The sequence below is a fragment of the Amnibacterium flavum genome, from assembly GCF_003097495.1.
GTDB lineage: Bacteria > Actinomycetota > Actinomycetes > Actinomycetales > Microbacteriaceae > Naasia > Naasia flava.
This window is the reverse complement of sequence record NZ_QEOP01000003.1, coordinates 109914-165217: the sequence shown is the minus strand read 5'-3', so window position 1 is coordinate 165217 and position 55304 is coordinate 109914. Positions and strand designations below refer to the sequence as shown.

Sequence of the window (55304 nt, the reverse complement as noted above, 5' to 3'; positions counted from 1 at the left end):
CTGCGCGCGGTGGCGCCCGAATTCGGGACGCTCGTGGCGGGCAGCATCATCGTCCTGATCGGCACCGGCGTCGGCAACGTGCTCATGCCGCCCCTTGTGCGCCGCTACTTCCCGACCCGTATCGGCCTGCTGACGACCGTCGTGACGACCCTCATGTCGGTGAGCACGGCGGTGCCGTCGCTGCTCGCCGCCCCGATCGCGAGCGCCGCCGGGTGGCGACTCGCGCTCGGAGTGTGGGCCTCCATCGGGGTGACCGCACTGGTGCCGTGGATCGCTCTCGCTGTGCGCCAGCACCGATCAGGCGACGACGAGTCGCTCGGTGAGGCGGAACCCACCCTGCTGACCAGTCTGCGCAAATCTCCGACGGCCTGGTCGTTGGCCGCCGTCATGGCGACGTCGAGCTTCGGCGCCTACGCGGCCTTCGCCTGGCTCCCGCAGATCCTCGCCGAGCGCACGACCCTCGACCCCGTCGCGGCCGGGGCGCTGCTGTCGCTGTACGGACTCGCCGGGTTCCCCGCGAGCCTGGTGGTCCCCATCCTCGCGGCGCGGCTGCGCAACGTAGGGGTGCTGATCTACACGGGTGTCGGCTTCTTCGTGGCGGGCTACCTCGGTCTGCTCCTCGCACCCCAGACCGCCACCTGGCTCTGGGTGCTGCTGGCCGGTCTCGGTCCCATGCTGTTCCCGGTCGCCCTCGCGTTGATCGGGCTGCGCAGCCGCACCCACTCGGGTTCCGTCGCGCTCAGCGGATTCGTCCAGGGCGTCGGTTACACGATCGGATCGCTCGGTCCGCTGCTCGTCGGCCTGCTGCACGAGGCGTCGGGCGGATACACCGTTCCGCTCATCGGCATGCTGGTGCTGTCGTTGCCGGCGATCATCGCGGGCTTCCGGCTGCGGGGGCCCCGGTACGTCGAGGATGAGATCGCCGCAGCCGACGCGCGCGCCTAGTCGCGTCAGCGCCCGCTCGCCGGGGCGGGGGTCAGGAGCTGCGGGTCAGGCGTCCGCTCGGAGGACGAGAGCGGCAGCGCCGATCAACGGACTGTCCGCTCCGAGGGCGGCAGGCACGATGTCCGCCCGGGCCATGAAGGGGTAGGCGGCGAAGCGGTCGCGACCCTCGCGCACGAGCTCGAGATAGTCGGGCGACACGCGCGCGAAGCCGCCTCCGATGACGACGATGTCGATATCGAGCAGCGCCGTCGCCGAGGCGATCGCCGCGCCGACGGCGAAGGCACTGCGTCTCACGGCCGAGCGGGCCACGGGGTCTCCAGCGGCGTACGAGGCGGCGAGATCCTCGCCGGTCGAACCCGCCCAGCCCTGCTCGCGCGCCCACCGGACGATGTTCGGACCGCTCGCGATCCGCTCGACGGTCGCCTCGAGTCCGTGCACGTCGTCCGGCGCGAACCCGGCGACCTCGAGCTGCCCGATGTGGCCCGCGTTGCCTGTTCCGCCACGGACCGGCACGCCCCGGGAGACGATGCCGCCGCCGACCCCCGTCGAGACGACCATGCCGAGCGCCGATCCGACGTGTCTCGCCGCCCCCAGCCAGTGCTCGGCGAGGGTGATGCACAGGCCGTCGAGCGCGAGCGTGATCGGGACAGTGCGGCCGAGAGCCGCCGACGCCGCCCGCGAGACGATCTCGACGATGGGGAGATCCTGCGCGCGGGGGAGGTTCAGCGGGCGCACCGTTCCACCGGGGACGTCGATCGGTCCCGCGCTGCCGATGCCCACCCCGACGATCTCTCCGGCATTCGCGAGGGCCTCCGACACCACCTGCGTGATGGCCTCGGCCAATCCGTCGCGGGTGATGTCGGGTCCGGTCGCGCGACGCGCGCGCGAGCCGGGAACGAGGGCTCCGCCGGCGTCGACGAGAGCCCCTTCGACCTTCGTGCCGCCGAGGTCGACCGCCAGGGCGAGCATGCCCGCACCGATCGGGTCGGCTTCGACGTCGGACCCGGGGCGCGCTGTCACCATGTCCTTCAGCCTATTCGGACCTCCCAGCCGCCGTTTAGCCTGGAACGATGCAGCCCGGCCGTCGAATCCGAACGCTCGCGACCACGATCGTCATGGTCGTCATCGCCGCCCCCCTGTCCCTCGGCGGACCGGCGTCGCCCGCCGCGGCCTATGACGAGGACCTCATCGTCCAGCTCGCCAACGAGGCGCGCTGGGCCGACGGCCAAGCGGGCCTGATCCACAATCCCGCCCTCGACACGGTCGCGTATGACTGGGCGCAGCAGATGGGATCCTCAGGAGCCCTGTCGCACAATCCCGACGTCGGGGCGCAGATCCCCGGAGGCTGGAACGCCTGGGGCGAGAACGTCGCGCAGGGATACGGCAGCGGTCAGGCCGTTCACGATGGGTGGATGAACTCCTCGGGGCACCGGGCGAACATCCTCGGCGGGTACACCGACATCGGGGTCGCGCTCATCGACGTGAACCACCTCGTGGGGCGTGCAGGTGTTCGCGCGCTACTCGGGCCATGTCGGCCCGGCCGCGCCGGTCCCGGCTCCGGTCGAGCAGGAACAGGCAGCCGAAGCCGTCCCGGCTCCGATCACGCCCGCCCCCGTGGAGACCCCGGCCGTGGAGCCTCCCTCTCCGAGCCCCGCACCTTCACCCACGTCGACGGCGACCTCGAAGTCGACCCCCGTCGCGAAGAAGTCGACGACGAATTCCGCGTCGGGATCCGTGACCGGATCGCAGGCGACCGACGCGGGTCTTCCCCTCCCGATCGCCGTGCTCATGCTCATCGTGTCCCTCGTCGTGATCGTCCTGACCGGCTGGTTCGTCCTGACAGGGCGCCGGGGGAACTCCGCAAAGGATTGGCCAGCGCGCGGTCGGCGACGTAGCCTCGAACGGTGAGTGAACACGAGAGCGGTTCTACGACGGTGTTCCTCGGCGACAGCCTCACTGCCGAGGGAAGCTGGTCCGAGTGGTTTCCCGACGCCGATGTCGTCAACCTCGGCGTCGGCGGCGATACGACCGAGCTGGTGCTCGAGCGACTGCACGAGGTCATCGACCTCGCGCCCCAGACGATCGTGATCATGATCGGCACCAACGACCTCGCCTGGCGACGGTCGGTCGAGCAGATCGTCCGAGGGGTCGAGTCGATCCTCTGGAAGCTGCACCAGGAGCTCCCCGATTCCCGGATCGTCGTCCAGTCGGTGCTCCCTCGTGCGGGTGACTACACGGATCGGATCAAAGAGGTCAACATCCATCTGCGGCAGTTCGCGCCGACCGTCAAGGCGGAATGGCTCGACCTGTGGCCCGTCTTCGCGGACGAGTCGGAGGAGCTGCGCAGCGATCTCAGCGACGACAAGCTCCACCTGAACGAGCAGGGCTACCAGCTCTGGGTCGAACGGCTGCGCGAACACCTCGAGGGCTGAAGGGCCTCTCGTCGCGCCGTGATCAGGGGCGGGACAGCTCGGCGGCGAACAGCTCGTGCATCTCGTCGGAGAACAGCACGAATCGCACGAGTTCGACGCTCGACGGCCCTGCCGCGAGAGCGGCGCGGACCGCCGTGACCGCCAACCGTGCGGAGTCATCGGGCGGCCAGCCGTACACGCCGGCCGACACCGCGGGGAAGGCGATCGATCTCGCGCCCAACCCCGCCGACACCTCGATGCTCCGCCGGTAGGCGCTCTCGAGCAGGGGGCGACGATCGGTTCTCACCGCATACACCGGGCCGACGGTGTGCACGACCCATCGAGCGGGCAGCCGGCCGGCTGTCGTCGCGACCGCGTCGCCGGTGGGCAGCCCCTCTCGCAGCGCGCCGGCGCGCAGCTCACGGCATTCGGCGAGGATCTCGGGCCCGCCTGCCCGGTGGATGGCGCCGTCCACTCCGCCGCCACCCAGCAGAGAGCTGTTCGCCGCATTCACGATGACATCGACGCTCTGGCGGGTGATATCGCCGCGGACGGCCTCGAGTCGGGTCGGCGCGGTGTCTTCAGCGCGGGAGGAGGGGTCCGGCATGACGGCACGATACCTCCGGCCCGCTTAGGCTCGGGTCCCGTGAGACGCAATTCACTGAGGATCCTCACCGTGCTCGTTCTGGCCGGGGCTGCTGCGCTCGGCGCGGCGCAGACAGCGGGAGCTGCGGCGCAGTCGGCGCCCGAGGGGGTCGACGACTTCTCCTTCTCCTCATTCGACGCCGACTATCGATTGAGCCGCGACGACGCCGGCCGGTCGACTCTGCACACGGTCGAGACGCTGACGGCCGTCTTCCCCGACATCGACCAGAACCACGGCATCCGTCGGGCGATCCCCCTCGAATTCGACGGCCACCCGACCGACCTCGAGATCATCTCGGTCACCGATGAGAACGGCGCCCCGCGCGACTACGAGACCGACAGCGACGACGGCATCGAGCTCATCACCATCGCGGACGACGACTTCGTGCGCGGCGAGCAGACCTACGTCATCGAATACGAGCAGCGCAACGTGACGCGCTTCTACTCCGACACGGATGCCGATGAGTTCATGTGGGACATCAACGGCACCGAGTGGGCTCAGCCGTTCGGAACGGTGTCGGCGACCCTGTTCATCCCCTCCGATCTCGCCTCGGACCTGACCGGCGGCCTGGACTGCTCGTGGGGAGCCCCGGGATCGGGCGCGGACTGCGTGATCGAGAGCGCCAGCAGCGACGGCGGGACGGTGATCACCGCGAGCCAGACGGGGCTTGCCGCGGGGGAGAACGTCACCATCGCCGTCGGCTTCAAGCCCGGCACGTTCGAGCCGCGCGACGACTCGTTCTGGGCCAGCGGTTTCGCTCCGGTCATGATCTTCGGCATCGTCGCGCTGATCGCGGCGATCATCGCCGCGATCGTGACCCGCCTGGGTCCCGCCGCAGACGCCAAGGGGCGCCCCACGATCGTGGCCGAGTACCTCCCGCCCGAACAGCCGGAGCTGCCCGTCCTCGCCGTCATCATCGGCAAGCCGCGACGCGCGGTCGCTGCGACCCTCGTCTCGTTCGCGGTGCGCGGGATCGCTCGCATCGTCGACACCGACGGCGGCTACGCGCTCGAGTACCGCGGTGAGGGCAAGCCCATCCGCGCCCGCGCAGCCGCGGGGCTCGGCGCGGTCGAACGCGCCATCGCCGTCTCGTTCTTCGGGCAGGTGCTGACCCCGGGTGAGCGCGCGGACCTCAGCACGCCCGACACCCAGGTCGCACTGTCGGTCAGCACTGCTCTCGACAAGGCCCGGATCGCAGCCGAGAGGGACGAGTACCGGAACCCGGTGCCGAAGCTGCCGGCCGCGATCGTCGTCGTCATCTCGTTCCTTGCCGTCTGCGCCCTGTTCGTCTCGGCGGTCGGTCTCCTCGTCGACTCGCGTGGCGGCGCCCTGCCGGTGCTCGCCTTCCTGCTGGCGTTCGTCGCCGTACTGCCCGCGCTCTTCGTGTTCCACCACCCCCTCACCGCGAAGGGCGCCGAGGTGCGGGACCACATCCGCGGGCTCGGCCGGTACCTGCGGCTCGCCGAGGAGGACCGCCTGAAGATTCTGCAGAGCGTCGAGGGCGCCACCCGTGTGGCGGAGGCCGCCGATGACGGCAGTGCGGGAGGAGTCGTTCGGCTCTACGAACGTCTCCTGCCGTACGCGGTGCTGCTCGGCGTGGAGAAGAGCTGGTCGCAGGTGCTGGGCGACGCCTACGAACGCGAGGGCGGGACGCCGGACTGGTACCGATCGACCGACGGGTTCAGTGTCGCCGCTTTCTCGGCGGGCATCGGCTCCTTCTCGGGGAGCGCCGCATCCCAGTACTCGGGCAGCGTCAGCTCGAGCAGTTCCGGCGGGTCATCGGGCGGCTCGTTCTCCGGCGGAGGCGGCGGCGGGGGAGGCGGCGGAGGGGTCTGATAGGGGCTCGTGCCGAGATCACAGCGCCGCCCGGTAGGATGGCGCGTGAACAGGCACGTACTCAGGAAGGCGGACCCATGCGCAGCGACGAATCCGCCCCCCGAACACTCAGTGCGGTGAAGCCCTGGCTTCGCGTTCACACCCGCCCCGATGTCGCCGAGAACTCCGGCGTGCTGACTCTGGTCGAGCAGATCGTAACGCCTCACGAGGCCATGATCGAGGACCTCCTCTTCGTGCGCCGTGTGCTCGGTCGCGCGAACGTGCACTATCTCCTCATCCGAGGCGAGGAGCAGCGTCCGGTCCTCGCGATCGACGAGACCGACTTCGAGGTCGCCCAGCAGGCGCTCGTCGAGGCCGCCGCCGACGAGCCGTTCTACGCCGAGACCTTCCGGCCGCGCGACATGACGACCAAGGGAGAAGCGGTCCTCATCGCCGAGGGCGCGCTGTCGTCCTCGCGTCGTCCCCGCATCCTGCGCCTCTACCGCCCCCGCCTCGCTGCGGGCGGCTCCTACGAGTTCGGTCGCAACTCGGGCGTGCAGCTCGAGATCTGGACGCGACGCGGCAGCGAGGTGCTGGTCCCGGTCGAGAACGCGCTCACCCGGCGTTCCCTGCCCATCTCCGAGCTGGTCGAGGCGACCGTCGAGCGCTACGGCGAGACCTGGCCCACCATCCGCCACATGTTCGATGAGCTGGCGAGCGACGTCACCTTCGACATCGACATCATCTTCAGCTGGGTCGACGGCACCGACAAGGAATTCCAGCGGGCGCGCGCCAAGCGCATGGAGAGCTACGTCGTCGGCGAGGGCGACGACTCCGAGGCCCGCTACCGCCAGATCGACGAGCTCCGCTACGCCCTGCGCTCCGTCTACATGTACGCGCCGTGGATCCGCAACATCTACATCGCGACCGACTCGCCCCGTCCGGCCTGGCTCGACGAGCACCCTCGCGTGCGGATCGTCCGGAGCGAGGAGTTCTTCGAGGACCCGTCCGTGCTCCCGACGCACAACTCGCAGGCCGTCGAGAGTCAGCTGCACCGCATCCCGGGCCTCAGCGAGTACTACCTGTACTCGAACGACGACATGTTCTTCGGCCGCCCCGTCGGACCCGAGATGTTCTTCTCACCGGGCGGGCTGACCAAGTTCATCGAGGCGACCACCCGCATCGGGCTGGGGGAGAACAACGCCCAGCGCAGCGGGTTCGAGAATGCGGCACGCGTCAACCGGCGGCTGCTGCACGAGCGCTTCGGCCGCGTCACGACACGCCATCTCGAGCACACGGCGGCGCCGATGCGCAAGAGCGTGGTCGAGGAGCTCGAACGCGAGTTCCCCGAGGACTTCCGCGCCACCGCGGCCAGCCCGTTCCGGGCCGCCGAGAACATCTCGGTCACGAACTCGCTGTACCACTACTACGCCCTGCTCACCGGGCGTGCCGTTCAGAAGATCGGTGCGCGGGTGCTCTACGTCGACACGACCATGAAGTCGGGGCTCGCCCAGCTCAAGCGGCTGCTCAAGCGTCGCGACTACGACTTCTTCTGCCTCAACGACGGCAGCTTCCCCGAGGTCAGCCCCGAGGAGCGCGCCCGCAAGATGCGCTCGTTCCTCGACCGCTACTTCGCGATCCCCGCTCCCTGGGAGCGACCGGTCAGCGCACAGGTGCCAGTCGAGAAGTCGGCGAGTTGACGGCTCCCGCGATCGCACCCTGAACGTGAGGGTTGCGGGCGGGTGGTACCAGGATGCCCGCGTCGGCGAGACGTTCCGCGCTCTTCTCGGCTGACACGAACGACACCGCGTCGTAGGCGCCGATCGGGGTCACCGAGTGCACCACCGTGTCGTCGTAGACATGGACGAGGTTGAACGAGGTCGCGCCGTTCTGGGCACGGGTGCCGCCGAACTCGACCGAGAGGTCCTGCGTGTAGCAGGTGGCCGACGCGACGGACACAGGGATCCCGGCGAAGGTCGCCGCGGTGGAGTAGTGCAGGTGGCCGGCCAGGATGGAGCGCACGTCGCTGCCGCGCAGCACCTCGGCGAGCCGCTGCTGGTTGCGCAGTTCGACGGTGATCGCGAGGTCGAGCACGGCGGGGATCGGCGGGTGGTGCATCGCGAGGATGCTGCCGTGCGGTGCCGCGGTGGCCAGTACGTCGCGGAGCCATTCGATCTGCTCGCGGCTCACCTCGCCGTGGTGGTAGCCCGGCACGCTCGAGTCGAGCACGATGACGCGCAGGCCGTTGATGTCGTAGACGCGGTCGATGGGCGCGTAGCCGCCGTCCTCGTCGAGCAGGCCGCGGCGGAAGGCGTCGCGGTCGTCGTGGTTGCCCATGCACCAGATGATCTCGGCGCCGATCGAGGCGGCGAACGGTTCGACGATGCTGCGGAGCTTCTCGTAGGCGCCGAGTTCGCCGCGATCGGCGAGGTCGCCCGTGAAGACGATCGCTTCGGGGCGTGACCCGGACTTCTCGAACTCGGCCGCGAGGCGGCGAAGATTGCCTTCGGCGTCGACCGTCCCGTACAGGGCGTCGTCGCCGGGGAGCAGATGCGTGTCGCTCAGGTGAAGAAGGAAGTGATCGGGACGGGCGTGTTCCGCGATGCGGAGGTCGGTCACCGTCTCCCGGTTCTGCAGTTGCCTCTGCCGAGCTGTGAGCCCGGCGGTGTTGGTACTGTCACCCTCCGGGGTGGCTGTGCTCATGAGATCGACGCATCCTCTCTGGTCGGCCGTCCAATGTTACGAGCATGTTTCCTAGAGTCAAGCGGATCGACACGACACTTCGGCGACATTCAGCCCTCGAATGTCTGACTTCATAGTGAACTCTTCATGATGAGCGCTCCTCATGACCCAGTAGTGGGGACATCGAATCGCTGACCACACTGTGATTCGAGGCCGAGGGGCATGCCGTTTGGGTGGGTCTTCTCGCGCGGCTCGACGCTGGCTGCGTCCTTCTTCGTAACCTCGTTTCCGCGGCGCGTCGTGTGCGCGGGAAGGAGCTTCCGACCTTGATGCGGTGGAGCGCCGTGTACTGAGGTTCCGGACATATGCCCACGCCGGAACGTGCGTTCGTGACCGGAATATCCGAGGTCAGGGGAGTCGGCGGTAGGTGAGGGTGTTCGGGATCCGCCCCGATTCCCCGAGCTCGCCGCGAGCGAAGTCGGCCCACACCCGGCGGACCTGCTCGCCGCTGGTCCGGATGTCGTCCCAGCTCGCGCCCTTCAGCAGGGACGCCGGCTTCCAGGTGGCCTCGTCGCCGAACAGCATCGGCAGATCGATGGTGTGCGCCGAGCCGTAGGGGTTGCCGGGAGCCGACCAGGACAGCACGTAGCTGTGAGCGCGACCGCCGGCCCGTGCGTGCCGCTTCGCGAACCGCGCATTCGACCACGAGTAGACGGCGCGCGTGGCGATGGCGACCATCGCCGCCTCGAGCCCGCGACCCAGCACGGGGATGCGGAACATCCGGTCGAGGGCCGGCACCCGGTGCGCGAAGAGCCTCGCCTCCTCCGAGGTGTGACCGATGAGGATGTCGATCCGCGGCGCGACGGCCGACCAGACCTCGTCGACGTCTTTCTCGTCGGGCAGGGGAGTGTGGCCGTACTGGGTTCCGAAGGGCATCCCTCCGAGCAGGCCGAATCGCGATGCGCTCTTCTCGGCGGCCGCCTGCACCTCGAGGATCTCCTCCCAGGACATGTCACCGGTGACGACCTCGGCGGCACGACTCATCGCGGCGTTCATCCTGTCGCGTTTCCGGGAGATCCCGAGCGGGGCGCTCTGGATGATCGCCCGGGAGAAGAGCGACGATGCGTCGGGAGTGGCCATCAGGTGCGCAACGGCGTCGCCGCCGGCCGACTGGCCGAACGCCGTGACCCTGTCGGGATCGCCGCCGAAGGCTGCGATATTGCGCCTCACCCACCGGAAAGCCTCGACCTGGTCGAGCAGACCCAGATTGGCAGGGCGTCCCTTGGCGTCGCCGAGATAGCCGAACAGGCCGAGGCGGTAGGTCACGGAGACGACGATGACCCGCTGCTCGATCACGAGGAAGCGCGGGTCCATGATCGCGACATCGCCGGCGCCCTGCACGTAGGAGCCGCCGTGGATCCACACCATGACCGGAAGGCGTTCATCGGGGCGGATGTCGAGGGGGAGGGTGATCGACAGGTTCTGGCAGTCCTCACTGCCTTCGAGCTCGCCGAAGCCGGTGCCGAGTACGTCCTCGAGGAACGGGTTGGGCTCCTGCGGGCAGGCGGGCGACCATTCGGTGGCCTCGAACACCCCGTCGTGATCGGGAACGGGGGCCGGAGGTCCGAAGCGCGAGGCCCTGGCGTAGGGGATGCCGGTCGCCCGGATCACCCCGCGGTCGACGCGGCCGACGATCGGTCCAGCCGGCGGTGCGAATCGGGGTGGCTCGCTCGCGGCGTTCCGGTGGGGTTCGAGGCTCACGTCGCTCACCTCTCCGACGATATCGACCGGCGCTGAGACGGAACCCGAAACGGCCGGCATGCCGGACGCGTGGCATGCGCTCGCGACGAAGACTCTCAACCCGGGGGTGACGCCGCGGGGTGGTTCTTCCTCCCTTAAGGGCGAACGGTGCATACGCCCGACATGACATCCTTGGGTTGGATGTCGTACTATCTCAGACGTAGCATCATCTCCGCCCTGACAGGCCGACGCGAGAGGAACGCCATGCCCATCAGTGCTGATGCCATCCGCGGCTACGTCGACCTCATGGTCCTCTCCCTGCTGCGCGACTCGCCGTCCTACGCCTACGAGCTCGCCCAACGCATCACCTCGATGAGCGGCGACGACTACGCGATCAAGCAGACCACTCTCTATTCGGCCGTGAAGCGACTCGAAGCCGGAGGGCTCGTCAGCTCCTTCGCCGGGGTGTCGCCATCGGGGAAGCCCCGCACCTACTACCGCATCGCCGATGCGGGCCTCGCCTACTTCGACCTCAAGGTCGCCGAGTGGCGGAGCACGAAGTCCGTCGTGGATCGGTTCATCGACGCAGCCAGCGAAGGAGTCAGCCAGTGAACGTTGTCATCGCCTACCTCGACACGATGTTCAGCGCCTACCCGCAGTCCCCTCGAATGCTCGAAGCGAAGGCCGAGCTGCAGGGGATGATGGAAGACGCCTACACCGGCCTCATCGCCGAGGGGCGCTCCGAGAACGAGGCGGTCGGTCAGGTCATCCGCGACTTCGGCAATCTCGAGGAGGTCGCCCCGGTGCTGGGGATCGCCTCCGACATCACCCGGGAGCCGGCGGCCGCGACTTCCGGATCGTTCGACGCGAGCACCGAGCGCCCGGTCGTGCAGCTCGACCAGGCGCAGGGCTACGCGGATGCTCTGCAGCGCATCCGATTCCGCTTCACCACCGCGGTCGTGCTGTTCGTGCTGTCGCCGGCGGCGCTGATCGGCCTGCCGGCCGCGGCCGGTTCGGGCTCGTTGCCCATCGGCGGCCACGTCGGATTACTGATCGGGCTCGTCGTCCTCTTCATCATGGTCGCGATCGGCGTGACCCTCCTCGTGTCCACGTCGCGCGAAACCGCACCCTACAAGCGGATATCGGACGGCCAGTTCTCCGTCGGCCCCGGGGTCACACGCTGGGCCGAGACTCTGGCCGAGGCGAACGATCGTTCGCGGATCCGAGCGCTGCAGTTCGCGATCGGGCTGTGGATCCTGGCGCCCATCCCGCTCATCGCCTTTGCGCTCCTGTCGGAGAACTCACCGCAGGGCGATTTCCTGCCGGGCGTCGGCGTCGTGCTCGTCCTCGTGCTCGTGGCAGCGGGGCTCGGGATCTTCCTGCCGCACACCTGGTCGCGCACACTCGTCGACGACCTGGGTCGAGGCGCGGGGGCAGGTGCGGCCGATGACGACGAGCGCGGGATCGTCGGTGTGATCGCCGCCTTCTACTGGCCGCTCCTCACCGCGATCTTCCTCGCCTGGAGCTTCATCGGCAGCGCCTGGCACATCTCGTGGATCGTCTGGCCCGTCGGCGCCGTGCTCTTCGGCGCGATCGCGGGTGGAATCAGCGCGCTCGAGTCCTACCGCCGCGCCCGCCGGTAGACCTGCGGCCGAACGAATCCGGTTCGCGGGTCCGTTCGGCAGGCGGTCCGCCGCTGATCCATCCCGGGTCAGCGGGGGCGGGCGCCCATCGAGCGGACCGCTCGTGCGGCTGCCGTCATCCCGCGGTCGGCCGCCACCGCGAGGGCCTCGTCGGTGCCCTTGCCCGTCAGCCAGCCCGTGAGGAAGCCGGCGGTGAAGGCGTCCCCGGCGCCGGTGGTGTCGACGACCTCGTCGGGCGGAACGAGTGACAGCACGTCGAGGACGTCGCCGCCGCTCTGCCCGACGATCGCGCCGCTCGGACCGTGGGTGAGCGCGACGACGGGGAACAGGCCGAGCAGGGTCTCGACGGCTCCCAGGGCGTCATCGGCCCGCCCGAGGGCGAGGCCCTCGTCGAGGTTCGGCAGCAGGACATCGGCCCCCATCACGGCGCGGACGAAGCGGATCACGCCGTAGCTCTCCAGGTAGGCCACCGATCCGGGGTCGACCGACACCGTCGCGCCCGCCGCGTGCGCGCGGTCGATCAGGTCGTTCCAGTCCTCGGCATCGGCCGCCTCGGAGAACACCGAGTACCCGGAGAAGTGCAGGTGGGAGGCGCCTTTCAGCAGCGCGTCGGTCACATCGGCGGGGATCGTCTCGAGGTTCGCGCCTCGCGAGGTGTACATGTGCCGGCTGCCGCCCTCGACCAGCACGACGATCGTGCCGGTCGGTTCGTCGGACCCGCGCAGATGAGGGGTCACCCCCGCCGCGGTCAGCAGCCCGGCATGACGTTCGAGATCGTCGCGGCCGACCGTGCCGACGAAGTCGACGGCCAGGCCCTGGTCGGCCAGCCAGGTCGCGGCATTGGCTCCCGCGCCGCCCGCCGTGCGCTCGATCCGCGCATCGGTGTCGCTGTCGGCGACCACCGGGGCGATGGCGCGCACGAGCACATCGTCGATCACGTCGCCGATCACGACGACGCGGCCGGGCAGCGCGGGACTCGTCATACGGCGAGAGCCGATGCGATCCGACCGGCGAGGCGCACGTTGTTGCGGGCGAGGTCGAGGTTCACCTCGAGAGAGACGCCGTTCGACGCCGTCACGATGTACCCGAGCAGGAACGGCGTGACCGCTTTGCCGCGGACGCCCGCCTCATCGGCTGCCGCGAACGCCTGGGCCAGCACCCGGTCGTGCTCCTCCGGATCCCACTGCTGCTCGAGGGGGATGGGGTTCGCGACGACCAGGCCGGGACGGTCCACGCGCCCTTCGGCGGCGGCGTCCTGGGCACGGATGATGTCGGCGACCTCCTCCGCGGTGTCGACCCGCCAGTCCAGCCGGAACTCCGACTCGGCGAGCCAGAACCGGGGGAACACGTCGGTGCCGAATCCGACCACGGGGACACTCAGCGTTTCGAGGCGCTCGAGGGTCGCCGGTACGTCGAGCACCGATTTGACCCCCGCCGACACGACCGCCACGGGGGAGCCGGCGAGAGTGGACAGGTCGGCGGATTCGTCGAATGTGCTCGATGCGCCGCGGTGGACTCCGCCGAGGCCACCGGTCGCGAAGACGCGCACTCCCGCGCGCGCGGCGAGGAAGGCCGTCGCGGCCACGGTGGTCGCGCCGCTGGCGCCGCGGGCGGCCATGATCGGGAGGTCGCGCACGCTCGCCTTCGCCAGGTCCTCGTCGGCGATGCGTCGCACGCCCTCGCTGTCGAGACCGATCTGCGGGACGCCGTCGAGGACGGCGATGGTCGCGGGTGTCACTCCCTGGTCGCGGAGGATCTGCTCGAACTCGACGGCCGCCGCGTGATTGCGGGGGCGGGGGAGTCCGTGCGAGATGATCGTGGATTCGAGGGCGACGACGGGTCGACCGGCTTCGAGAGCGGCGGCGACCTCGGGGGAGATGGCGAGGTTCTGGGTCACCCTCCAAACGCTACCGGCGGGCGGGCGCCCGGCTGCACCGCGTCGGCGGAGAGAAACCTAGCCGACCCTGTCGGAGCGCCCCTCTGCCCACGCGGCGCGCGGCCGGGACGGACGCCGACGCCGCACGACGGCGCCGCTCACCCCGTGGCGTCCGCGTCCGCGCCGGCGTCCGGGCGGCTCACGGCCGGCTCCCGGCTCGTGCTCGGCGGGCATCCGTAGCGTCACCCCGATGACCTCTTTGTGGCAGGCCCGGCGCGACGCAGCACCCGAGAGCGCATCGACGCTTCCCGCCTCGGACTTCGAGGACGGCGCGCGCTACGACGTCGTCGTGGTCGGCGCGGGTCTGACCGGTCTCGTCACCGCACTGCTCCTGGTCCGCGCGGGGAAGAAGGTCGCGCTGCTGGAGGCCGGTGCGGTCGGCTCGCTGACGACCGGACTGAGCACGGCGAAGGTCAGTCTGCTGCAGGGCACCATGTACTCGCGCCTGTCCGGCGAGACCGCCATGAAGAACGCCCGCGCCTACGTCGCCGCCAACCAGGAGGGCGCCGCATGGCTGCTGCGCTACCTCGACGAGCATCGCGTCGCCTACGAGGTGCGCGACGCCTACACCTACGCCGGAACCCCGGACGGCACCGCAGCAGTCGACGAGGAGCAGCTCGCGGCGGCGCGGCTGGGGCTGCCCGTCGAGAAGGTCGTCCTCGACCTCCCCTTCCCGACGTTCGGCGCCGTCCGCCTGCCGGACCAGGCCCAGATCGATCCGATCGCCGCGCTCGACGTGATGGCCATGGACTTCCGCGCCCGCGGCGGCACCCTCGTCGAAGGCGCCCGGGTGCTCCGTGTCAGCGCGACCGGCGGCGAGAACCGGGGCGATGCGCGGGTGATCTCGACCCTCGGTCAGATCGACGCCCACCGGGTGGTGCTGGCGACCGGCACCCCCATCCTCGATCGCGGGCTCTATTTCGCGAAGCTCGAACCCGTCCGCTCCTACGGCATCTCCTACCGCCTTCCCGGCGACCGCACCGGGATCGACGGCATGTACGTCTCAGCGGACGCCCCGACCAGGTCCCTGCGTACGACCCCCATCGTCGAGGGCGACGGATTCGGCCGAATCGACGGCGAGCTCCTCATCGTCGGCGGCAACGGCCACACCGTCGGACGCGCCCCCCACCCCGCCGCCCTCGTCGACGACCTCGAGGAGTGGACCGCCGCGAACTTCCCGGGCGCGGAACGCACCCATGCATGGTCGGCCCAGGACTACGTCGGTGCCAACCCGATCCCGTTCGCCGGCTGGCTGCCCCGCTCCGCAGGACGGATCTACTTCGCAACCGGCTATGCGAAGTGGGGCATGACGAACGCCGTCGCATCGGGCCTGCGCATCGCCACCGAACTGCTCGGCAGCGACACCTGGTGGGCGAAGACCATCGGTCGACGCGCGACACGCCCGCAGAGCATCGTGCGAGGTGCCGTCAACGGCGCGAATGTCGGACGCGAAGCGGTGGAGGGGTGGATGGGCGCCCTGCGATCCACCCTCCCGAAAGACCCGCCCGCCGAAGGGCAGGGAGTGGTCGCCCACGACAAAGGACGCCCGGTCGGAGTGTGCACGGTCGGCGGAGTCACACGTACCGTGAGCGCCGTCTGCCCCCACCTCGGAGGAGTGCTCACCTGGAACGACCAGGAGACCAGCTGGGACTGTCCGCTGCACGGATCCCGTTTCACGGCCGACGGCACGCGCATCGAAGGCCCCGCTACTGCGGATCTGGCGTAGACCTGCGCTATTGTTAGCGGTGGAGACCCCGTTCGTCTTCCCTATTCGACCCCGTCCGGCGCGTGCGCCTGGTGGGATGCTCGGATCTCAAACGGGCTCCATCGGATCCGTTGAACGGCACCGTCTCCCGTCGCCTCACAGCACGAGGGCGGTGCGGCGCAGGTCGAAGAAGAGACCGCGTCGAGAAGTCCCCTGAGGAGGACCATGGCTCGATCGAGCCAGGCACAGATGTCGAGACCGCGCGCCAAGACGGGCAAGCCGGCAGACAACGAAGGCCTCATCCCCGTACTCGCACGCGCAGTCCGCGAGGTCGAGAACGCCGCCCAGCGCGGCGTCGTCAGCCCCGCGAACCGCACGAAGTTCCAGGTCATCGCCCTGCTCGTCCGCGAAGAGCGTCAGCGTGCGAAGGCCGACACCACCGTCAGCGACGGCGACCGCGCCGAGACGCTCAAGCGCCTCGACGGTGTCGCGACGATCCTGGCGAAGACCGCCGCGCGCGACACGTCGCTCATCGCGCTGCTCGAGACGGACAAGCCGGGCAGCGATGCCGCCCGTGCGCTGCGCCGCCGCATGCTCGAGGACGCCGGATTCGAGCTCGAGGAGGAGGCGCCGGTTGCCGCCCCCGTCGCGGCCACCACCACGACGGAGCGCCAGGTCATGCCCGACTCGGTCCGCTCGCGCATGCTCGCGAACCCGTTCCTCGCCCCCGACTTCGATGCCGCCGCCTTCCAGGCCCCGGCTCCCGCCCGCCGCCTCGCGAACTGGGAGCTGCTCGGTCCCCTGTTCAAGAGCTTCGAGTACGGCTCCGGCGGAGCGTCGGCCAGCATGCCGCTGCCCGACCCGCAGGAACGCGACATGCTCGCGCCGTCCGGCACCGAGCTCATGCACCACCAGGCCCGGTTCGTCGAGAGCGTCCGCCGCGGTCACCGCAGCTTCCTCCTCGCCGACGAGCCCGGCCTCGGCAAGACGGCGCAGAGCCTCATCGCCGCATCGGTCGCGAACGCCTACCCGCTTCTGGCCGTCGTGCCCAACGTCGTCAAGATGAACTGGGCTCGCGAGGTCGAACTCTGGACGCCCGGTCGTCGCGCAACCGTCGTGCACGGCGACGGTCAGGACCTCGACGCCTTCGCCGATGTCGTCGTCGTCAACTACGAGGTGCTCGACCGGCACATGTCGTGGCTGCGCACCCTCGGCTTCAAGGGCATGGTCGTCGACGAGGCGCACTTCATCAAGAACCTCACCTCGCAGCGCTCCCGCAACGTGCTGTCGCTCGCCTCCAGCCTGCGCGAACGCAACCGCGACCCCCTGATGATCGCCCTCACCGGAACACCGCTCATCAACAGCGTCGAGGATTTCAAGGCCATCTGGCAGTTCCTCGGCTGGATCGACGACAAGGCCCCGCGTCCCGCCCTGCTGTCCCGCCTCGAGGAGACCGGGCTGACGCCCGCCGATTTCGGCTTCTTCCCCGAGGCCCGCCGCGCCGTCGTCGACATGGGCATGGTGCGCCGTCGCAAGATCGACGTCGCCGCCGACCTTCCCGCCAAGCGCGTCGTCGACCTGCCCGTCGAACTCGACGACGATCTCGGCCGTTCGATCCGTCAGGCCGAACGCGAACTCGCCTCCCGCCTCGCGGGCCGCTACCGGGCGATCCTGCAGAACCGCGGCACCACGCCCTCGAAGGTGTCGGCCGAGGAGCGCGCCGAGGTCATCCGCCTCGTCGCCCAGGCCGAGCTCGACGAGTCGAAGGCCTCGAAGACCGGCGAGAACGTCTTCACGATGGTGCGCCGCATCGGTCAGGCGAAGGCCGCCCTCGCGGCCGACTACGCGACCCAGCTCGCCCGCTCGGTCGGCAAGGTGGTCTTCTTCGCGAAGCACATCGACGTCATGGACCAGGCCGAGGCCGTCTTCGCCCGTCGCGACATCAAGACGGTGTCGATCCGAGGCGATCAGACCGCGATCCAGCGGCAGAAGCAGATCGACGCGTTCGACCAGGACCCCGAGGTCGGTGCCGCGATCTGCTCGCTGACCGCCGCCGGTGTCGGCCTCAACCTGCAGGCCGCATCCGATGTCGTCCTCGCCGAGCTGTCCTGGACGGCGGCCGAGCAGCAGCAGGCCATCGACCGCGTGCACCGCATCGGTCAGGACGTGCCGGTCACCGCGTGGCGCATCATCGCCGCCCACACGATCGACGCCAAGATCGCCGAACTCATCGACAGCAAGGCGGGCCTCGCCGCGCGAGCGCTCGATGGTGAGGACGTCGATCTGTCGGCCGAGAGCTCGGTCCAGCTGCAGGCGCTGATGTCGCTGCTCGATGACGCGTTGAGCGGCACCAAGCGCTGACATCTCGGCCGGTCTCGGCACGTGCTGCGCGCCACTCGACCTCCTAAGGCTCCGCGCCGCCCCGCCCGCTGAGCGCAGCGAAGCGAAGGAGCCTCGCGCCGTCACGCCCGCTGAACGCAGCGAAGCGAAGGGTCCGCGAGGACTCGGGGCGCGAGTTCACACCTTTGAAACCTGGGAGCGGCAGGATGGAGCCATGTCCATCACCGTTCCCACCGTCGACATCACCGCCTACGTCCAGGACGGCACGGCCGACGAGCGCGCCGCTGTCGCGGCAGCGATCGACAAGGCCTGCCGCGAGGTCGGCTTCATCCAGATCACCGGTCACGGCATCCCCGAGGAGCTGACCGACGGTCTCGCCGACGCGATGGACGAGTTCTTCGCGCTGCCGCTCGAGCAGAAGAAGACCTACCGCACCCCTCCGGGCATCAACCGCGGGTACACGCCTCCGAAGACGGAGTCGCTGTCACTGTCGCTGGGGGTCGAGGCGGCGTCGCGCATGAACGACTTCTTCGAGGCGTTCAACGTGGGCGATGGGTCGAGCGACTACCCCGGACTCGACCTGCCCGAGCGGCTGTACAACGAGAACGTCTGGCCCGACGCCGCCCCCGGATTCGAGCCCAAGGTCACCGCATACTTCAGCGAGGCGGGCCGGGTGGCACGCACCATGGTCGAGATCTTCACCGACGCGCTCGGCCTCCCCGCCGGGTTCTTCGACAGCTACACCGACCACTCGCTCGACGTCCTCCGCATGAACAACTACGCGCTCCCCGAGGGCACCGATGTGAAGCTCGACGGCGATCTCACCGGTATGGGCGAGCACACCGACTACGGGATCGTCACCATCCTGTGGGCCGACCAGGTCAAGGGGCTGCAGGTGCTCGGCTCCGACGGCTCCTGGAACGACGTGAGCCCCGCCGACGGCGCCCTCCTCATCAACCTCGGCGACATCACGGGCCGGTGGACGAACGAGCGGTGGATGTCGACACTGCACCGCGTGAAGCCTCCCGTGATCGACGGGACCATCCAGCGACGCCGGTCGGCCGCGTTCTTCCACGACGGCAACTGGGATGCCCTCATCGAGACGCTCCCGCAGACGATCGATGCGGAGCACCCCAACCTCTACCCCGAGCCCGTGACGGTCGACGAGCACATCAGCCGCAAGCTCGCGGGATCGCGAGCGGGCACCGCGAACACGTCCGCCACCCGCGAGGCCGCCCGGGTGCTCGCCGCCAAGTAGCGCTCCGGGTCAGGCGGCGCCGAGCACGTCGAGAATCCAGGCGAGCTCGAACGCACGCTCCCGCCAGGCGGAGTAGCGACCGCTGACGCCGCCGTGTCCCGCTGACATCTCGGTCTTCAGGAGGACAGGAGCGCCCACCTCGCGCAGTCGTGCCGTCCACTTGGCCGGCTCGACGTAGAGCACGCGCGTGTCGTTGATGCTGGTGACCGCGAGGATGCGCGGGTACTCCTGGTCGGTGACGTTCTCATAAGGGGAGTACGACTTCATGTACTCGTACACGTCGGCGTTGTGCAGCGGGTCGCCCCATTCGTCCCATTCGATGACCGTGAGCGGGAGCGACGGATCGAGGATCGAGGTCAGCGGGTCCACGAACGGCACCCCGGCGAGGATGCCGGCGAAACGGTCGGGTCCGATGTTCGCGATCGCACCCATGAGGAGGCCACCGGCGCTGCGCCCCTCGGCGACGAGGCGGTCGGGTGAGGCGTAGCCCTGCTCGATCAGCTCGTCCGCGGCGGCGAGGAAATCGGTGAAGGTGTTCTTCTTGTTGAGCAGCTTCCCGTCGTCGTACCAGGCCCGGCCGAGCTCGCCGCCGCCGCGCACATGCGCGATGGCGAAGACGACTCCCCGGTCGAGCAGCGACAGTCGGGCCGCCGAGAACGACGGATCGATGCTCGCCTCGTATGACCCGTATCCGTAGAGGAGGACCGGAGGAGGGCCCTGTGTCGACGGTCGATCGAGTTGCCCCTCTCGGGCGACCATCGAGATCGGTATGCGGGCGCCGTCGGGGGCGGTCGCCCACACGCGGCGCTGGTCGTAGTCGGTGGGGTCGTACCCGCCGAGCACCGCCTGACGCTTGAGCACGGTCAGGTGGTCCTGGGCGACGACGTAGTCGAACACGGTCGCCGGGGTCACGAACGAGCCGAAGTGCAGACGCAGCGTCGGCTGGGTCCACTCCGGGTTTCCGCCGAGACCCGCGGTGAAGAGGGGCTCGTCGAAGTCGATCTCCTTGAGACCGTCGGCTGCCAGGGTCGCGAGTCGGGTCATGCCCTCGCGTCGGTACGACACGGCGGTGAACGACGAGAACGTGTCGACGCTCTCGAGTCGCACCTCATCCGAGGCGGGCAGGACGACACGTCGTTCGCCCTGCGGGTCGGCGACGGACACGCTGACGAGCTCGAAGTTCAGGGCGCCGTCGTTGTGGAGGATGAGGAGGCGGTCCTCGCCGTCGTCGATGGTGTGCGAGATGTCGTACTCGACTCCCTCGCGACGCGGCCAGACGAGCTCGAACTCACCGGTGGGATCATCGGCGGAGACGATCCGCGACTCGCTCGTGATCTTGGAACCGACCTCGATGACGAGGTACCTCTGGGATCGGGTCAGACCGACGCCCACCCAGTAGCGCTCGTCGGGTTCGGTGAAGACGGCGACGTCGTCGGAGACCGGGGTCCCGATCTCGTGCCGCCAGACGGTGTCGGGTCGCCACGCCTCATCGGGCGTCGTGTAGAACACGTACCTTCCGTCCGGCGTGATCAGCGCGCCGGGGAGGGTCCCGGGGATGACGTCGTCGAGGTCCTCGCCTGTGATGAGGTCGCGGACGCGCAGTTCGTATCTCTCGTCCCCGACCGTGTCCGTCGCGTAGACGAGGAGCGTGCCGTCGGTCGAAACGTCGAAGCTGCCGAGGGAGAAGAATTCGTGCCCTTCGGCCTGGGCGTTCGAATCGAGGAGGATCTGCTCGCCCTCCTGGGCGGCACCCGGCTCGATCACCGGGGGAGTCCAGTCGTCGTGACTCAGGGCGGCCACACGGCAGGAGATGCCGTACTGCTTGCCCTCCTCGCTCCGCGAGTAGTACCACCACGACCCCTGCCGGGTGGGCACGGAGAGATCGGTCTCCTGCACGCGCGACTTGATCTCGTCGAAGATGGTCTCCCGCAGCGTCGCCAGGTGGTCGAGGGAGGCCTCAGTGAACGCGTTCTCAGCTTCGAGGTGCGCGACCACCTCGGGGTCCTCCTTGTCGCGGAGCCACTCGTACTGGTCGACGAACTCGTCGCCGTGGTGGAGGCGGGTGGTCGGCACGCGCCGTGCAATCGGGGCGCCGCTGGCGGAGGATGAGGTCACTCCGACAGGCTATTCGCTGACGCCCGTGCTCTCGCTGTCTGACCCTGACGGGGTCTGCTCATCGAGGGGTTCGCCGGCGAGGACGAGCCGCGCGATCGCGAGCGTCGGGATGGGGAGCCAGTCCGGTCGGTTGCGCGCTTCGTACAGTGCCTCGTAGAGGGCCTTGTCGAGTTCGAGCGCCGTCAGAAGCGCGGGATGCGCATCGATCGGATCGCCTCCGCCGTGCTCGTAACCGTCGAGGAACGCGGCCCTCGCGGCGGCGGCCCACTCGGTCGCCGCTGCGGCACGGCTCGGATCGGCGAGCGTGACGGAGCCCGCCGCGTAGTCGAATGAGCGCAGCATCCCGGCGACGTCGCGGAGGGCGAGATCTGCCGCATTCCGTTCGGTCATCGGGCGAAGCGGTTCGCCCTCGAAGTCGAGGAGCACCCAGCCGCGCCCGGGGACTTCGAGTACCTGCCCGAGATGGTAATCGCCGTGGACCCGCTGGAACGCGGGCCAGGGCTCGTCCGCAGCCTGGTCGTAGATCGTCTCGATCGCCCCGAGGAACCTTTCGAGGGCGGGTACCGCGACGAACGCCGCGAACATCCGTTCGCGGAAGCTGCGGCCGATGGACTCGACCCTGTCGGCCGACGGGGGCTCTGTCGGCATCGTCGCAGCCAGCACGCCGTGGACCTCCGCCGTGGCGGCTCCGAGGGCGCGCGCCCTCTCGGTGAAGTCCTCACCCGCCGTCGCGGCATCCAGCGCGACCCGCCACGCATCCCGGGTGTCCGGCAGGAACTCCTGCGCGAAAGCCAGATGGCCCCGCCCCTCGCCCCATTCGCCGACGACAGCGCCGAGCGACCGGGGGACACGGGTCGACCCTGCGGCGGCGATCGCGCTCTGCAGGACCACGTCGGGGTTGTCCCCGTGGTGGACGACGCGGAACACCTTGAGGATGGCGGACGTCGTCGGCGTCCCAGAAGGGTCGGTCAGGTCGAAGATGATCGACGTGTTCGACTGCTCCCCGGACAGCACCCGCGACCGGGCGATGGAGACCGGTGCGTGCCCGAACGGCTGTCCGCTGACCGTGATGCCGTCGCCGGATCTGACACCGACGCTCATGGCGAGCGTCAGGAGTGCCGCGGCGACCGCCTGGTCGCGTGTTCCGTCCGAGACGGGCACGCCGTCGAGGGTCGTGATGGTCTCGGGACGGGCCTCGCCGGCCGAACCGAACGCGAGCGGCACCTGGTAGTGCGCACCATCGGCGTCGGCGACGATGGCCACGACGCCGCGGGCAGCCGAGTCGCCCAGGTCGAGCGGGTAGCTCGCGGTGAGTGTGAGGCGCGGCGAGCTGCCGGCACCGGAGTACCAGCGCTGCCGCCCCACCCAGGACGCGAATGCGGGGTCTTCGACGAGCTCGTTCATTCCGGTCCGGTCTCCGCGCTCAACGTCCTGCGATCACGGGGCGGGGGCGGGACCGTCGGTCGGATGGGCCTCGGGCAGCTGCTCGAGCACCTCCTCGTAGTCGGGCTCGGAATTCTCGAGGTCGTGCGGATCGTCGTTGGCGGGTACACGGTCATCGGGCTTCGACATGGGCCGAGCCTACGCCGCGCGCCCCGCGGCTTCTCGAGCGTTCCCGGGGAGTTCCCCGGACGTCTCAGGCCAGGCCCGAGGTGGGCGCGTAGAGGTAGTAGCAGCAGCCCGCGATCGCCAGCAGGTCGAGCACGAGCGCAAGGGTGGTCATGCCGCGTCGCGGCTGCGGGTTCGCCGGAGCGGCCAAGCCCGTGAGCAGAGTGACCGCGGCGATGACGGCCCCTGCCAGGTACACCTGGGTCGTCGATCGCGTCGTGATGATCATGCTGTCCATGTCGTCGAACAGTCCGACATCGGGTGCCACCACGATCGCGACGACGGCGACGAGAGCCATCAGCACACCCGCGACCAGCTGCAGTCCGGGAGCCCATCGCGCCCGGCTGCGACGCGAGTGCCGGATCCAGGCGTCGATCGCGACGACGAAGCCGATGAGCATGAAGAGCAGGAACGGGACGTACATCAGGGCGAGCGATCCGACGTCCACCGCTCCCACCTTCCTCGACACCCGACCCCGTGAACATAGGGGCGCAAGCGGCGAGACGCCTGTTAGACAGCTGTGTAACGCGGGTCGGTGCCGCGTTCTCGCGAGTCGTTCCGCGCGTCCGATCGCGCGGAACGGGTGGAGCGGGGCCGCGTTGGGTAGTGTCGAGGCCGTGTCCACCCAGCACCGATTCGGCAACAGACGTGGAATGAACAGCTGATGGACATCTCGTTCATCATCGTGCTGGTCATCGCACTAGCCCTGTTCTTCGACTTCACGAACGGCTTCCACGACACCGCGAACGCGATGGCGACGCCGATCGCGACCGGTGCGCTCAAGCCGCGAGTCGCTGTCGCCCTCGCTGCGGTGCTCAACCTCGTGGGCGCCTTCCTCTCGACAGAGGTGGCCAAGACCATCTCCGGCGGCATCATCCGCGAGGGCGACGGGGGAGTGCAGATCACGCCGGAACTCGTCTTCGCCGGCCTCATCGGCGCGACGGTCTGGAACCTGATCACCTGGTTCTTCGGTCTGCCGTCATCGTCGAGCCACGCCCTCTTCGGCGGTCTCATCGGCGCGGCGCTGATCGGAGCGGGCATCGGCGCCGTCGACTTCGGGGTCGTCGTCTCCAAGGTGCTGCTGCCCGCCCTGTTCGCGCCCATCATCGCGGGCGGCACGGCCTACCTGGCGACCAGGCTGGCCTACCGGATCACGCGACGGCACGACGGGCTGCCCGATGGCCGGGGCGTCTTCCGATACGGGCAGATCTTCTCCTCCTCGCTCGTCGCCCTCGCTCACGGCACCAACGACGCGCAGAAGACCATGGGCGTCATCACCCTCACCCTGATCGCGGGCGGGCTGCAGGAGGCGGGCAGCGGGCCGGCGTTCTGGGTGGTCGGCGCGTGCGCCTTCGCCATCGCGATCGGTACGTACTCGGGCGGGTGGCGGATCATCAAGACCCTCGGCACCGGACTCACCGCGGTCAAGCCGGCGCAGGGGTTCGCAGCCGAGACGAGCACGGCCGCGACGATCCTCGCCTCGACGCATCTCGGCTTCGCCCTCTCGACCACGCAGGTCGCCAGCGGATCGGTCATCGGCTCCGGTCTCGGCCGACGCGGTTCCTCGGTCCGCTGGTCGACGGCCGGGCGCATCGCCATCGGCTGGCTCCTGACCCTTCCGTCCGCGGCGCTCATCGGAGCGATCGCCGCACTGGTCGCCGCTCTCGGCCCGGTCGGCATCGCGATCGACGCGGTGCTGGGCGTCGCGTTCATCGTCATCATCTTCTGGCGATCCAGCCGCACCCGGGTCGACAGCGGCAGCCTCGAGAACGAGGTCAACGCGGCCGGCAACGTCGTCAAGATCAAGAAATCGAAGGCGAGGTCGAAGTAGCTCATGATCGACTGGCTCTCACTCCTCACGGTCGCGGTCGTCGCGCTCGTCGCCTCCTGCGTGCTCGTCGCCCTCTTCGCGACGGGGATCAAGCTGTTCTCCACTCCGCCGCCCGACGTGGCGTACACCGGTTCGGCTCGCGATGACGAGACCGACGATGTGGCGGGGTCCACGCGCCCGCTCGCCGCGACCATCGGCGGCATCGCCTGCTTCGCGCTCGCCGCTCTCGGCGTGCTCTACGGCGTCTATCTGATCGTCCCCGCACTGCACGGCTGATCCCGGCCTGGTCTTCGATGCGCGCGGACGAGCGCGTAGGGTCGGGAGCGTGGCAGAGGCAACGGACGCACGCACCCGCACGGAGAGCGATTCGCTCGGTTCGATGGAGATACCGGCCGACGCCTACTGGGGCATCCATACGGCCCGTGCCCTCGAGAACTTCCCGATCTCCCGCCGTCCCGTCTCGGTCTATCCCGACTTCGTGCGGGCCTTCGGGTCTGTCAAGAAGGCGGCTGCGCTCGCGAACGTCGAGGTCGGAGTGCTCTCGCCCGAGAAGGCGGAGCTGATCATCGCGGCATGCGAGGACGTCCAGTCCGGGCTGCTCGACGAGCAGTTCGTGGTGGGCATCATCCAGGGCGGCGCCGGGACGAGCACGAACATGAACGCCAACGAGGTGATCGCCAATCGTGCGCTTGAGCTTGCGGGGCATCCGAAGGGCGAGTACTCCTTCATCCACCCCATCGACGACGTGAACCGCAGTCAATCGACCAACGACGTGTACCCGACGGCGCTCAAGATCGGGCTGTGCCTCGGCATCCTCGGCCTGGTCACCGAACTGGATCGGCTCCGCGTCTCCTTCGGCGAGAAGGGGCGCGAATTCGCCCACCAGCTCAAGGTCGGACGCACCCAGTTGCAGGATGCCGTCCCGATGACGCTCGGGCAGGAGTTCCGGGGCTTCGCCGTGACGCTGGGCGAGGACCACGCGCGGCTTCGCGAGACGCTCCCGCTCCTGTACGAGCACAATCTCGGCGCCACCGCGATCGGGACGGGCATCACCGCCGATCGGCGCTACGCCGAGGCGGTGAACCGGCATCTGCGCGCCGTCACGGGATTCGATCACTCCACCGCGGGCGACCTGGTCGAGGCGACATCCGACGCCGGGGTCTTCATGACGCTGTCCGGGGCGATGAAGCGCTCGGCGATCAAGCTGTCGAAGATCTGCAACGACCTGCGACTGCTGTCCTCCGGCCCGCAGGCCGGGCTGGGTGAGATCAACCTGCCACCGCGGCAGGCCGGCTCCTCGATCATGCCGGGCAAGGTCAATCCCGTCATCCCCGAGGTGGTCAATCAGATCGCGTTCTCGATCGCGGGAGCCGACGTGACCGTCACCATGGCCGCCGAGGCCGGACAGCTGCAGCTCAACGCGTTCGAGCCCGTGATCGCCCACAGTCTGCTGCAGAGCCTCAGCTGGCTGCGACGCGGTTGCCGGACCCTGCGGGAGAACTGCGTCGACGGCATCACCGCCAATGGTGAGCGACTCGACCAGATGGTCGCCTCCTCGGTCGGGGTCATCACGGCATTGACCCCGTACATCGGCTACGCGGCCGCCGCCTCGCTCGCGAAGGAGGCGCTCGCCGGGCGCCGCGACGTCGCCGACCTGGTGGTCGAACGAGGTCTGCTCACCCGTTCCGAGGTGTCGGGGCTGCTGGCGCTCGAACGGCTGTCGGGTGAGTCGCCGGTGACCGCCCCGATCCCGACGCTTCCGCCGGTCCTCCCGCAGGCCGCCCCGCCGACCGGTCGCTGATCACGCGGGCCCGAACGAGCACGGCAGGTGAACCCACCGCGCGCGTCCGCCGATCCGCGAGAGCCTAGGGCGTGAGCACGACCTTGATGCAGTCGTCCGTCTTGTTCTTGAACGCCTCGTACATCTCCGGGGCATCCTCGAGCGGGCGTCGGTGGGTGACGAGGTCCATCACGCCGAGCGGATCGGCCGAGTCCTCGACGATCGGCAGGAGCGTATCGATCCAGTTCTTGACGTTGCACTGCCCCATGCGGAGCGCCACCTGCTTGTCGAACATGTTGAGCAGGGGCATCGGGTCGGCACTGCCGCCGTAGACACCGGACAGCGAGACGGTGCCACCGCGACGGACGAGGTCGAGCGAGGCATGGAGTGCCGCGAGCCGGTCGATGCCGGCGTGCTCCATCATCGTCTTCGCGATCGGCTCGGGCATGTGCGGGATCAGCTTGTGTGCGAACGAGGCGACGGGGGAGCCGTGGGCCTCCATGCCGACGGCGTCGATGACGCTGTCCGGCCCGCGTCCGTCCGTCAGGTCGCGGATCCTGTCCCACACGTCGTCGGTGAGGTCGAAGGTCTGCACACCGTGGCGTTCCGCCATGGCCCGTCGCTCCGCCTCGGGCTCGATGGCGAACACCCGGTAGCCGCGGTACACGCCGATCCGGCTGGCGAACTGACCGACCGGACCGAGACCCAGCACGGCGAGCGTGCCGCCGTCGGGGACGGCTGCGTACTCGACGCCCTGCCACGCGGTGGGCAGGATGTCGCTGAGGAACAGGTAGCGGTCATCGGGCAGGTCGGTGCCGACCTTGATGGGGTTGTAGTCGGCGCGGCGCACGCGGAGGAACTCGGCCTGGCCGCCCGGGACCGAGCCGTAGAGCTCCGTGTACCCGTAGAGGTCCGTCCCCGTTCCCGTATCCCGGTTCTGGTAGGTCTCGCACTGGCTCTGCAGGCCGTTGTTGCAGAAGAAGCAGTTGCCGCAGGAGATGTTGAACGGGATGACCACACGGTCGCCGACCGAGAGGTTCGGCACCGACGTCCCGACCTCCTCGACGATGCCCATGGGCTCGTGCCCGAGGATGTCGCCCTTCGCGAGGTAGGGCGCCATGACGTCGTAGAGGTGCAGGTCGCTGCCGCAGATCGCCGTCGAGGTGATCCGCACGATCGCGTCGGTCGGCTCGAGGATCGTCGGGTCGGTGACGGTGTCGACCGAAACCTTGCTCGGGCCCTGCCAGGTGAGTGCTCTCATGTCGGTCGTTCGCTTTCGTCGTCATGCGTTGGTGTTCGGTTGAGCCGTGAGCCGGCTTACCGTTCGGGGCGTCCGGCGGCACGACGAATAGCGCCTCCATCGAGGCGTGGCTGAGGGCGGAGAACCGCCGTCGTTCAGCGGGTGGGTTCGTCCTCGTCGTCGTCGAGAGGGGCGAGGGCATCGTCGCGGCGTTCGGCCGCGGTCCGGAGCGCCTTGTCGCTGCGTTCCTCGATGTCGTCGCGGATCTCGTCGGCGGTGTCGGAGACGCGCTTCTGCACGTCGCCGACGGTGTCGGTGACCTTGTCGCGGGCGTCCGTCGCGGCGCCGGTGACCTTGTCCGCCACGTTCTTAGTGGTCTCGGCCGTCTTACCGGCGACGTCCTTCGTGGCCTCGGCCGTCTTCGAGGCGAGATCCTTGGTCGCCTCGGCCGTCTTGCCCGCGACGTCCTTCACGGTCTCGGCGGTCTTCGCGGCGGCGTCCTTCGCCGCCTCGGCGGTCTTGGCCGCGGCGTCTTTCGCCGCCTCGGCGACGACGGGGGCCTTGTCCTTAACGAACTGGGTCGCCTCGTCGCGTGCCTTGACGACGCGGGGGTCGTTCCAGGCCTCGTCGGCCTTCTCCCGGATCTGCTCGTATCGCGCGCGACCGGCGCGCGCTCCGAGCACGTAACCGAGGCCGAGACCGGCGACGAAGAGGATCCTCAGGCGCGCCACGTTCACTCGCCGATCGGGTTGCCGGGGGTGGCGTCGTTCTTCGTCGAGCCGTAACCCGACTTGTCCCCCGCGTGCTCGTCGTCCTTCAGAGGATCGCCGGGTGTGGTGAAGTCGGCGTCCTCGGGGACGGAGAAGTCGCCTTCGACCTCGTTCTCGGAAGGATTCGGCTGGCGTTCAGTGCTCATACAGCGACAGTACGCTCGCGGCTCAGCGCGGCGGGTGGGAATCTGCTGACCGATGGCTTCGAACGGGGGCGCGGGCGGGGTTCAGGCGTCGATGTGCTTGGCGGCTGCGTGCCGCTCGCGGTCGGCGTCCTCGCGGATCGTGCGGCCGTCCGCCTCATCGGCGGCGAGGGACCGGGCGATCGTGAGGTTGCGCGAGGTGTCCCGCATCGGAACCTGGATGACGGACTCGGCGGGGATCCCGTCGCGGAGCTGCTGGACGCGCACGAACTCGGCATCGAGGGTCGCTCCCGCGAGCAGCATGAAGTTCGTGATGTAGAGCCAGAGCAGGACGACCAGCGCCCCGCCCAGCCAGCCGTAGACCTCGTCGTAGTGGGCGAGGTTCGCGACGTAGAAGATGAACCCTCCGGTCGCCGCCGCCCAGCCGACGAGGGCGACGACGGAACCCCAGGAGAACAGGGCCACGCTCTGCCGCTCGATCGTCGGGGTCCAGTAGTAGAGCACGGCGATGAGCACGCAGGCCAGGGCGAAGACCACCGGCCAGCGCCCGATGAGCCAGACCGTGATCCAGGGCTGGCCGACCCCCAGCACGTCCGCCGCCGCCTCCGCGACCTTCGGTGTGCCGATCAGGAGGATGACAGCGCCCGCGACTCCGACGATGAGCACGGCGGCGACGATGGCCATGAGCGAGCGGAACTTCCAGATCCGGCGCCCCTCCTGCACGCCGTAGATCGCGTTCGCGGCGCGGCCGAATGCGGTCGCGTAGGCGGATCCGGTCCAGAGCAGCAGCACGATCCCGAAGCCGAGCGCGACCCCGGGATTGCTGATGCTGGTCAGCTGCTCGAGGGGGCCCCTGGCCGTCTCGGCCGCCTCGGGACCGAAGACCTCCTCGATCAGGTCGCGGATGAAACGGACCGCGCCGCTGTCGCCGCCTCCGATGGCGAACGCCGAGATAGCGGTGAGCGAGGCGGGGAACAGAGTGAGAGCGGCGAAGAAGGTCAGTGCGGCGGTCGAATCGATGATCCGGACGCGCACCATCGAATGGCCCGTGCGGCGGAGCGCGTAGAGCAGCTCGCGTCGCCCGAGCGGGCGTCGAGCGCTCACGGCGTCTCCTTGACCACGTCGCTCGGCGCCTTGTCGGGACGGAAGCCGCGCCAGGACGGCTGCCGCAGCCGCCCCGTCGAGGTCCACTGAGCGAACTCGACCTCGCCGACGATCTCGGGACGCGTCCAGTGCGCGTCTCGGGCGTCGACGCGGGGGATGTCGAGGAAGGGATCGGTCTTCTGCGCGAGTGGTTCGAGTCGGGCCGCCAGATCGTCGAGGTCGCGGTCGCCGAAGCCCGTGCCGACCCGGCCGATGTAGACGAGGCCCCCGTCGCCGGGGATGCCGAGGAGCAGCGAGCCGACCCCGCCCTCTCGTCGACCCTTGCCGGGCAGCCAACCGCCGATGACAGCCTCCTGGGTCGAATGGTGCTTGAGCTTCAGCCATCCTGTCGATCGTCGGCCCGGACTGTACGTCGACGCGCGCTTCTTGGCGACGACTCCCTCCAAGCCGAGACGGGAGCTGATCGCCATCGCCTCGTCGAGGCTCGTCTCGACGGAGTCGAAGACGGCGGGCACGCGCACCAGGCCGGTCTCGTGGACGACCGCCTCGAGCGCGGACCGCCGTTCGTCGTATCCGTCGCCGAGGAGCGATCGTCCGTCGTGCGCGAGCAGGTCGAAGACGATGAACTGCACGGGCACATCCCGGGTCGCCCGGGTGATGTCGGCGCTGCCGATCAGGTTCATCCTGCGCTGGAGCAGACCGAAGTCGGGCCGCCCCTGCTTGTCGAGAGCGACGATCTCGCCGTCGAGGATCGCCTCGCCCGAGGTCGCATCGGCGATCGCCGCGAGCTCGGGGTACGCCGCGGTCAGATCGTTGCCGTTGCGGCTGCGCAGGGTGACCGCGGTATCCGCGCCGGGATCGCGGACATCGACGATGGCGCGGATCCCGTCCCACTTCATCTCGAACGCCCAGCCCGCTCCGCCGCCGATGGTGCCGGCGGTGCCGAGGCTCGCCAGCATCGGGCCTTTCCGCAGTGCGGCGCGAGCGTCGCCCGTGCTCGACTCAGTGGCTCGCTTCGTCGTCGAGCGCGCCGTCGTGGCGGGGTCCGGCGTCGAATTCGAGGCCGTCGAGGCTCCGGATGCCTTCGGCGAGCGCTCGGTCTTGGTCTTGGTGTCGGTCTCGGTGTCGGCGTCGCCGCCGGCGCGGATCTGCATCCGGTGCGCGAGCCAGTTCTTCTCGTCGTCGGGCGTTCGCCCGGTCCTGATCAGGGCGAGCTTCACGGGGCTGCCGCCGAGGCCGCCGTCGGGCTCGCCGTGCAGGGTCACGATGACCTCGTCGTCACGCCACTTCTCGAGCTCGTAGGTGCCCGAGTCCCAGATCGTCACGACTCCGCCGCCGTACTCGCCTTTCGGGATGGTTCCCTCGAACGTTCCGTACTCGAGCGGGTGGTCCTCGGTGTGGACCGCGAGGTGGTTCTTCTTGGGCTCCGTGGGCGGGCCCTTGGGCATGGCCCACGAGACGAGAACGCCATCGTGCTCGAGGCGGAAGTCGTAGTGCAGTCGTGTCGCGTGATGCTCCTGGATGACGAAGCTGCGTCCCTCGGTGGGCACGGCCGGGGCGTCCGGAACGGGTTCGGGCGTCCTCCCCGCGTCGCGCATGCTGCGGTACTTCTCCAGGCGGTCCTTCGAGGCCGGCGTCGCCTCGAACGTTGCCATGCGCTCGGGTGTGGGTTCGAGGCCCGCATCCCGCGCCCTCTCGTCGAGGGAGGCGAGCAGGTCGCCGTGCTCCTCGACGCGCTCGAGCACCTCGCGGTAGTCGAGGTGGCGCAGTTCGGGGGAGTCGAGCTCGTCCCAGGTGCGCGGCGCTGCGACCATCGGCTGCATCCGGCCCCGCAGGGAGTACGGCGCGATCGTGGTCTTCGCGCTGCTGTTCTGACTCCAGTCGACGAGCACCTTGCCGAGACGGAGGGTCTTCTTCATGTCGCTGACCACGAGGTCGGGCATGTCAGCCTCGAGCGCGCGCGCCAGTTCGTGCGCGAAGGCGGAGACCTGGTCGCTCGTCTGGCTTCCGTCGAGTCGCGCGTAGAGGTGGATGCCCTTGCTGCCGCTGGTCACCGGCATCGGCTCGAGTCCCATCCCCTGCAGGATCTCGCGCGCCGATCGTGCGATCTCGGCGCATTCGAGCAGGCCCACCCCCTCGCCGGGGTCGAGGTCGAGCACGAGCCGGTCGGGCTTCCTCGGCTCGCCGTGGGCGTCGAAACGCCATTGCGGTACGTGGAGCTCGAGCGCGGCGATCTGCGCGAGCCACGCGAGGGTCGCCCGATCGTTCACGATCGGATACACCGTGCTGCGGCTCTTGTGCTCGAGCGGGTGACGCGCAACCCAGTCGGGAGTGCCGTCGTCGAGGTTCTTCTGGAAGAACACCTCGCCCGGTTCGTCGTCGCTGCCGACACCGTGCACCCACCGCTTGCGGGTCAGCGGACGGTCGCGGACATGGGGAATCAGTGCGTCGGCGATGCGGGCGTAGTAGTCGAGGACATCGGCCTTGGTCGTCCCCGTCTCGGGGTAGAGGACCTTGTCGAGATTCGTGAGGCGCAGTCGCCTTCCGTCGACCGACACGGTCTGGGGTCGGTCGGCCATCCGCACACGCTACCCCCGCTCACCGACGACCAGCGATACTAGGCGTCAACCAGGAGGTTTTCATGAGGTCGATCTGGAAAGGCGCCATCACGTTCGGGCTCGTCAACGTGCCCGTCAAGGTGTATTCGGCGACCGAGGATCACGATGTCGCACTGCATCAGGTGCACGACGCCGACGGCGGCCGCATCCGCTACCAGAGGAGATGCGAGATCGACGGGGAGATCGTCGACTACGAGCACATCGCGAAGGCGTACGACGACGGCGACCGCACCGTCGTGATCACGTCCGAGGACCTCGCGAGCCTGCCGGTCGAGAAGAACCGCGAGATCGACGTCGTCGAGTTCGTGCCGAGCGACCAGATCGACCCGATCATGTTCGACAAGAGCTACTACCTCGAACCCGACTCGAAGTCCGCGAAGGCGTACGTTCTGCTGCGTCGCACGCTCGAGGAGAGCGAGCGGACCGCGATCGTGAAGTTCGCCCTCCGCCAGAAGACCCGTCTCGCGGCACTCCGCGTCACCGGGGACGTGCTCGTGCTGCAGACGCTCCTCTGGGGCGACGAGGTGCGCGAGGCCAAGTTCAAGTCGCTCGACGCCGAGGTCGACATCTCCGACCGCGAGCTCAAGATGTCGGCGTCGTTGGTCGCGAGCTTCGAGAGCGACTTCGAGCCCGAGAAGTTCACCGACGAGTACCAGGACCAGCTGCGACAGCTCATCGACGCGAAGCTCGAGCAGGGCGAGTCCCTCGACACGGCGGCGACGTTCGGGGAGTCGGAGGAGTCCGAGGACGACGGCGGCGAGGTGCTCGACCTGATGGAGGCGCTGAAGCGCAGTGTCGAGGCGACCAAGGCCAAGAAGGCGGCCCCGGCGAAGAAGAAGGAAGCCAAGAAGGGCGCCTGAACGGGGTCGGCGGACAGAGGCGGCAGGGTCGAGCCCGTCAGCTCTCGTCGCGCGAGGCGTCCTCGTCGCGTCGGCGCTTCGGGTGGTTTGCGGCGGGCAGGGCCACCCACACCAGGAGCAGCAGCACCGCGGTGACGACGCCGGCGGTGATCGCAGCGCCACGGGAGACGACGACGTCGAAGATCAGCAGGACCACGCCCGTGATGAGCAGACCGACGCAGATCAGTGTGGTCTCCAGCAGTCGGTCGGCCAGCTTCACGATCTCGCGCTTCGCCTTCTTGCGGAAAAGGGCACGGTGAAGGCTGACGGGACCTAGACCCAGCGCGGTACTGATGGCGGCGAGGCCGACGAGGACGAGGTAGACATCGACCTGGAACGGGTCGAGATCGAGGAATCGCGGCTGGAACGCGAGCGTGAGGAGGAAGCCGGTCAGGATCTGCGTCCCGGTCTGGGTGACCCTCAGCTCCTGCAGGATCTCGTTCCAGTTGCGGTCGAGGCGTTCGGTCTCGGTCTCGTTCCGGCCGTCGGTCGGATCGACGTCGCGCAATTGGGACATCCCGCAATCGTAGAGTGATGGTCGTGTCAGAAACACTCGACCTGCTGCGCCGTGAACTGGGCGATTCCGTGCTCACCGACGAGGCGACCCTCGACGGAGTCCGGGCCGACAAGAGCGGGGCGCGATCAGCGAATCGTCCACTCGCCGTCATCGAGGCGAGGTCCGTCGGAGACGTGCAGGCGACCATGCGGATCGCATCGGCCACGGGAACCCCCGTCGTCGTGCGCGGGGCGGGCACGGGGCTGGCCGGAGGCGCCATCGGCGACGCCGGCGAGATCGTGCTCTCGCTCACCTCCCTCGACCGCATCCTCGAGATCTCCGCTGCGGACGAGCTCGCCGTCGTCGAGCCGGGCATCCTCAACGGCGACCTCAACGCGGTGCTCGCGGAACAGGGCCTGTGGTGGGCTCCCGACCCGGCGAGCAAGGCCATCGCCAGCGTCGGCGGCAACATCGCGACCAACGCCGGAGGCATCCTCTGCGCCAAGTACGGGGTCACGCGCGAGGCCGTGCTGGGCCTCGCCGTCGTCCTCGCCGACGGCTCCCTCGTCCGCTTCGGGCACCGCACGGTCAAGGGCGTGACGGGATACGACGTCACAGCCCTGATGATCGGGTCGGAGGGCACACTCGGCATTGTCGTGGAGGCGACCCTCAAACTGCGTCCCCTGCCCAGCGGAACCGTGGCGACGATCGGTGCGTTCTTCCCCGACATCGTCACCGCGGCTGCCGCCTCCGCCGCGATCACCGCATCCGGCGTGCGTCCGGCGGCGCTCGAACTGCTCGATGCCCTCAGCCTGCGCCTCATCGACGTCTACCTCGGCGGACAGGAGGGGCACGTGCCGATCGCCGACCGCGGCGGCGCCTACCTCCTCGTCCAGACCGACGGCGATTCCTCGGCCGAGGAGGCGACCCGCATCATGGGCATCCTCGCGGGATTCGGCGCCGACGCCGACCTCACGACCGACCCCGACGAGGGGGAGCGTCTGCTGGCCGTGCGTCGCAGCGCGCACCCGGCGTTCGAGAAGTCCGGTCAGGTGCTGATCGAGGACGTTGCGGTTCCCCGTTCGCGACTGCCCGAGATGTTCGCGGCGATCGAGACCATCTCCGCCGAGACCGGGCTGTCGATCCCGGTCATCGCGCACGCCGGCGACGGCAACCTGCACCCCAACCTCATCGTCCCTGCCGACCTCGTGCGGGCCGACGGTGAGATCCCCGATCTCGTCTGGGACGCTGCCGATCGGATGTTCACAGCCGCCGTCGCCCTCGGCGGGACCCTGACGGGCGAGCACGGTGTCGGAATCCTCAAGCGGCGCTGGCTCGCCGACGAGCTGGGCCCTGACAGCTACGAGCTGCAGAAGCGCATCAAGACGGCGTTCGATCCCCAGGGCATCCTCGGTCCGGGGCGGGTCTTCGAGTTTTAGGCTGAAGGCATGAGCTTCCTCCCGACTCCGCCCGAGCAGGACCTCGACGACGAGGCGCGAGCACTGCGGGAGCGCGCCGCGGCGACGTCGCCCGGCACGCCGACGAGCAACACGAAGGCGGCCCTTCTCGGGCATGCCCCGAGTCTCAACGCCTACCTCGAGTGGTACACGTTGCGCGACGAGCTGACACCGGTGATCGGCGCGCGGGGCGTCACCCTCTTCGGGCTGGCCATCTCGGATGCGAGCGGGTCCGATGTCTGCCAGTCCTATTTCCGCAGTCAGCTGGCCGACGCAGGCGAGGACCCCGACTCACCCGTACTCGACGAGCGCGACGCGCTGCTGGCCGACCTCGGTCGGCTGGTCGTCACCGCACCGGGCGAGATCCCGGATGACGTCTACTCACGGCTGGAGCAGAGCTTCGAGCCGTGGCAGCGCGTGCTTCTCGTCGCTTTCGCCGGCTTGATGGTCGCAACGAACATCTTCAACATGGTGGGCCGAGTGCCCGTCGACCTGGCGCTGCGCCCCTTCCAGCGCGCGCAGCCCACGGAGCCCGAGATCGAGATGGGTTCGACCGAGTCCGGCGCGGAGTAGGCCCGCCGGCCGGGCGTCGCCGGCCTCTCAGACCCCGGCCGAACGGCGAAGGGCGCCGGAGCGCTCGTGCGCATCCGACGCCCTTCGGGGTCGATCGTGGATCAGGCCGCGTGATCGTGCGGATTCTGCAGATACCAGCGAAGCCACGACACCGCGTGGAAGAGGGTCGGGTGCGAACCCTCGAACGGCGTGCTGTCGGGAGCATCGTCGTGCCAGGGGTACACGGCGAAATCGAGTCCGCCATCGGCGGCCAGGCGGACCCGGATGAGGCCTGCCGGGGATTTCGACTCGGGGGGCTGGACGATCCATTCGCCATCGCCTACCTGGCGGGCGAACGGGTGGAAGGGGCTCGTCTGGTCGTACTTGACCTCCGTCAGCCTCGGCATTCGTTGTGCTTCTTGTAGTGCCACGGGAGTGCTCCGATCTTGCGCGACGCCGCCGTGGGGTCGCTTTCTGCACGATATTGCGGTGTTACGTCATCGAGAAGGGTGTCGAGTGGCCTCACAGCAACGCCTGAGCTGGTTTCCAGCCGGGTGCTGAGGATGTGTCAGATCGTGGCGACGGAGCCCGAGTCGACCCGGTAGTTCGACCCGTTGACGAAGGAGGCGCGGTCGCTGCAGAGGAAGGTGATGACGGCGGCGACCTCCTCCGGCTCGCCGCGACGCTTGAGCTCCATGTAGGGGCGCTCCTCGTCGAGGAAGCTCGTGATGGCCTCGTCCATGTCGGTGCCGAGCTCCTCGGCGCGCTTCTCCATCATCGCGTCGGTCATCGGCGTGTGGATGAAGGCGGGGGAGACCGCATTGACCAGCAGACCCTCCTTCGCGTAGCTGCGGGAGAGTCCCTTCATGAGCGCCAGGATCCCGGCCTTGGCGGAGCAGTAGGGGATCTCGTCGTCGTAGGGCTGGACGGCGTCCTCGGAGGCGAGGAAGACGATGCGGCCCCAGCCGCCCTTGCGCAGCGAGGGGAGGAAGGCGCTGACGAGACGCACGGGGCCGAGGAGGTCGACCTCGATGGTGTTGACCCATCCGGCATCGTCGATCTCATGGAAGAGTCCCTGCGCGCCGGTGATGCCGGCCGACTGGACGAGGATGTCGATGTCACCCACGGCGTCGACCGTGCTCCGGTGGAGCGAGGCGATCGAGGTGATGTCGGTGATGTCCGCGGCGAAGGCGTGGAGCTTCCCGTCGGGAGCATCGAGTTTCGCGGCCGCGGCGTCGAGCGACTCCTGGTCCTGATCCGTGATGACGACTGTCGCCCCTTCGGCGAGCAGCATCTTGGCGGTCTCCCAGCCGATGCCGGAGTCGGCTCCGCTGACGAGTGCGATCTTTCCGTTGATTCCGAGGTCCATGGCTTCGACGCTAGAACGGCGTCTCTGCGGATTCAGTGAACGTCCCGGATACGCCCAGGCTGCATCAGCAAACTCGAAGGATGACCTCCACCGCGAGCATCACGTGACCATCCCTGCCGCCATCGGCGAGGCCAGGATCTGGCGAGACGGCCGCGCGATCCTGGGCGAGAGCCTGTGGTGGAAGGACGATGCGCTGCACTGGTGCGACATCACCGCCGGGCGGCTTCATCGAGGTCCGGGCAGCGGTGCCACCGATGGATCGAACGACACGGTCCTCTCCTTCGATCCTCCGCTGGCCTCGTTCCAGCCGCGTGCGTCGGGCGGCTACGTGATCGCTCTCGGGAGCCGGGTCGTCGTCTGCGACGCCGATGGCGGCGCGGAGCGGGAGATCGCCCGGGTGGCGCACACTCACGGCGGCATCCGGTTCAACGAGGGCAAATGCGACCCGGCCGGTGAGTTTCAGCTCGGCTCCATGAACATCACGACGGGGGAACCCGACGCCGCCGTCTATCGCGTCACCTCCGCAGGAGCGCGCCTGGTCCGGGGCGGCTTCGGCACCGCCAACGGGTTCGAGTGGTCGGTCGACGAGACCACCGCCTACCTGACCGACACGGCCACGGAGACGATCTATCGCGCTCCCTGGACAGCGGAGGCGGGCTTCGGTGAGCTGGTGCCGTTCATCTCCGGACGCATGCACGACGGACTGACCATCGACCGCGACGGCTATCTGTGGAGCGGCATCTACGGGGACGGCGTCGTCGTCCGGATCTCGCCGGAGGGCGAGGTGGTCGAGACGGTCGAGATCCCCGCCCCGAATGTCACGTCCGTCGCATTCGGGGGCGACGACCTGAGCACCCTGTTCGTCGCGACGGCGCGGGAGAACCTGACCGAGGAGCAGCTCGAAGCGCACCCGCAGTCGGGCGGGGTCTTCGCGGTCGACACCCGCACGGCGGGTCTCCCCGTCCGCACCTTCGCCGGCTGAGCCGGTGCAGCGGGAGCGTCGGGGATCGGGTGCGACGTCGGCCCTAGGCTGACCTGATGAGCGCGCCCCAGCCCCCGGAATGGCAGTCCCGGCCGACGGGGCGGAAGACCTTCGAGTACGTGGTCATCCCGCCGGCTGACGGACGTGCGTCGACGTGGCAGACGCCGCCGGCTCCCGCACCCGTCGCGGCTCGAACCGCGATGGCGGCGACGGTGCTCGTGTCCATCGGCATCGCCCTCGCCGCACTGCTCCTGTTCGCGGTCATCGCCTACCTCGTGCTCGCTCTCGGGTTCGGCAGCGTCATCATCGCCGCGATCGCCGCCCTCATCCCGCTCGCGATCGTCGTGCTGGTGATCCGCTGGATCGACCGGTGGGAGCCCGAGCCGCGAGCCGCCCTGCTCTTCGCCGCCCTGTGGGGCGCCGGTGTGGCGGTCGCCGGAGCGCTCATCTTCGATCTCGGAGTCCAGATCGCCACCGCTGTCGCCGGGACCGCACCGCAGAACGAGGTGCTCCAGGCGGTCGTGCAGGCGCCGCTGGTGGAAGAGGGCCTGAAGGGGTTCGGGGTGCTCATCATCCTGTGGGTCGGGAGACGGTACATCGACGGTCCGATCGACGGGCTGGTCTACGCGGCGACCCTCGCCGCGGGGTTCGCATTCACCGAGAACGTCCTCTACTTCGGCTCGGCCATCGTCGAAGGGGGCGTGGGATCGCTGATCCCCGTCTTCATCGCCCGGGGCCTCTTCTCGCCGTTCGCGCACGTGATCTTCACCTCGTGCACCGGCCTCGCACTCGGATACGGGTCCCGGCGGACTGCGGGACCTGCCCTGTTCGGCTGGTACCTGATCGGCCTCATCCCCGCGGTGGCTCTGCACGCCCTGTGGAACGGAGCCCTCTACGTGGTCCAGGACGTGATCGGCTACTACCTGCTCGTGCAGGTGCCGATCTTCGCCGCCTGGATCGTGCTGATCGTCCTGTTGCGTCGGGCCGAGAGGCGGATGACGGGGGAGCGGCTCGCGGAGTACGCGACCGTCGGCTGGTTCACCCCCGCGGAGGTCTCGCTCGTGTCGAGTCCGGCAGGGCGGCGCACAGGACTCGCCTGGGCCCGCAGCCAGCCGGCACGGCCCGGGGCGCCGGACAAGGTGACGGCGATGAAGGCGTTCGTCCGGGACTCCACCCGGCTCGCCCACACACGGCAGCGCGTGCTGCGCGGCCGCGCCGCGATCGGGGCGACACCGGACGAGCGGGCGCTGCTCGATGCCGTGGTCGCCGACCGGCGGGCCCTCCTCGCCTGACGGAGTCGTCGCGCGGGTACCCGATCCCTCATCCGGAGGGGACGAATGCGGCTGGATCGATGCGGAGCAGCAGCAGACCGCCGAGCAGCGTGCAGGCGAGCGCGATCAGTACGAACACGGCGACCCAGAAGAGGCCGGGCAGGCCGCTGAGTCGCGCCAGCTGATCGGCGTCGGAGTCGCCGCGACCCCGGCCGGCTCCTTCACGGCGGCGGGAGGACTGCAGCTCGACGCTCGTGCGAAGGGAACCGAGGAGCAGGAATGCAGTGATGGTCGACGCGGCGATCGCCTGCTGCGCCGGGTCCAGCAGCCAGGTGGCCGCGAACACGGCGATGCCGACGACGAGGACCGACCAGAGTCCGAACCAGTTGCGGATCTGCACGAGCACGAGCAGCAGGATGGCGAGCAGCGCCCACAGCATGCCGGTCGCATGCCCGATCCCGATGAGCCAGGCGGCACCGAGGCCGAGAAGCGCAGCAGCCGGATAGCCGGCCAGCAGGGTGAGTGCCATGCCGAAGCCGCGGGGCCGCCCGACGCTCACGGTGACACCCGACGTGTCGGAGTGCAGGCGGATCCCCGCGAGGCGACGACCGGTGAGGGTGGCGGCGAATCCGTGTCCCGCCTCGTGGACGATCGTGATGGCGTGCCGCGCGGGACGCCAGATCGGTGAGAGCAGCACGACCGCTGCCGCGACGGCGAGGCAGAGGGCGACGGTCCAGATCGGCAGGGGCGGCTGGGTCGCCGAGATCCGCTGCCACAGTTCCCCGAGTTGCCCCACCGACCCATTCTCGCTTGACTGGGAGCATGACTGATCTGAACTCAAAGCCCGAGATCGACGCCCCCGAGGGGCCGGCGCCCGCCACCCTCGAGATCGTCGACATCGTCGAGGGCGACGGAGCCGAGGCGGTCGCCTCGTCGACCGTCAACGTGCACTACCTGGGCGTCGAGTACGACACCGGCGACGAGTTCGACTCGTCGTGGAGCCGCGGCCAGTCGATCAACTTCCCGCTGCAGCGGCTCGTGGCCGGTTGGCAGCAGGGCATCCCCGGCATGAGGGTCGGCGGCCGTCGCAAGCTGACCATCCCGCCGGAGCTGGCCTACGGTCCCGCCGGTGCCGGTCACCACCTGAGCGGCAAGACCCTGATCTTCGTGATCGACCTGCTCGGCGTCAGCTGATCCCCTCGCCGCATCCGGCCGAAGCCGCCCGTGAGCACCGCTCATGGGCGGCTTCGTTCTTCCCTGCCGGGCGCTGCGGGCGAACGCACCACGGGTGGTGGGTACACCGGAGGTGCGGGCACCGAGACAAAATAAAAGAACTCGTCGGCCAGTGGCGGGGCGTTGCCTCCGACTGCGCCTGGCCCGGCGAGTTCTTCTGTGGATTACAGATTGCTCCCGCCTCGCGAGGTCTGTCAAGACTTCTGTCATGTGTGGGGCGTCAGACTGAGTGCAGACTGAACGCCAGAGCGCGTATGAGCATCGGGAGGTCGCCATGGCAGGACTCGCAGACGATGTCGCCCCGGGGGCGACGGGCCTCGAGCAGCTGCAGGCGCTGATCCGATCCGGAAGAGCCCCGGGCATCGCGACCTCGCTCGACTTCACTCTCGCCGAAGTCGATGACGGTCGCGCCGTCTTCGTCGGCACTCCGGGCGAGCACGCCTACAACCCGATCGGCACGGTGCACGGCGGGTATGCCGCGACGCTGCTCGACTCGGCGTGCGGTTGCGCCGTGCACTCCAAGCTCAGCCCGACGCAGGTCTACACGACGCTTGAGCTGAAGGTCAGCTACCTGCGCCCGATGACGGTCGACACCGGCGAGGTGCGCGCCGAGGCGCTTGTGCTGAGCGTGGGACGCAAGGCGGCGTTTGCCGAGGCGACGCTCACCGACGCGGCCGGCAAGCTGCTCGCGACCGCGTCGTCGACTCTCCTGGTGTTCGAGCGCTGATGCCCTTCGCGCGCGCGGACGGACGACGACTCGACAGGATCCAGCTGTCTCAGCGCGCTCCGGGCACGTTCCAGCTGCTCGAACCGTTCACCTACCTCGAGCCGGGCCGGCCCGAGGCCGAGCGGATCACGGTGCGCGCGCACGATCAGAGCAAGCCGGCGAAAGGCGCGAACGCGACCGACCTGGCCTCGGTGCCGCCGTTCCTGTGGGGGCTCATCTCGAGCCACGGCCGGCACACGGCGCCGGCTCTGCTGCACGACCAGCTCTGGTGGGAGTCGCTCAACCCCGATCCGGTCATCTGGATCGAGCAGCGGCGGAGGGCGGACGCGCTGTTCCGGCGGGCGCTGCGCGAGGGGCACACCTCCGCGGTGCGCGCGTCGCTGATGTTCGGGTTCGTGTCGCTCGAGCGGTACTGGGGGCCGCGTCCATGGCAGGCGATCCTGATGTCGACCCAGATCGGGCTCGGCATCGCGCTGGTGTACGCCTCGGTCCTCGGACTGTTCGGATGGTGGGGCTTCGCCGTCGCCCTCGTCCCGGTGCTCGGCGCGCTCGCGTGGCGACGCGACGTCGAGCCGATGTTCACCCTCACCTATCTCGGCGTCGTGCTGGCGCCGTTCGCGCTCGTGGCGATCGTGGGCCAGTTCCTGCTCGCGCTCCTCGAGATCGCGGGCTGGTTCCTCAGCGGGAGCAGGGGGCCGCGCCCGCGCCGGGGCCCGGTGGGCCTCACCCGACAGGTCAAGGTGCGCGCACGCAGACGAGTCCGCGACCGCCTGACCTCTCTCACCCGCCGCCGCTCCTCAGAGGAACAGGCGACAAAGGAAACGAGCTGACGCGCCACCCAGCCCCAGGTCGGATATTCCGGGCGCATGCGCACGTTCCGGCGTGCGCATATGCCCGGAATACACGTATTCGCTCCCGGTTGCGCCCACGTTCGCGGAAACAGGGCAAGTCCGCTAGGTGCATGCTCCACCGGAACGCTCAGGCCGCGTGGTGGAGCGAGGGAGGCGAGACCGCACCTCGCGGACGAATCCGTCAGCCGGATCCCGCGGGCAGACCAGCCCGCGGGGCCGAGTGCGGTCTCGCTTCGAACTTTCCGAGCTCGGCGGGACTACGCGGCCTCGGCGAGGGCTTCCGTGCGGGCCGTCTTCAGGGCTCCCGCCCACATCTCGAGCTGGTCGAACATGGTCTGCACCGAGGCGGGGTGCTGGGGGCCCGGCGTGAACACCGAGTAGTTCTCGAAGTCGGTGGCGAGTGAGAACGACACCTGCTGGCGGACATGCGCGAGCTGCAGCTCGGACGCGATCCCGCGCAGGTGCTCGATGGCGCGGGCGCCGCTCAGCGACCCGTAGCTGACGAACGCGGCGGCCTTGTTGTTCCACTCGGCGTACAGGTAGTCGATGGCGTTCTTCAGGACGCCGGAGGTCGAGTGGTTGTACTCGGGGGTGACGAACACGTAGCCGTCGAAGCCCGCGATCTTCTCCGCCCACGCCTTGGTGTGATCCTTCGTGTACTGCCCCATCGACGGCGGCACCGGCTCGTCGAGGTGGGGGAGCGGGAAGTCGGCGAGGTCCACGAGCTCGTACGTCGCTCCCTCGCGGCCGACTGCCTGCTCGAGCACCCATTCGGCCACGGCGGCACCGTTACGGCCCGGACGGGTACTGCCGAGGATGACGGCGATACGGAGGTCGGGACTGGAGGAATTGGACAACTGTGCTCCTTGATCGGCGTGGATGACCCGTCAACGATAGGACGCTTCGATGACATGTCAACCCAGCCTGAGCGAGCGCTAGACTTCGGGGATGTCGAGTCGGACCGCCGCGCGAGCAGAGCTCTCGCTGTGGCGTGACATCGTCATCCTCCGCCGCAAGATCGAGCGCGAGCTCGAGCAGCGGCTACAGCAGGATGCCGGCGTCTCGGTCGCCGACTTCGAGATCCTCACCACGCTCCGCAGTGCGCCCGACGGCCGACTCAGGGCCCGGGATCTCGCCGATGTGCTCGGCTGGGAGAAGAGCAGACTGTCGCATCAGGTCACGCGGATGGAGGGCAAGTCCCTCGTCGAGCGGCAGGACTGCCCCACCGATCTCCGCGGCACCTGGGTTGTCATCACCGAGCAGGGGCACTCCGCCGCCGATCGCGGCGAGAACGGCTACGGAGAGGTTCTCGCCAACCGGTTCGACGTGCTCGACGAGTCCGAGCGCACCGATCTCGACTCGATGGCCCGTCGGGTCGTCCAGGCGTCCGACCCGGCCGCGTGCGACAGCGCCGAAGCGATCTTCGGCGCATCTTGACCCTCCGGCTCGGATCAGTGTCCGGGCCGCCTCGACCCCGTCCGGCACGAGTAGACTCGATGCCCGGATTTTGCGACGCCCGACGCCGTTCGCGGCCCCGCCGATCCGGGAGAAGAGAGGTGTGATGTGACTGACTCGCAGACCGCACGACGAGTACCGGACGACCGAGGCGGCGCCGACCTCTCCCGCGACATCGAAGCACGGCTCGCCCGCGAGGTTCAGGCCGAGCAGAGCTACCTCGATGCGCTCTACGCCCGGCTCGACACCGTCAAGGCGGAAGCGGCCTACGAGCTCGACCGGGTGCGTCTCGCGCCGGCGGGCGGCACGCACCAGAGCCGTTCCGAGCGCGACGCCATGGCGCGCATCTACGAGGACCGCATCGCGCAGCTCCGCGAGGTCGATGACCGCCTCGCCTTCGGTCGACTCGAGGACGAAGCAGGTGAACACCGCTACATCGGCCGCATCGGCCTCCGCGACGCCGACCTGCAGCCGCTCCTCCTCGACTGGCGCGTTCCGCAGGCGAGCGCGTTCTACCAGGCGACCGCCGCGACACCGCTCGGGCTGCGCGCACGCCGGCACCTCAGCACGGACGGGCGCCGCGTCACCCGTGTCGAGGACGAGGTCTTCGACGTCGCATCCGACGACCCCGACCGACTGCTGTCCGGCGAGAGCGCGCTGATGGCCGCCCTGACCGCCCAGCGCACCGGCCGGATGCACGACATCGTCGCCACCATCCAGGCGGAGCAGGACCGCATCATCCGATCCGAGCTGCGAGGGGTCCTGGTCGTGCAGGGCGGGCCCGGCACCGGCAAGACGGCGGTCGCCCTGCACCGCGCCGCCTACCTGCTGTACACGCACCGCGACCGGCTCGCCTCGTCGGGGCTCCTCGTGGTCGGCCCCTCGCGCAGCTTCCTCCGCTACATCGAACAGGTCCTGCCCTCGCTCGGTGAGACCGGTGTCGTGCTCTCGAGCCTCGGTTCGCTGTTCCCCGGCGTCGAGGCGCAGATCGATGACGAGCCCTCCGTCGCCGCTCTCAAGGGCTCACCCCGGATGACCGAACTGCTGCGCCGCGCGGTGCAGTCGCGCCAGGTCGTGCCCGACGCCGTTCAGACCGTCGAGATCAACAACGAGCGCCTCGAGGTCGCTCCGGCGCTCATCGAGAAGGCCATCCGCCGCGCCCAGGACAGCCACAAGCCGCACAACGAGGCGCGGGTCACCTTCGTCTCGAATGCGCTCGCCGCCATGACCTCCGAACTCGTCAGCCGGCTCCGACGCCGCGGCGACGCGATCGATGACGAGGACGTGCGGATGATCCGAGAGGACATCCGCTCGAGCCAGGACGTCCGGGTTCTCCTCAACACCGCCTGGCTTCCTCTCAGCCCCGAGAAGCTCCTCGGCGACCTCTACGCCCGCCCGCAGTGGCTGGCGTCGCTCACCCCGCAGTGGAACGAGGAGAAGCGCGCACTGCTTCACCGCGATCGCAGCTCCGAATGGACCATCTCGGATGTCCCGCTGCTCGACGAGGCCGCGGAACTGCTCGGCGAAGCGCCGACCGCGTCGGGCGCCGCCGAGCAGGCGGCCCGCCGCCAGCGCGAGCGCGACATCGAGAATGCCGAGAACGCGATCCGCAACATGGGCGTCGAGGGGATGGTCAGCGCGGAGGCGCTCGCCGACGGGTTCGCCGAGTCCGGTCCCCGCCTCACGGCGGCCGAACGCGCATCGACGGATCGCAGCTGGACGTACGGCCACATCGTCGTCGACGAGGCACAGGAACTGTCGCCCATGCAGTGGCGGCTGCTGCGGCGTCGTGCGCCCCTGCGCTCGTTCACGATCGTGGGCGACATCGCCCAGGCGTCGTCGCCGGTCGCCGCGTCGAACTGGTCGGATGCGATCCGCTCGCTCAGCGGAGAGTTCCGGCTCGAGGAACTCACGGTCAACTACCGCACCCCCGCCCAGATCGCCGACCTGGCGGAGAGGACCGCGCGCTCGCTGGGACTCAGCATCACCGCGTCGCAGTCGGTCCGGGAGTCGGAGTGGGAGCCGGTCGAGATCAGTGTTCCCGAGCGGGAGCTCGTCGAATCGCTGATGGCCACCGTGCGCGCGGACCAGGCGCTCGGCAGCGGTGGAACCCTCGCGGTGATCGCCCCCGCCCATCGTGTGAGCGCACTGCACGCCGCGCTCCGCGAGGAGTTCGGCGCGTCCATCGGCCTCGGCGGAGTCAGCATCGCCCAGACCGTCTCGGTCATGTCACCGCGCACCGCGAAGGGGCTCGAGTTCGACTCGGTCGTCGCCGTCGATCCCGACGGGATCGTCGACGCGGAGCCGCGCGGAGTCAGTGCCCTCTACGTGACGCTCACCCGTGCGACCCAGCGTCTGACGGTCATCCGGGTCGCCTGACCCGGGGCTGTCCGGCTCCGCCGCTGCCCGCCTCGACGGCATTTCTTGGGCATGTCGTAGCCGCTGCGCGTGCGACACCCAGCCCGAGGGGAGAGAATCGAGGGATGTTCCGCCGACACCCGCTGCTCTCGCTGGTGACGCTCGCCTATCTCGGCTTCGTCGGATGGCTCACTCTGTCCCCGCAACTGCCGCTCGGTGAGGGAACCGACGGGTTCGTGTGGCGAGTGCTCGACGTGCTCGACACCATCCCCGGCACTCGCTGGATCGACTACTCCGACGTGGAGTTCGGGGCGAACGTCGCCATGTTCGCACCGATCGGCATGTTCCTGGTCCTCCTGTTCGGTCGCGGGCGGTGGTGGCTCGCGATCCTGCTCAGCTTCGCCCTGTCGTCGATCATCGAGCTCGCCCAGCTGCTGATCTTCACCACCCGCGTCGCCGACGTGCGCGATCTGGTGTCGAACTCGATCGGTGGCATCGTCGGAACGCTGCTCGTGATCGCCATCACCGCGCCGAAGGCCCGCCGCATCGCCCGGGCGCGTGCCGCGGAGTCGCGCCACCCGGTGCTCGCCCAGCGCTAGCCGCCGCCCCCGCCCGCTGAGCGCACCGATGCGCAGGGCGTGAGGACGGGCGTGGGTCGCTCGTTTCGACGGGCTCAACGGGCGAGGCTGCTGTCCGCCCGCCCGCTGAGCGCAGGGAAGCGAAGGGCCGTCTTGAAGTCTGGGGTGCTCGTTTCGCTGCGCTCAACGGGCGGGAGCTGCCCGCCAGCCCGCCCGTTGAGCGCAGCGATGCGCAGGGCTTGAGGACGGGCGTGGGTCGCTCGTTTCGACGGGCTCAACGGGCGGGGGTGGTGCCCGCCCGCTGAGCGCAGCGATGCGCAGGGCTTCAAGGACGGCCTGGGGTACTCGTTTCGCTGCGCTCAACGGGCGGGTAGCGGCTCCGTTCGCTGCGCTCGACGGCGGTGCCCAGGTGGGTCAGTCTTCGGGGTTCTCGGGGTCGAGGGGGGCGTGGTGGTCGAGCTCCGCCACACCGATGCGCCAGTAGCCGTCGACCTTCGCCTGGTTCTTGTCGAGGCCGCGCTCGCGCAGCCAGCGGCGGATGGGAACGAGCGCGGTCGCCTCGCCAGCGGCCCACACGAAGGTGTCCGCGTCGGGAGCGGCGTCCTCGAACGCGGCGAGGGCCGCCTCGGCGCCGGGCGCGATAGGGGTGACGGTCACACCGGGGCCGGTCGGGAACGGGTAGTCGAGGATCCGCGGATCCGTCGACTGAACGAACGCGGTCACGGCGCCCTCGTCCCTCACCGCGGCGATCCACCGCGCCAGCGCGGGCGCCGCGCTCTCATCCGAGAGCAGAACGTAACGGGTGTATCCGCGAGGCGCGAGACGCGATCCCCGCGGTCCGCCGACCGCCAGCGTGTCGCCGGGCTTCGCACCGGCCGCCCACGCGCTCGCAGGTCCCGTATCGCCGTGCACGACGAAATCGATGTCGAGCTCATCGGTGCCGTCGTCGGTGATCCGGTGGGCGGCGGGGGTGTAGTCGCGCATGATGCGCTGCCCGGGAGCGGCGGGGAACAGCACCTTGAGGTGGTCCTCGGGGCCCGCGCTCGCGAACCCGGCGAGCTCGGGCCCGACGAGCGTCACCCGCCGGACACTGCTCGTCAGATCGCGGACCGCGGTGACAGTCAGGCTGCGGAGGCTCGTCTCATGCCGGACGACCTCGCGTTCGCGCGCCGCGACGGCTGAGCTCGAGAGCCGCGGGACGGCGGCTGAAGTGGTGGAGGAGGTCGTTGCGGGGGAGTCGCCGGGCGATGCGGTCATACGCCTATTGTCGCCCGCTGAACCGGGCCCGAGGCTGAGCCTCCGGCGTCGACGCGTGAGGCCGAGGCCTCGTCGGCCGTGAATCGTTCGATCTCGGCGAACCGGGCGAGCAGGACCGAGAACTGCTCGAGCTGGTCCTCGTTCCAGGTGGCGAGGAATCTGCGGTAGCGCCCGCGCGTCGCGTCCAGCGCGGTGCCGACGCGGTCGACGGCGAGCTGGGATGGGCGCACGAGTACCGCCCTCGCGTCATCCGCGCTATGGGTCATCTCGACGAAACCCCGCTCGCGCAGCTCCCGGAGATGACGGCTGATGGAGCTCTTGTCCATCCCGGTCGCCGAGGCGAGAGCCCCCACCTGGAGGGGGCTCTCGCGCACGAGGTGCCGCAGGACGGTCCATGCTGCGGGCGGCAGCTCGGGATCGAGCAGCGCGGCCGACTCGCGGACATTGGATTTCACGAACCGGAAGAGCGTCGCGAACGACTGCTCCAGCGAGCCGAGGGGGTCGCGATCCGATGCCGCGGGCTGGCTGTCGTCCGCGGGGGTTGTCACCGCCGGCTCCGCTCCGCTTCCTCGGCCGCACGCTCCTCGACCTCGTTGGTCGGGATCGGGATCGATCCGGTCGAGGTCGTGGTCGAACCGATGTCGTTCGCCGAGACCTCGACGAGGAGGCCCAGTTCTTCGTCGCGCAGCTGCTGGACGGCGGTCTTATGACCGAGCGGCTTGTTCGGAAGCAGCGAGATCATGATGATGGTCAGGATCGCGAGCGGGAGCACTATGAGGAACACGTCGCCGACGGCCTCGCCGTAAGCCGACTCGACGACCGTGCGGATCGGCTCGGGAAGGGTCGAGACGTCGGGGATCTTGCCACCGCCCGCCGCGCCGGCCGGAATGCCCAGCGCGCCGAGCCCGTCGGTGACGAGGCCGGTGACACGGGTTCCGAGGAAGGCGCCGAGCGCCGCGACGCCGATGGTGCCGCCGAGGCTGCGGAAGAACGCGATCGACGAGCTGCCCGCGCCCAGCTGACTGGCCTTCAGCGAGTTCTGCGTCACGAGCACGAGGTTCTGCATGACCATGCCGATACCGGCGCCCATGACCACCATGTACAGCGCCATCAGCGGGTAGGGGGTGTCGTAACGGAGCGTGCCCATGAGGCCGAGCCCGATCGTGAGGAGGACGGATCCGACGATCATGTAGCGCTTCCAGATGCCCGTGCGGCTGATGATGCCGCCGATGACGGTCGAGGCGCCGAAGAGGCCGAGGATCATCGGAAGAGTGAGCAGACCCGACTCGGTCGGGGTGTTGCCGCGCGCGAGCTGCAGGTACTGGCTGAGGAAGATCGAGGTGCCGAACATCGCGACGCCCACCGAGAGGCTCGCGATGACCGCGAGCACGAAGGTGCGGTTGCGGAAGAGCGTGAGCGGGATGATCGGCTCCTTGACCTTCAGCTCGACCAGCACGGTGAGGGCGAGCAGCGCGACCGCGCCGCCGACCATCAGGTAGCTCGGCGCGGAGTTCCACTCGAATTCGTTGCCGCCGAGGCTCACCCAGATGAGGAGGAGGCTCACGCCACCGGTGAGGAGGATCGCGCCGAAGTAGTCGACGATGACCTTGCCGCTGCGCTTGGGCAGGTGCAGTGTGCGCTGGATGAGGACGAGGGCGACGATCGCGACGGGGAGCGCGACGAAGAAGTTCCATCTCCAGCCGAGGGAGTCGGTGATCACACCGCCGATGAGCGGGCCGCCGACCGTCCCGAGTGCCATGACTCCGCCGATGAGGCCCATGTAGCGACCGCGTTCGCGGGGGCTGATGATGTCGGCGATCGTGACCTGCACGAGCGCGGTCAGCCCACCGCCTCCGAGCCCCTGGAGGATCCGGAAGATGATGAGGGTGTTGGTGTCCTGGGAGAAGCCGGCGAGCGCCGACCCGATGACGAAGATCACGAGCGCGAGCTGGATGAGCAGCTTGCGGCTGATCAGGTCGGCGAGCTTTCCCCAGATGGGAGTGCTCACGGTCGTCGCGAGCAGCGATGCGGTGACGATCCAGGTGTAGGCGGTCTGGTTGCCGCCGAGATCGGACACGATGACGGGCAATGAGGTCGACACGACCGTGCCGGCGAGGATCGCCACGAACATGCCCATGATCAGGCCGGAGAGTGCGGAGAGCACCTCGCGGTGGCGCTTCTGCTGCTCGGGGGTCGCCGGGGTCTTGGTCTTGTCCGGCGTACTGGACTTGGGGGCGCGAGCCATGGAGCTCCTCGAATCGCGAGAGAAGTAGAGGGGGATAACAGTTGACTGACGTCAACTATAAACGTTGTTATCACACAACTAACTACGCGATGGGGGTATTCCGTTCGACGGCGCCTTACTCGGTCGTGCACGACCCGGAGGAGACCCCCGCATTAAGCGTCGGCGCCTGCGCGAGCACCGGAGCGAGCTCGGTCATCGTCGCCGCGTAGCCCACGTTGGGCGTGTCGGCGCCCTTGGCGAAGACGATGCCGACGATGGCCCCGTCGACGCTGAGCAGGGGGCCGCCGGAGTTCCCGGGCTGCACGTCGGCGGCCAACGTGTACACCTCTCGCGGGCTGGAGCTGCTCGCGTAGATGTCGTTGACGACGAGGGTGGCGACGGAGATCACGTTGGCCGGTTTGGCTGCGAAGGGCCCGCCGAACGGATACCCGAGGGCGACCGCGTCGGTTCCCGCGGCGAGCGAGGTGCCGAAGCCGAGTGCCGGAGCGGCGAGCCCGTCGGTCGCGATGACCGCGATGTCGTCGACGGGGTCGAAGTAGACGACCCGACCGGAGACGGTGCCGTCGCTGCGGGACTCCACGACCGGTTCGCTCACCCCGGACACCACGTGGGCGTTCGTGACCACCCGGTCGGGGGCGACGACGAATCCGCTGCCCGTCTGGCTCTGTCCGCATGCATACGCGTTGCCGCTGATGCGGACCACCGATCGTGATGCCGTCGAGACGGCGTCGGTGCCGGTGTCGAGAGAGGGCACGGATGGAGCCGTCGTCGGTCCGCCGAGAGCCTCGGAGATGCTGGGGATCCCGTCGCTCACGACGAGCGCTCGCAGCTGAGCCATGGTGCTCTTCACGGGATCGGGGGTGAGCCGGTCGATCCCGGCGAGGACCACCGACGACGAGATCGCCGGGCTCAGCACGGGCACCCCCAGCGAGCCGATTCCGAACGCGACCATGGATGCGGCGAGGGCGGTGACGATGACGCCGCTCACCGCGCCGGCGATCTTGTCGAGGGTGCGGAGGGGGCCCCGCGGCACCGTGCGCGCGAGGGCCTTGCCCAGGGCGCCGCCGACGATGCTCCCGATCACGATGAGCGCGAGGAACAGGGCGATGGTCGCCACCAGTCGGATGGGCGCCTGAGCGATCAGACCGGTGACGGACGGCGTGAGCAGCACGGCTGCGATCGCGCCGCCGAGGACGCCGGCGATCGAGAAGACGTTGCGGAGGAAGCCCGAACGGTATCCCTGCACCAGGTACCCGATGAGCAGGAACGCCAGGAGGATGTCGACGATGACCGACAGCATGTCGCCTCCCGTTGTCGCACAAGGGGTCCGGTTTCGGCCCCGAGACATTCTCGCGTTCCAACCCTGGATAGCCGCCCGGCCCGCCGCGTGCCCGCCGACCCCGGCCGGCGCAGGGCTCGCATCACCGCGCCGTAGGCTTGGTCCGTGCCGCAGCAGAGCTCCGCCGACCTTGTCCGCGACAACACCACGCTCACCCCCGACTTCCCGCAGCCCGGGATCCTCTTCCGCGACCTGAGCCCCCTCTTCGCGAATGCCGACGCGTTCCGTCAGGTCGTGGAGCAGCTCGCAGAGCCGTTCGCCGGCCGGTTCGATCTCGTGGCCGGAGCCGAGGCACGCGGTTTCGTGCTCGCCGCCGGTGTCGCGATCGCGACGGGCAAGGGAGCTCTGCCGCTCCGCAAGCCGGGCAAGCTGCCCCCGCCCGTGCTCTCGGAGAGCTACTCGCTCGAATACGGCGATGCGAGCCTTCAGCTGACCGAGGGGCTGATCCCGCCCGCGCGAGTCCTCCTCATCGACGATGTCCTCGCCACCGGCGGAACCCTGGCGGCCGCCCGGCGGCTGCTCGAGCGAGCCGGACACGAGGTCGTCGGAGTCGCCGTCGTGATCGAACTCCCCGAGCTGAAGGGCCGGGCGCGGATCTCCGACCTCGAGGCGCACGCGCTGCTCAGCGAGTAGCCGAACCGGGCATACCAGGGTCAGCCCCGACGGAGCGTCGAGTGGCATCATGAGCGCCATGGGTCAGCACATCGAGATCGACACCACCGGCGGCACGATCAACGCGTATCGCGCGGATCCCGAGGGTGCGCCGCTCGGCGGCATCGTCCTCATCCACGAGCTGTGGGGCCTCGTCGAGCACATCGCCGACGTGGCCGACCGGTTCGCCGCGGAGGGGTATCTGGTCGTCGCGCCGGATCTGCTCTCCAACATCGGCATCACGCCCGAGGTGGGCGCCGAGCTCGCTGCGCTCCGGTCGCACCCCGACCCCAAGGTGCGCGCGGACGCGCAGCCCGCGTTCCGCGAGAAGCTCAGCGCCGCACACTCACCCGACTACGCGCAGTGGGCGATCAGCGTGCTCCAGCAGGTCACCGACTATGTGAGCGCCCAGTTCGATGAGGAAGGTGACCTCGCCACCGTCGGGTTCTGCTTCGGCGGCACCTACGCCTGGGCGCTCGGGGCCGCCGATGCGAGGATCCGGCTCGCCGTCCCGTTCTACGGCATCCCACCCGAGCACTCGTCCTTCGCCGATATTCAGGGTTCTGTTCTCGCGTTCTTCGGAGAGACCGACGAGCGGGTCACCTCGACCCTGCCCGCCACGTCGGCGGCGCTCGCCGAGACCGATGTGGACTTCACCTCCGTCGTCTACCCCGGCGTCGGACACGCGTTCTTCAACGACACGAACCCGGCCACCTACGACGCCGACGCGGCGAACGACGCCTGGGCGCAGACCCTCATCGCACTGGGCAGGGCGATCCCGTCCTGACCGAGGCCGACCTGCGTCGCTGAGCGCACGACCTGCTGAGCGGAAGCGGGTGGACTCGTCGATCAGCGGGGTCGCCGTTTGCCGCCGCTCTTCTTGCTGCGGGGGAGAGCGCGCAGTCCGGTCCGGTGCACCGGCTTCGCCTTCGCGGCCGGCCCACGAGGAGGTTGCCTGCGCTCGGTCTTCTTCTCGGGCTCGGCCGCCGCTTCGCCCCCCGTCCCGCGCGAGCTCTGAGCGGTGCGGCCGCGAACGATGCCGACGAACTCGTCGACGGAATCGTCGGGAGGACCGGCCTTCCAGACGAGCGCGATCCGGGTGGGCTCGGCGTCGCTGATCTCACGAGCCTTCACGTCGCGTCGACCGGTGGCCCGGAAGACCGATTGCGGCATGCGGGCGACCCCGACACCGGCGGCGACGAGGTCGAGTGCGTCGTCGTCGCGGCCTTCGAGCAGGTTCTCGTCTTCGAGCTCGGCCAGAGTGACGGAGTCGACGACCGAGATCGGATGGTCCTTCGGCGCGACGACGACCGGCATCTCGGTCCACAGAGGGATGGCTCGGTAGACATCGGCGTCGATCTCGAGCGGCAGTCGCGCGAGCGTCATGTCGGCGTCCCCGTCGAGTGCCTCGAGTGCGCCCGCGTCGTCGACGAGGCGGAGGACGAGCGGGAGGTGCGGCATCCGCTCCGCCCAGACACGGGCCCACTTGTCGGCGGAAACCCCGACCACGAACGCGACGGTGAACGTCGACCGGGCAGGCGATTCGGGCAGCTCGTCGGACTCGGACACGTGCCCAAGGGTAACCTTGTGCCGTGCCGCAGCCATCAGACCAGACCATGAAGCCCGCCACGGCGGCCAAGAAGCTCGGCATCCTGCTCTCCGCCGCCCCGGCCGAGTTCCAGGAGGGCGAGGTCTCGCGCTCCGAACTCAACGCCCTGCTGACCGACCCGCCCGAGTGGCTGGCCGAGCTCAAGCGCAACGGTCCGCACCCGCGACCCGTCGTCGCCGCGCGTCTCGGCGTGTCGATCGCAGGCCTCGCGCGAGGGGGCCTCGATGCAGACCTCACGACGGAGGAGATCAAGCAGATGCTCGTCGAGATGCCGGCCTGGCTCGTCACAGAGCGAGCGACTCAGGCGGCCGTGCGCGACGAGAACGCTCGGGTCAAGTTCGAGCGTGCTGCGAAGGCCGAGGCGCGGGCGAAGCGCGAACGCTCCGCCCGCTGACCTCGAACAGGGTCGTTCTCGGGAGCCGGACGGCGGCCGCCGGGTTCTCATTCCCTTCGGTGAATGCGGGCCCCTCCGAGACGCAATAGCGCACCTGTCACACGGGCCTTTTCACGGGAGCGACGCCGGAGACGATCAGAGCACCGAGAGCGCCATCACGGCCGTGACCGCATTGGTCGCGAAGTCGAAGAGCATCGCGGCGCCGATGGCGAGTCCGATGACGGCGATGCCTTTGGAACGTCGTCGTCCGGACACCCCCACGATTCCGAGTACCACCGCCGTCGCGGCGGTGGCGATCTCGAGGATGAGGGATCCCACACCTGCTGTGTTGCCGAACGCGACGAACCCGTTCATCGCCGCGATCGCGAAAACCAGCTGAAGCATCGCACCCGAGAGCATGCCGCCGAGTCCGATGGTGACCGAGAGCGGGCCCAGGATGTCGGTCCGCGGTTCCGAGCGTCTCGCCGGGGTGAGTTCGCGCACGAGGACGGGGGTCATGCTGTGGGTGGGGCCGGCGAGGGGAGAGGCGACAGTCATGGGAGTAGCTCCTGGGATGGGGCGGATGGGTTGCCTCATCGTGCTGCGGATGCGATCGCCGACGCCGGCTCCGAGCGCCATCCGTGCGGAAGTCGGTCGCACACCGGGCTGGGGAGGAACGTGCGAGAGCCCCATCCGCCCCGTCGCCCGGCTCGGGTCAGCGGAACATCGGCCGGATCTCCCACGGTGTGGAGTTCGTGAGCGCGATCATCAGTTCGAGGGCTGCCACGCGGGCCTCCTCGACGCTCACGTCGCTGATGATGTCGATGGCGAGGGGTGGCGGTTCGCCGAACCGGGGGATCTCGATATAGGCGCGCTCGCCGCGCGGCAGCAGCACGTGCGCATCCGCCGTTCCGGGTGTCACCACGCGGGAGTCGATCGCGAGCGCGACGCTGGCGAGAGCGTCGATCCGGCTGAGCGTGGCGTTCACCACCAGGGTCGCGAGCCCGGCACCCGCAGCGTCCGAGGAGCCCCGCGCACGCCGTGTCATGACGACCTCGGCCGCATCGACTCCGCCCTCATCCCGCTCATGCGCCGACAGTAGCGGTGCATTCCTGGGCGCAGCCGTCAGGGTGTCGGGTTGAGGGAGTCGTAGGACCGGAACGTCTTCGACCGCGCCACCATCAAGCCGACCAGCAGCGTGATGACGATGCCTCCGACGAACGGCGGCAGCCAGAGCAGACCGATGAGCGACAGCAGACCGACGTAGAGGTC

General features: G+C 69.3%; 55 protein-coding genes (2 of these 55 cut by a window edge). 27 read left to right on the top strand and 28 right to left on the bottom strand.

All coding sequences use genetic code 11. From position 1 onward, the window contains the following. Positions 1-945, top strand: partial view of an MFS transporter gene (locus DDQ50_RS15095; RefSeq protein ID WP_116757614.1) — the 3' portion only. 285 nt of this gene lie to the left of the window's left edge; only the last 945 of its 1230 coding nucleotides appear in the window; the start codon falls outside the window, past its left edge; the stop codon is at positions 943-945. A 45-nt stretch (positions 946-990) separates the two neighbouring features. On the opposite strand, the gene DDQ50_RS15090 is transcribed toward DDQ50_RS15095, so the two are convergent. Continuing rightward, complete coding sequence (locus tag DDQ50_RS15090; protein WP_240614453.1) at positions 991-1968, bottom strand: ROK family protein; 978 nt, start codon at positions 1966-1968, stop codon at positions 991-993. Positions 1969-2015: 47 nt separating this feature from the next. Here DDQ50_RS15090 and DDQ50_RS15085 point away from each other — a divergent pair, with 47 nt between their 5' ends. Next, entirely contained in the window at positions 2016-2840 is an 825-nt protein-coding gene (locus tag DDQ50_RS15085; RefSeq protein WP_116757613.1) for a CAP domain-containing protein, read from the top strand. A gap of 9 nt (positions 2841-2849) precedes the next feature. Continuing rightward, positions 2850-3377, top strand: coding sequence for a GDSL-type esterase/lipase family protein (locus DDQ50_RS15080; RefSeq protein ID WP_116757612.1), 528 nt, complete (start codon positions 2850-2852; stop codon positions 3375-3377). A gap of 22 nt (positions 3378-3399) precedes the next feature. Here DDQ50_RS15080 and DDQ50_RS15075 read toward each other — a convergent pair whose 3' ends face one another. Then, the gene (locus DDQ50_RS15075) at positions 3400-3963 is read right to left on the bottom strand and encodes an O-acetyl-ADP-ribose deacetylase (RefSeq protein WP_116757644.1); all 564 of its coding nucleotides are present in this window, start codon (positions 3961-3963) and stop codon (positions 3400-3402) included. 39 nt (positions 3964-4002) lie between these two features. On the opposite strand from DDQ50_RS15075, the gene DDQ50_RS15070 reads away from it, so the two are divergent. Continuing rightward, a complete protein-coding gene (locus tag DDQ50_RS15070) occupies positions 4003-5838 on the top strand; it encodes a DUF2207 domain-containing protein (protein WP_165829847.1) in 1836 nt (611 codons plus the stop codon). 77 nt (positions 5839-5915) lie between these two features. Continuing rightward, a complete protein-coding gene (locus DDQ50_RS15065) occupies positions 5916-7517 on the top strand; it encodes a stealth family protein (protein WP_377940115.1) in 1602 nt (533 codons plus the stop codon). Here DDQ50_RS15065 and DDQ50_RS15060 read toward each other — a convergent pair. Further along, positions 7480-8520, bottom strand: coding sequence for a phosphodiesterase (locus tag DDQ50_RS15060; RefSeq protein WP_116757609.1), 1041 nt, complete (start codon positions 8518-8520; stop codon positions 7480-7482). The genes DDQ50_RS15065 and DDQ50_RS15060 overlap by 38 nt on opposite strands. A 387-nt stretch (positions 8521-8907) precedes the next feature. Continuing rightward, positions 8908-10269, bottom strand: a complete 1362-nt coding sequence (locus DDQ50_RS15055) for a carboxylesterase family protein (protein ID WP_240614452.1) — start codon at positions 10267-10269, stop codon at positions 8908-8910. A 234-nt stretch (positions 10270-10503) separates the two neighbouring features. On the opposite strand from DDQ50_RS15055, the gene DDQ50_RS15050 reads away from it, so the two are divergent. Both DDQ50_RS15050 and DDQ50_RS15045 read left to right on the top strand, forming a co-directional pair. Beyond that, positions 10504-10851, top strand: a complete 348-nt coding sequence (locus DDQ50_RS15050; protein WP_116757608.1) for a PadR family transcriptional regulator — start codon at positions 10504-10506, stop codon at positions 10849-10851. After that, positions 10848-11882 carry a permease prefix domain 1-containing protein gene (locus DDQ50_RS15045; protein ID WP_116757607.1) on the top strand — a complete coding sequence of 345 codons (1035 nt, stop codon included), beginning with the start codon at positions 10848-10850 and terminating at the stop codon, positions 11880-11882. The genes DDQ50_RS15050 and DDQ50_RS15045 overlap by 4 nt, the downstream gene beginning before the upstream one ends. Before the next feature lie 68 nt (positions 11883-11950). Here the strand turns inward: DDQ50_RS15045 and DDQ50_RS15040 are convergent, their stop codons facing one another. Both DDQ50_RS15040 and DDQ50_RS15035 read right to left on the bottom strand, forming a co-directional pair. Next, complete coding sequence (locus tag DDQ50_RS15040) at positions 11951-12865, bottom strand: carbohydrate kinase family protein (RefSeq protein WP_116757606.1); 915 nt, start codon at positions 12863-12865, stop codon at positions 11951-11953. Beyond that, positions 12862-13779 carry a pseudouridine-5'-phosphate glycosidase gene (locus DDQ50_RS15035; RefSeq protein ID WP_116757605.1) on the bottom strand — a complete coding sequence of 306 codons (918 nt, stop codon included), beginning with the start codon at positions 13777-13779 and terminating at the stop codon, positions 12862-12864. Before DDQ50_RS15035 ends, DDQ50_RS15040 begins: the two co-directional genes overlap by 4 nt. A gap of 229 nt (positions 13780-14008) precedes the next feature. Between DDQ50_RS15035 and DDQ50_RS15030 the strand changes: the two genes are divergently transcribed. The 3 genes from DDQ50_RS15030 (at position 14009) to DDQ50_RS15020 (ending at position 19121) form a co-directional block, all read left to right on the top strand. Further along, positions 14009-15544 (top strand): FAD-dependent oxidoreductase, encoded by a 1536-nt coding sequence (locus DDQ50_RS15030; protein WP_116757604.1) that lies wholly within the window; start codon positions 14009-14011, stop codon positions 15542-15544. A 204-nt stretch (positions 15545-15748) separates the two neighbouring features. After that, positions 15749-17884, top strand: a complete 2136-nt coding sequence (locus tag DDQ50_RS15025) for a DEAD/DEAH box helicase (protein ID WP_116757603.1) — start codon at positions 15749-15751, stop codon at positions 17882-17884. 193 nt (positions 17885-18077) lie between these two features. After that, positions 18078-19121, top strand: coding sequence for an isopenicillin N synthase family dioxygenase (locus DDQ50_RS15020; RefSeq protein ID WP_116757602.1), 1044 nt, complete (start codon positions 18078-18080; stop codon positions 19119-19121). Positions 19122-19130: 9 nt separating this feature from the next. Here DDQ50_RS15020 and DDQ50_RS15015 read toward each other — a convergent pair whose 3' ends face one another. The 4 genes from DDQ50_RS15015 to DDQ50_RS15005 form a co-directional block, all read right to left on the bottom strand. Continuing rightward, positions 19131-21236 carry a S9 family peptidase gene (locus tag DDQ50_RS15015; RefSeq protein ID WP_116757601.1) on the bottom strand — a complete coding sequence of 702 codons (2106 nt, stop codon included), beginning with the start codon at positions 21234-21236 and terminating at the stop codon, positions 19131-19133. A 9-nt stretch (positions 21237-21245) separates the two neighbouring features. After that, positions 21246-22640, bottom strand: a complete 1395-nt coding sequence (locus tag DDQ50_RS15010) for a maltokinase N-terminal cap-like domain-containing protein (protein ID WP_165829846.1) — start codon at positions 22638-22640, stop codon at positions 21246-21248. Positions 22641-22673: 33 nt separating this feature from the next. Next, the gene (locus DDQ50_RS17640; RefSeq protein WP_276308417.1) at positions 22674-22808 is read right to left on the bottom strand and encodes a hypothetical protein; all 135 of its coding nucleotides are present in this window, start codon (positions 22806-22808) and stop codon (positions 22674-22676) included. A 64-nt stretch (positions 22809-22872) separates the two neighbouring features. Continuing rightward, positions 22873-23292, bottom strand: coding sequence for a hypothetical protein (locus DDQ50_RS15005; RefSeq protein ID WP_116757600.1), 420 nt, complete (start codon positions 23290-23292; stop codon positions 22873-22875). 216 nt (positions 23293-23508) lie between these two features. Between DDQ50_RS15005 and DDQ50_RS15000 the strand changes: the two genes are divergently transcribed. Genes DDQ50_RS15000 through DDQ50_RS14990 form a run of 3 tightly spaced genes read left to right on the top strand, consistent with a single transcriptional unit; the run spans position 23509 to position 26476 of the window. Next, entirely contained in the window at positions 23509-24675 is a 1167-nt protein-coding gene (locus DDQ50_RS15000) for an inorganic phosphate transporter (protein WP_116757599.1), read from the top strand. A gap of 3 nt (positions 24676-24678) precedes the next feature. Continuing rightward, positions 24679-24951, top strand: a complete 273-nt coding sequence (locus tag DDQ50_RS14995; protein ID WP_116757598.1) for a hypothetical protein — start codon at positions 24679-24681, stop codon at positions 24949-24951. Between the two features lie 49 nt (positions 24952-25000). Next, on the top strand, positions 25001-26476 hold the full coding sequence (locus tag DDQ50_RS14990) for an aspartate ammonia-lyase (RefSeq protein ID WP_276308416.1): 1476 nt from the start codon (positions 25001-25003) through the stop codon (positions 26474-26476). A gap of 64 nt (positions 26477-26540) precedes the next feature. On the opposite strand, the gene DDQ50_RS14985 is transcribed toward DDQ50_RS14990, so the two are convergent. The 5 genes from DDQ50_RS14985 to DDQ50_RS14965 all read right to left on the bottom strand — a co-directional run bounded on the left by DDQ50_RS14985 (position 26541) and on the right by DDQ50_RS14965 (position 32291). After that, a complete protein-coding gene (locus DDQ50_RS14985; RefSeq protein ID WP_116757597.1) occupies positions 26541-27716 on the bottom strand; it encodes a zinc-dependent alcohol dehydrogenase in 1176 nt (391 codons plus the stop codon). Between the two features lie 134 nt (positions 27717-27850). Continuing rightward, the gene (locus tag DDQ50_RS17415) at positions 27851-28426 is read right to left on the bottom strand and encodes a hypothetical protein (RefSeq protein ID WP_133245984.1); all 576 of its coding nucleotides are present in this window, start codon (positions 28424-28426) and stop codon (positions 27851-27853) included. A 2-nt stretch (positions 28427-28428) separates the two neighbouring features. Continuing rightward, entirely contained in the window at positions 28429-28611 is a 183-nt protein-coding gene (locus tag DDQ50_RS14975; protein WP_116757595.1) for a hypothetical protein, read from the bottom strand. A gap of 81 nt (positions 28612-28692) precedes the next feature. Further along, a complete protein-coding gene (locus DDQ50_RS14970; protein WP_205663667.1) occupies positions 28693-29712 on the bottom strand; it encodes a YihY/virulence factor BrkB family protein in 1020 nt (339 codons plus the stop codon). After that, on the bottom strand, positions 29709-32291 hold the full coding sequence (locus DDQ50_RS14965; protein ID WP_116757594.1) for an ATP-dependent DNA ligase: 2583 nt from the start codon (positions 32289-32291) through the stop codon (positions 29709-29711). Before DDQ50_RS14965 ends, DDQ50_RS14970 begins: the two co-directional genes overlap by 4 nt. 62 nt (positions 32292-32353) lie before the next feature. Between DDQ50_RS14965 and ku the strand changes: the two genes are divergently transcribed. After that, entirely contained in the window at positions 32354-33190 is an 837-nt protein-coding gene (gene ku, locus DDQ50_RS14960) for a non-homologous end joining protein Ku (protein ID WP_116757593.1), read from the top strand. A 37-nt stretch (positions 33191-33227) separates the two neighbouring features. On the opposite strand, the gene DDQ50_RS14955 is transcribed toward ku, so the two are convergent. Then, positions 33228-33746, bottom strand: a complete 519-nt coding sequence (locus DDQ50_RS14955) for a DUF6328 family protein (protein ID WP_205663666.1) — start codon at positions 33744-33746, stop codon at positions 33228-33230. A 17-nt stretch (positions 33747-33763) separates the two neighbouring features. Here DDQ50_RS14955 and DDQ50_RS14950 point away from each other — a divergent pair, with 17 nt between their 5' ends. After that, positions 33764-35164: an FAD-binding oxidoreductase gene (locus DDQ50_RS14950; protein WP_116757592.1), complete on the top strand. Its 1401-nt coding sequence runs from the start codon at positions 33764-33766 to the stop codon at positions 35162-35164. Positions 35165-35173: 9 nt separating this feature from the next. Beyond that, entirely contained in the window at positions 35174-35755 is a 582-nt protein-coding gene (locus DDQ50_RS14945) for a carboxymuconolactone decarboxylase family protein (protein ID WP_116757591.1), read from the top strand. Positions 35756-35856: 101 nt separating this feature from the next. Here the strand turns inward: DDQ50_RS14945 and DDQ50_RS14940 are convergent, their stop codons facing one another. Together DDQ50_RS14940 and DDQ50_RS14935 are read right to left on the bottom strand one after the other, a co-directional pair. Next, entirely contained in the window at positions 35857-36141 is a 285-nt protein-coding gene (locus tag DDQ50_RS14940) for a hypothetical protein (protein ID WP_116757590.1), read from the bottom strand. Positions 36142-36302: 161 nt separating this feature from the next. Then, a complete protein-coding gene (locus DDQ50_RS14935) occupies positions 36303-37103 on the bottom strand; it encodes an SDR family NAD(P)-dependent oxidoreductase (RefSeq protein WP_116757589.1) in 801 nt (266 codons plus the stop codon). A 103-nt stretch (positions 37104-37206) separates the two neighbouring features. Here DDQ50_RS14935 and DDQ50_RS14930 point away from each other — a divergent pair, with 103 nt between their 5' ends. Then, complete coding sequence (locus DDQ50_RS14930) at positions 37207-38085, top strand: SMP-30/gluconolactonase/LRE family protein (protein ID WP_240614450.1); 879 nt, start codon at positions 37207-37209, stop codon at positions 38083-38085. Between the two features lie 56 nt (positions 38086-38141). Continuing rightward, positions 38142-39377 carry a PrsW family intramembrane metalloprotease gene (locus tag DDQ50_RS14925; protein ID WP_116757587.1) on the top strand — a complete coding sequence of 412 codons (1236 nt, stop codon included), beginning with the start codon at positions 38142-38144 and terminating at the stop codon, positions 39375-39377. Positions 39378-39405: 28 nt separating this feature from the next. Here the strand turns inward: DDQ50_RS14925 and DDQ50_RS14920 are convergent, their stop codons facing one another. Then, a complete protein-coding gene (locus DDQ50_RS14920) occupies positions 39406-40152 on the bottom strand; it encodes a M50 family metallopeptidase (protein WP_116757586.1) in 747 nt (248 codons plus the stop codon). A gap of 26 nt (positions 40153-40178) precedes the next feature. Between DDQ50_RS14920 and DDQ50_RS14915 the strand changes: the two genes are divergently transcribed. The 3 genes from DDQ50_RS14915 (at position 40179) to DDQ50_RS14905 (ending at position 42146) form a co-directional block, all read left to right on the top strand. After that, a complete protein-coding gene (locus DDQ50_RS14915) occupies positions 40179-40550 on the top strand; it encodes an FKBP-type peptidyl-prolyl cis-trans isomerase (RefSeq protein ID WP_116757585.1) in 372 nt (123 codons plus the stop codon). A gap of 313 nt (positions 40551-40863) precedes the next feature. Further along, positions 40864-41316 carry a PaaI family thioesterase gene (locus DDQ50_RS14910; RefSeq protein WP_116757584.1) on the top strand — a complete coding sequence of 151 codons (453 nt, stop codon included), beginning with the start codon at positions 40864-40866 and terminating at the stop codon, positions 41314-41316. Then, positions 41316-42146: a DUF1353 domain-containing protein gene (locus DDQ50_RS14905; RefSeq protein WP_116757583.1), complete on the top strand. Its 831-nt coding sequence runs from the start codon at positions 41316-41318 to the stop codon at positions 42144-42146. Before DDQ50_RS14910 ends, DDQ50_RS14905 begins: the two co-directional genes overlap by 1 nt. Before the next feature lie 278 nt (positions 42147-42424). On the opposite strand, the gene DDQ50_RS14900 is transcribed toward DDQ50_RS14905, so the two are convergent. Next, positions 42425-43024: an NADPH-dependent FMN reductase gene (locus tag DDQ50_RS14900; RefSeq protein WP_116757582.1), complete on the bottom strand. Its 600-nt coding sequence runs from the start codon at positions 43022-43024 to the stop codon at positions 42425-42427. A gap of 91 nt (positions 43025-43115) precedes the next feature. Between DDQ50_RS14900 and DDQ50_RS14895 the strand changes: the two genes are divergently transcribed. The 3 genes from DDQ50_RS14895 (at position 43116) to DDQ50_RS14885 (ending at position 46579) form a co-directional block, all read left to right on the top strand. Next, positions 43116-43604: a MarR family winged helix-turn-helix transcriptional regulator gene (locus tag DDQ50_RS14895; protein ID WP_116757581.1), complete on the top strand. Its 489-nt coding sequence runs from the start codon at positions 43116-43118 to the stop codon at positions 43602-43604. A 192-nt stretch (positions 43605-43796) separates the two neighbouring features. Further along, positions 43797-46001 (top strand): HelD family protein, encoded by a 2205-nt coding sequence (locus tag DDQ50_RS14890; protein WP_240614459.1) that lies wholly within the window; start codon positions 43797-43799, stop codon positions 45999-46001. Positions 46002-46105: 104 nt separating this feature from the next. Beyond that, complete coding sequence (locus tag DDQ50_RS14885; protein WP_116757579.1) at positions 46106-46579, top strand: VanZ family protein; 474 nt, start codon at positions 46106-46108, stop codon at positions 46577-46579. A 393-nt stretch (positions 46580-46972) separates the two neighbouring features. On the opposite strand, the gene DDQ50_RS14880 is transcribed toward DDQ50_RS14885, so the two are convergent. The 4 genes from DDQ50_RS14880 to DDQ50_RS14865 form a co-directional block, all read right to left on the bottom strand. After that, on the bottom strand, positions 46973-47815 hold the full coding sequence (locus tag DDQ50_RS14880) for a siderophore-interacting protein (RefSeq protein WP_116757578.1): 843 nt from the start codon (positions 47813-47815) through the stop codon (positions 46973-46975). After that, positions 47812-48363: a MarR family winged helix-turn-helix transcriptional regulator gene (locus DDQ50_RS14875; RefSeq protein ID WP_165829845.1), complete on the bottom strand. Its 552-nt coding sequence runs from the start codon at positions 48361-48363 to the stop codon at positions 47812-47814. Before DDQ50_RS14875 ends, DDQ50_RS14880 begins: the two co-directional genes overlap by 4 nt. Then, positions 48360-50060 (bottom strand): MDR family MFS transporter, encoded by a 1701-nt coding sequence (locus DDQ50_RS14870; protein WP_116757576.1) that lies wholly within the window; start codon positions 50058-50060, stop codon positions 48360-48362. Before DDQ50_RS14870 ends, DDQ50_RS14875 begins: the two co-directional genes overlap by 4 nt. Positions 50061-50175: 115 nt before the next feature. Beyond that, on the bottom strand, positions 50176-51360 hold the full coding sequence (locus DDQ50_RS14865; RefSeq protein ID WP_116757575.1) for a MarP family serine protease: 1185 nt from the start codon (positions 51358-51360) through the stop codon (positions 50176-50178). Between the two features lie 144 nt (positions 51361-51504). On the opposite strand from DDQ50_RS14865, the gene DDQ50_RS14860 reads away from it, so the two are divergent. Both DDQ50_RS14860 and DDQ50_RS14855 read left to right on the top strand, forming a co-directional pair. Then, positions 51505-52032, top strand: coding sequence for an adenine phosphoribosyltransferase (locus DDQ50_RS14860; RefSeq protein WP_116757574.1), 528 nt, complete (start codon positions 51505-51507; stop codon positions 52030-52032). Positions 52033-52081: 49 nt separating this feature from the next. Beyond that, positions 52082-52837 carry a dienelactone hydrolase family protein gene (locus DDQ50_RS14855; RefSeq protein WP_240614449.1) on the top strand — a complete coding sequence of 252 codons (756 nt, stop codon included), beginning with the start codon at positions 52082-52084 and terminating at the stop codon, positions 52835-52837. 62 nt (positions 52838-52899) lie between these two features. Here the strand turns inward: DDQ50_RS14855 and DDQ50_RS14850 are convergent, their stop codons facing one another. Continuing rightward, positions 52900-53619 (bottom strand): LysR family transcriptional regulator substrate-binding protein, encoded by a 720-nt coding sequence (locus DDQ50_RS14850; RefSeq protein ID WP_165829844.1) that lies wholly within the window; start codon positions 53617-53619, stop codon positions 52900-52902. A 23-nt stretch (positions 53620-53642) separates the two neighbouring features. Here DDQ50_RS14850 and DDQ50_RS14845 point away from each other — a divergent pair, with 23 nt between their 5' ends. Then, positions 53643-54053 (top strand): DUF5997 family protein, encoded by a 411-nt coding sequence (locus tag DDQ50_RS14845; protein ID WP_205663665.1) that lies wholly within the window; start codon positions 53643-53645, stop codon positions 54051-54053. A 135-nt stretch (positions 54054-54188) separates the two neighbouring features. Here DDQ50_RS14845 and DDQ50_RS14840 read toward each other — a convergent pair whose 3' ends face one another. The 3 genes from DDQ50_RS14840 to DDQ50_RS14830 all read right to left on the bottom strand — a co-directional run. Then, positions 54189-54590 carry a hypothetical protein gene (locus DDQ50_RS14840; RefSeq protein WP_116757571.1) on the bottom strand — a complete coding sequence of 134 codons (402 nt, stop codon included), beginning with the start codon at positions 54588-54590 and terminating at the stop codon, positions 54189-54191. A gap of 157 nt (positions 54591-54747) precedes the next feature. After that, complete coding sequence (locus tag DDQ50_RS14835; protein WP_116757570.1) at positions 54748-55080, bottom strand: hypothetical protein; 333 nt, start codon at positions 55078-55080, stop codon at positions 54748-54750. A gap of 77 nt (positions 55081-55157) precedes the next feature. After that, positions 55158-55304, bottom strand: the end of a protein-coding gene (locus tag DDQ50_RS14830) for an MFS transporter (protein ID WP_116757638.1). The gene runs 1155 nt beyond the window's last position; the window shows 147 of its 1302 coding nt (coding positions 1156-1302); the start codon falls outside the window, past its right edge; its stop codon occupies positions 55158-55160.

Bases quoted from the DNA above. Each gene is read 5' to 3' on its own strand.
- DDQ50_RS14925 (WP_116757587.1), top strand. From the start codon at position 38,142: ATGAGCGCGCCCCAGCCCCCGGAATGGCAGTCCCGGCCGACGGGGCGG.
- DDQ50_RS14870 (WP_116757576.1), bottom strand. From the start codon at position 50,060: ATGGCTCGCGCCCCCAAGTCCAGTACGCCGGACAAGACCAAGACCCCG.
- DDQ50_RS14975 (WP_116757595.1), bottom strand. From the start codon at position 28,611: ATGAGCACTGAACGCCAGCCGAATCCTTCCGAGAACGAGGTCGAAGGC.
- DDQ50_RS14965 (WP_116757594.1), bottom strand. From the start codon at position 32,291: ATGGCCGACCGACCCCAGACCGTGTCGGTCGACGGAAGGCGACTGCGC.
- DDQ50_RS15025 (WP_116757603.1), top strand. From the start codon at position 15,749: ATGGCTCGATCGAGCCAGGCACAGATGTCGAGACCGCGCGCCAAGACG.
- DDQ50_RS15000 (WP_116757599.1), top strand. From the start codon at position 23,509: ATGGACATCTCGTTCATCATCGTGCTGGTCATCGCACTAGCCCTGTTC.
- DDQ50_RS15020 (WP_116757602.1), top strand. From the start codon at position 18,078: ATGTCCATCACCGTTCCCACCGTCGACATCACCGCCTACGTCCAGGAC.
- DDQ50_RS14905 (WP_116757583.1), top strand. From the start codon at position 41,316: ATGCCCTTCGCGCGCGCGGACGGACGACGACTCGACAGGATCCAGCTG.
- ku (WP_116757593.1), top strand. From the start codon at position 32,354: ATGAGGTCGATCTGGAAAGGCGCCATCACGTTCGGGCTCGTCAACGTG.
- DDQ50_RS15030 (WP_116757604.1), top strand. From the start codon at position 14,009: ATGACCTCTTTGTGGCAGGCCCGGCGCGACGCAGCACCCGAGAGCGCA.
- DDQ50_RS14945 (WP_116757591.1), top strand. From the start codon at position 35,174: ATGAGCTTCCTCCCGACTCCGCCCGAGCAGGACCTCGACGACGAGGCG.
- DDQ50_RS14865 (WP_116757575.1), bottom strand. From the start codon at position 51,360: ATGCTGTCGGTCATCGTCGACATCCTCCTGGCGTTCCTGCTCATCGGG.
- DDQ50_RS15060 (WP_116757609.1), bottom strand. From the start codon at position 8,520: ATGAGCACAGCCACCCCGGAGGGTGACAGTACCAACACCGCCGGGCTC.
- DDQ50_RS14835 (WP_116757570.1), bottom strand. From the start codon at position 55,080: ATGACACGGCGTGCGCGGGGCTCCTCGGACGCTGCGGGTGCCGGGCTC.
- DDQ50_RS14915 (WP_116757585.1), top strand. From the start codon at position 40,179: ATGACTGATCTGAACTCAAAGCCCGAGATCGACGCCCCCGAGGGGCCG.
- DDQ50_RS15075 (WP_116757644.1), bottom strand. From the start codon at position 3,963: ATGCCGGACCCCTCCTCCCGCGCTGAAGACACCGCGCCGACCCGACTC.
- DDQ50_RS14935 (WP_116757589.1), bottom strand. From the start codon at position 37,103: ATGGACCTCGGAATCAACGGAAAGATCGCACTCGTCAGCGGAGCCGAC.
- DDQ50_RS14995 (WP_116757598.1), top strand. From the start codon at position 24,679: ATGATCGACTGGCTCTCACTCCTCACGGTCGCGGTCGTCGCGCTCGTC.
- DDQ50_RS14880 (WP_116757578.1), bottom strand. From the start codon at position 47,815: ATGACCGCATCGCCCGGCGACTCCCCCGCAACGACCTCCTCCACCACT.
- DDQ50_RS14840 (WP_116757571.1), bottom strand. From the start codon at position 54,590: ATGACTGTCGCCTCTCCCCTCGCCGGCCCCACCCACAGCATGACCCCC.
- DDQ50_RS14955 (WP_205663666.1), bottom strand. From the start codon at position 33,746: ATGTCCCAATTGCGCGACGTCGATCCGACCGACGGCCGGAACGAGACC.
- DDQ50_RS15050 (WP_116757608.1), top strand. From the start codon at position 10,504: ATGCCCATCAGTGCTGATGCCATCCGCGGCTACGTCGACCTCATGGTC.
- DDQ50_RS14910 (WP_116757584.1), top strand. From the start codon at position 40,864: ATGGCAGGACTCGCAGACGATGTCGCCCCGGGGGCGACGGGCCTCGAG.
- DDQ50_RS14885 (WP_116757579.1), top strand. From the start codon at position 46,106: ATGTTCCGCCGACACCCGCTGCTCTCGCTGGTGACGCTCGCCTATCTC.
- DDQ50_RS14855 (WP_240614449.1), top strand. From the start codon at position 52,082: ATGAGCGCCATGGGTCAGCACATCGAGATCGACACCACCGGCGGCACG.
- DDQ50_RS14985 (WP_116757597.1), bottom strand. From the start codon at position 27,716: ATGAGAGCACTCACCTGGCAGGGCCCGAGCAAGGTTTCGGTCGACACC.
- DDQ50_RS14950 (WP_116757592.1), top strand. From the start codon at position 33,764: ATGGTCGTGTCAGAAACACTCGACCTGCTGCGCCGTGAACTGGGCGAT.
- DDQ50_RS17640 (WP_276308417.1), bottom strand. From the start codon at position 22,808: ATGTCGAAGCCCGATGACCGTGTACCCGCCAACGACGATCCGCACGAC.
- DDQ50_RS14940 (WP_116757590.1), bottom strand. From the start codon at position 36,141: ATGCCGAGGCTGACGGAGGTCAAGTACGACCAGACGAGCCCCTTCCAC.
- DDQ50_RS14895 (WP_116757581.1), top strand. From the start codon at position 43,116: ATGTCGAGTCGGACCGCCGCGCGAGCAGAGCTCTCGCTGTGGCGTGAC.
- DDQ50_RS15085 (WP_116757613.1), top strand. From the start codon at position 2,016: ATGCAGCCCGGCCGTCGAATCCGAACGCTCGCGACCACGATCGTCATG.
- DDQ50_RS15090 (WP_240614453.1), bottom strand. From the start codon at position 1,968: ATGGTGACAGCGCGCCCCGGGTCCGACGTCGAAGCCGACCCGATCGGT.
- DDQ50_RS15010 (WP_165829846.1), bottom strand. From the start codon at position 22,640: ATGAACGAGCTCGTCGAAGACCCCGCATTCGCGTCCTGGGTGGGGCGG.
- DDQ50_RS15040 (WP_116757606.1), bottom strand. From the start codon at position 12,865: ATGACGAGTCCCGCGCTGCCCGGCCGCGTCGTCGTGATCGGCGACGTG.
- DDQ50_RS15065 (WP_377940115.1), top strand. From the start codon at position 5,916: ATGCGCAGCGACGAATCCGCCCCCCGAACACTCAGTGCGGTGAAGCCC.